Here is a 57,091-nt window from a genome sequence, read left to right on the forward strand (position 1 = left end):
ACGAACCGAACCCATGCAGCAGGATGACCAGAGGGCGTGCTGTCGCCGGTTCGGTGGGCGCGTCCGAGGTGGGCGGCAACGCTTCCACGACATGGAATCGGATGCCGTTGGCGTGGACGTCGAGGTGGCGCCAAGGCCCGTCGATGCGGGTGATCGACGGATCGGGTGCCGGCATCTACCAGCCCGAGGGGTCGGCCGGCGTGGTGTCCGACGTGATCGCTTTGGCCTTGGCGGCCGCGTTCTTCTCATGGCCCGGGGTCAACGCGTCGCGCGTCTCCTTGACCGAGGCGATGGTCTGGCGCGGGCCTCGGATACGACGCACTTTCAAGAAGCCCAGCAACGCGAGCACGGCGGTGACCACCACCATGATCCCGAAGACGATGAGGAAGGCCGCCCACCGCCAGATCCAGTTGTCGAGCAGTTCGGCGAGGAAGAAGAAGAAAAAGAAGGTCGAGTAGAACAGCACGACCAGCGCGGCAATAAAGAAGACGCTGCCGGTCAGACCCTTCTTGACATCGCGGGTGATCTCGGCGCGGGCCAGCTCCACTTCCGCCCTGACCAGCGTCGACACCTGCGTAGTCGCGTCTTTGATCAGGTCACCGATCGACGGCTCGCCAGCCCTGGCATGCGGATCGGCCAACGGAATGGTGGTCAGCGTGCTGGGCACACCGTTCTTGCGATCAGGTTTGCTCACAGACGGTCCTCTCGGTGTGACTGCCCGCGGTGCGCGGTCGTCGCGGTTTATGTTGCCATGGCCTTCGGCGCGGTACGAGGCCAGCCGATCGCGGTGGGGGTTACCCGCAACGCAGTGCAAAAATTGACGATGGCGGTCATTTCGGGCATCGCTGTGGTTGTGTGGAGATCATCTAGACTGCCCCTGGTTTTCCGAGTCCCCCAACGTGACGGGAGTATCGCTGTGCAGACGGCGCACCGCGGCTTTGCCGCGGCGATCGGGGCGGTGCTCCTGAGTTTTGTGTTCCTGCCCGCCAATAGCGCGGGTGCCGACGACCGCGTGCCGTTGGGTGGGGGCGCGGGCATCGTCGTGAACACCGGCACGTTGTGCACCCTGACTGCCATCGGGCACGACAAGAACGGTGATCTCATCGGCTTCACCTCCGCGCACTGTGGTGGTCCGGGTGCGCCGGTGGCCGCCGAGGGTGCGGAGAACCGGGGTCCGGTGGGGACCATGGTCGCCGGTAACGACATCCTCGACTACGCCGTGATCAGATTCGATCCGGCCAAGGTCATTCCGGTCAACAACTTCAATGGCTTCGCCATCAACGGGATTGGGCCGGATCCGGTTGTCGGCCAAGTCGCGTGCAAACAAGGCCGCACCACGGGCAATTCGTGCGGCGTGACCTGGGGCCCGGGTCAGGATGCGGGCAGCATCGTGATGCAGGTGTGTGGCGGACCCGGCGACTCGGGTGCGCCGGTCACGGTCGACAACATGTTGGTCGGCATGATCCACGGGGCGTTCAGTGACAACCTGCCCAGCTGCGTCACCAAGTACATTCCATTGCATACTCCGGCGGTGGTGATGTCGATCAACGCAGACCTGGACGACATCAATGCCAAGAACCGGCCGGGTTCGGCGTTCGTTCCTATCGGCTAGTCGCTACTTGGCGGCGCGGATTGCGTCGAAAACGTTGGGGTCCAACAACGTCGACGTGTCACCCAGGTCCCGGTTCTCGCCGATGTCGCGCAACAGCCGGCGCATGATCTTGCCGCTGCGGGTCTTGGGCAGCTCGGGCACGACGTGTATCTCCCGGGGCCGGGCGATCGGAGAAATCTCCTTGGCGACTTGGTCGCGCAACTCGTCGACGATGCCGTCATGCGCTTCGGTGTCGGCGCGTAATACGACGAAGGCGCTGATCGCCTGGCCGGTGGTCTCGTCGGTGACGCCCACCACCGCGGCCTCGGCCACCCCGGAATGCCCGACAAGCGCGGACTCCACCTCCGCGGTCGAGATCCGATGCCCGGAAATGTTCATCACGTCATCGATGCGGCCCAACACCCATATTGCGCCGTCGGAGTCGAAGCGGGCACCGTCGCCGGCAAAGTAGTAACCCTTGTCGGCGAATTTCGACCAGTACGTTTCCCGGTAGCGGTCCGGGTCACCCCAGATGCCGCGCAGCATCGAAGGCCACGGTTGGTCCAGCACGAGATAGCCGCTGACATGCTCCCCTTCGTCGGGGCCCGCATCGAGCGGATCACCATGATCGTCAACGATTTTCGCCGATATGCCCGGCAACGGGCTCATGGCCGCACCGGGCTTCGCGGCCGCTACGCCAGGCAGCGGAGAAATCATCGCCGAGCCGGTTTCGGTTTGCCACCAGGTGTCCACCACCGGAACGCGGTTGGCGCCGATGACTTCGCGGTACCAGCGCCAGGCCTCGTGGTTGATCGGTTCCCCGACCGACCCCAGCAACCGGATAGAGGACAGGTCATGGGCGTCGGGGATTTCCCGGCCCCACTTCATAAAGGTGCGGATCAGCGTGGGCGCGGCGTAATAAATTGTGACGCCGTATCTTTCGATGATCTGGAAGTGGCGGTGTTCGTCGGGGGTGTTGGGTGTGCCCTCGTAGAGCACCTCGGTGAGGCCGTTGGCCAGCGGACCGTAGACCCCGTAGGTGTGTCCGGTGACCCAGCCGATGTCGGCGGTGCACCAGAACACGTCGGTGTCGGGTTTGACGTCGAAGATGGTGTGCACGGTGAAAGCGGTCTGAGTCAGGTAGCCGCCGCTGGTGTGCACGATGCCTTTGGGCTTGCCGGTGGTGCCCGAGGTGTACAGCAGGAACAGCGGGTGCTCGGAATCGAACGCTTGGGCAGTATGTTCGCCCGCGGCCGAGTCGACGACCTCATGCCACCACAGGTCGCGCTCGTCGTTCCAGGAGACGTCAATCCCCGTGCGGCGCACCACCAGAACGTGTTCGATGGGACTGTCCGGGTCAGCGACGGCCTCGTCGGCGGCGTCTTTGAGGGACGCCGGTCTGCCGCGCCGGAATTGTCCGTCGGCGGTGACGAGCAGTTTGGCCTGGGCATCGGAGATGCGCGCTTTGAGCGCTTTGGCGGTGAACCCGCCGAAGACCACGCTGTGCATCAGTCCCAGCCGCGCGCAGGCCAGCATCGTGATGACGGCCTCCGGGATCAAGGGCAGGTAGATCGCGACGCGGTCGCCGGCGACCAGGCCGAGGTCGGTGATCGCGTTGGCCGCTTTGCTCACTTCGGTCAGCAGGTCCGCGTAGGTCAGGGTGCGGCGATCGTCGGCGGGCTCGCCTTCCCAGTAGATGGCGACCCGATCACCGTGGCCGGCCTCGACGTGGCGATCCACGCAGTTGTAGGCGACGTTGAGCTGGCCGCCCACGAACCACTTGGCGAACGGGGGATCGGACCAGTCCAGCACCTCGTCGAATGGCTTGGCCCAGGACAGCCGGTCGGCTTGCTTGGCCCAGAACGCCAAACGGTCTTCCTCGGCTTCTTGATACAGCTCGGCGCGGGCGTTTGCCTGTTCGGCGAACCGCTCCGGTGGCGGGTAGGACGACGGGACTTCGGACGTGGCGTCAGTCACCCTGTGAGCCTAAAGCGTGTCGAAGCGGCCGTCACGACCAAGGGCCCGCGGTCCCCTAGGGTCGGAGTCATGGGTCGCAAGCAGGCCGTGCTGGCCGCCGTGGCTGCCGCTGTGTTGGCGGTCGCGCCGGTGGCCGCCTGTGGCGGCGGCGCGCTGACCCCCGATGTCGTGCTGGTCAACGGCGGTGAGCCGCCGAACCCGTTGATCCCCACCAGCACCAACGACAGCAACGGCGGTCGCATCGTCGATCGATTGTTCGCGGGTCTGATGTCGTATGACGCCGCCGGCCGGCCATCGCCGGAGGTCGCCCAATCGATCGAGACGACCGACAACGTCAACTACCGGATCACCCTGAAGCCGGGGTGGAAATTCACCGACGGTTCACCCGTGACAGCCCATTCGTTCGTCAACGCGTGGAATTACGGGGCCCTGAGCGCCAATGCTCAACTGCAGCAGAGCTTCTTCAGCCCGATCGATGGCTTCGACGAGGTGGCCGGCCCGGCAACCGGTGATACCCAGCAGACGATGTCGGGGCTGCATGTGGTCAACGACCTGGAATTCACCGTGCGGCTCAAGGCGCCCACCATCGACTTCACCCTGCGACTGGGGCACAGCTCGTTCTACCCGCTCCCGGATGTTGCGTTTCGGGACATGGCCGCGTTCGGCCGCAGTCCTATCGGCAACGGCCCTTACCAGCTGGCCAGCAGCGCCGACGGGCCGGCGTGGGAACACAACGTGCGGATGGACCTGGTACCCAACACCGGCTATCACGGCAACCGTATGCCACGCAACAAGGGGCTGCGCTTCGAGTTCTACGCCAACCTGGACACCGCGTACTCCGACTTGTTGTCCGGCAATCTCGATGTGCTGGACACGATTCCGTCGAGCGCCTTGACGATCTATCGGCGCGATCTGGGGAGCAACGCGGCCGGCGGGCCGGCCGCAGTCAACCAGTTCTTGGACACCCCGTTGCGTCTGCCGCACTTCGGCGGTGAAGAGGGCAGGTTGCGCCGACTGGCGCTGTCGGCCGCCATCAACCGACCACAGATCTGCAAGCAGATCTTCGCCGACACCCGTGCCCCGGCGCGCGACTTCACCGCCGAGTCGCTGCCGGGGTTCGACCCAGACATTCCCGGACACGAGGCCCTGGACTTCAATCCCGAACGAGCGCGCCAACTTTGGGCACAAGCCAACGCCATCTCCCCGTGGGCTGGCCGCTATCCGATCGCCTATAACGCCGACAGCGGACATCAGGATTGGGTGGACGCGGTGGCCAACAGCATCAAGAACGTCCTGGGCATCGACGCAGCCGGTGCGCCCCAGCCCACCTTCGCCGCGTTGCGTACCCAGATCACCAATCGCACCATCGACAGCGCCTTCCGCGCCGGCTGGCAAGGGGACTACCCGTCGAAGATGGAATTCTTGGCGCCGCTGTTCGCCACCGGCGCAGGATCCAACGACGTCGGCTATTCCAGCCGGGAGTTCGACTCGGCCTTGGCCAAAGCCGAAGCCGCGCCCACCCTGCCCGAGGCCAGCGTGCTGGCCAACGACGCGCAGCGAATCCTGTTGCACGACATGCCTAGTGTGCCGCTGTGGTACTACATCAGCGTGGTGGGCTGGTCACCCGAGGTCAGCAACGTCACGGTCACATGGAACGGCTTGCCGGACTACGAACACATCGTCAAGGCCTGACATGGGTTGGTATGTCGCACGCCGGATCGCGATCATGGTGCCCGTCTTTCTGGGCGCCACGTTGCTCATCTACGGCATGGTGTTCCTGCTGCCCGGGGACCCCTTGGCCGCCTTGGCCGGTGACCGGCCGTTGACTCCGGCAGTGGCCGCCCAGTTGCGGGCCCGCTATCATCTCGATGATCCGTTCCTGCTGCAGTACCTCCGTTATCTCGGCGGCCTGGTGCACGGCGATCTCGGCCGAGCCTATTCCGGATTACCGGTGAGAAGCGTGCTGGCACATGCCTTTCCGGTCACCATCCGATTGGCGCTCATCGCTCTGGTCGTGGAGGCGGTGTTCGGGATCGCCTTCGGCGTCATCGCCGGCCTGCGCCAGGGTGGTTTCTTCGACGCCACGGTGCTGATCACCGGCCTGGTCATCATCGCCATCCCTATCTTCGTGCTGGGCTTCCTGGCGCAGTTCGTGTTCGGCGTGCGGCTGGGCATTGCGCCGGTGACCGTCGGTGAGCGGGCCACCCTCGGGCGACTGCTACTGCCCGGCATCGTGTTGGGTGCGGTGTCGTTCGCCTACGTGGTGCGATTGACTCGCTCGGCGGTGGCGGCCAACGCCCATGCCGATTACGTCCGCACCGCCACGGCCAAAGGGTTGTCCCGGCCGCGGGTGATCACGGTGCACATTCTGCGCAATTCGCTGATTCCGGTGGTGACGTTCCTGGGCGCCGATCTGGGCGCCCTGATGGGCGGGGCTATCGTGACGGAGGGAATTTTCAACATCCATGGCGTCGGCGGTGTGCTGTACCAAGCGGTCACCCGGCAGGAGGCCCCGACCGTCGTGTCGATCGTGACGGTGCTCGTCCTCATTTACTTGATCACCAACCTCGTGGTCGATCTGCTCTACGCCGTACTGGACCCGAGGATTCGCTATGGCTGAACGCAGCGGAGTGTGGCTCGACATCTGGTACGGATTGCGGCGACGTCCGAAATTTGTGGTGGCCGCCGTCCTGATCGCGATCATCCTCCTGATCGCGGTCTTCCCGGCGATGTTCACCGGAGCCGACCCGACCTATGCCGATCCCAGCCAGAGTCTGACTCCGCCTTCGGCAGCGCACTGGTTCGGCACTGACCTGCAGGGACATGACATCTACGCGCGCACCGTCTACGGTGCACGGGCTTCGGTGACCGTCGGGGTTGGCGCGACTTTGGCGGTGTTCATCGTGGGCGGGGCGCTGGGCGCGCTGGCCGGCTTCTACGGCGGGTGGGCCGACGCGGTGGTATCGCGGCTGACCGATGTGTTCTTCGGGCTGCCGTTGCTGCTGGGCGCCATCGTGTTGATGCAAGTCCTGCACCACCGCACGGTGTGGACCGTCATCGCTATCCTCGCGCTGTTCGGTTGGCCGCAGGTGGCGCGAATCGCCCGCGGCGCGGTGCTCGAAGTCCGGGGCAGCGACTACGTTCTGGCGGCGAAAGCCCTCGGGTTGAGCAGATTTCAGATCCTGGTGCGCCACGCATTGCCCAACGCGCTGGGGCCGGTGATCGCGGTGGCCACCATAACGTTGGGCATCTTCATCGTCACCGAGGCGACGTTGTCCTACCTGGGGGTCGGGTTGCCGACGACGGAGGTGTCGTGGGGTGGTGACATCAACATGGCCCAGACCCGGTTGCGGGCGGGTTCGCCGATCCTGTTCTACCCGGCGGGCGCCCTGGCGATCACCGTGCTGGCGTTCATGATGATGGGTGACGCCCTGCGCGATGCGCTGGACCCGGCGTCACGGGCATGGCGAGCATGAGTCACGCATCGTCGCCGCTGTTGTCGGTACAGGGACTGGAAGTTCGGTTCGGCGCCGACGCACCGGCGGTCTGCGGCGTGGATCTGACGGTGGGCCACGGCAGTACCGTTGCGGTGGTAGGGGAGTCAGGGTCGGGGAAATCCACCACCGCCGCTGCTGTCCTGGGTTTGCTGTCACCCGGCGGACGAATCACCGCCGGACGCATCCTGTTCGACGGTCGCGATATCACCTCGGCTGACCGGCGGGTGCTGCGCTCGATCCGCGGCCGGGAGATCGGCTATGTGCCGCAGGATCCGATGACCAACCTCAACCCGGTCTGGAAGGTCGGTTTCCAAGTCCGAGAATCGTTGCGTGTCAACGCCAGCGGTCGGGAGGCGCGACTACGGGCGGTTGAGTTGCTGGCCGAAGCGGGTATGCCGAACCCGGCCATTCAGGCCGGCCGGTACCCGCACCAACTGTCGGGCGGCATGTGCCAGCGGGCACTGATCGCCATCGGGCTGGCCGGCCGACCGCGGCTGCTCATCGCCGACGAGCCGACGTCCGCGCTGGACGTGACCGTGCAGCGGCAAGTCCTCGACCATCTGCAACACCTGACCGACGAACTGGGCACCGCGCTGCTGCTGATCACCCACGACTTGGCGCTGGCCGCCGAGCGAGCCGAATCCGTGGCAGTCATGCACCGGGGGGTGGTCGTAGAATCCGGTGCGGCGCAGCGCATTCTGTCCGATCCGCAACACGAGTACACGCGACGTCTGGTGGCTGCGGCCCCGTCGGTGGCCGCACGTGACACTCGGTCGGCGCAGCTGCGGGCTCGGGTGGCCAGCGCGGCCGCCGAACACGCCGGTGAACGCGGCGACATTCTGGTCGCCACCGAGCTGACCAAGACCTACCGGGAATCGCGCGGTGCGCCGTGGCGGCGAGCGGAGTTCCGCGCGGTGGACGCGGTGTCGTTTCGGCTGCGTCGGGCCAGCACCCTGGCCATCGTCGGGGAGTCAGGGTCGGGCAAGTCGACAGTGGCGCGCATGGTGTTGGGTCTGCTGCGACCGTCGTCGGGGACGGTGGTCTTCGACGGTGAACAGATCAGCGACACCATGAATCGCGGCCAGGCCCTGGCCTTTCGCCGCCGGATACAACCGGTGTTCCAAAACCCCTACAGCAGTCTGGATCCCATGTACTCGGTGGACCGCGCCATCGAGGAACCGCTGCGCATCCATAAGGTAGGCGACCGCGCCCAGCGTCAGCGAGCGGTGCGCGAGCTGATCGATCAGGTGGCGTTGCCGTCGTCGGTACTGGGTCGGCTGCCTCGGGAGCTGTCGGGGGGACAGCGGCAACGGGTCGCCATCGCGCGCGCGTTGGCGCTGCGCCCGGACGTGCTGGTGTGTGACGAGGCGGTATCGGCGCTCGACGTGGTGGTGCAGGCCCAGATCCTTCAGCTGTTGGGCGAACTGCAGGCCGATCTCGGGTTGACTTATCTGTTCATCAGCCACGACCTCGCCGTGATCCGGCAGATCGCTGACGAGGTGCTGGTGATGCGGGCCGGACGCGTGGTGGAGCACGCCCCGACCGAGGAGGTGTTCGATCGGCCCCGCCACGAGTACACCCGACAGTTGCTGGAGGCCATTCCGGGTGCGCCCGCGGGATCCCGATAGGTTGGCAAGCTGTGAAACGAGATCCGTTAGCGCCGTTGATGGAGCTTCCCGGCGTCGCCGAAGCCAGCGACCGGGCCCGCGAGGCGTTGAGCCGGGCTCATCGGCACCGGGCGAACCTGCGCGGGTGGCCGGTAACGGCCGCGGAGGCTTCGTTGCGGGCGGCGCGTGCCTCGTCGGTGCTCGACGGCGGGCCGGTGCGGATGGAGGACCTGGCCGACGCGGGAGAAGTCAGCGATCCGGTATTCGGTGGCGCGTTGCGGGTGGCCCAAGAGCTCGAAGGCGGCACGGGCACGTTGGTAAGGGTGTGGCAGCATGCGCCGTTGCAGGCGTTGGCTCGGCTACACATGTTGGCGGCAGCTGACCAGGTCGACGAGGGTCAGCTCGGCCGGCCGCGCACAGATCCCGAGGTCGGGCCGCGGTTAGCCCTACTCACCGACCTGGTGACCAGCCCGACGCAGGCCGCGGCACCGGTAATTGCCGCGGTCGCACACGGAGAGTTATTGACGCTCAGGCCATTTGGCAGCGCCGACGGGGTGGTGGCCCGCGCGGTGTCGCGGTTGGTGACGATCGCGACCGGACTCGATCCGCACGGATTGGGTGTCCCGGAGGTCAGTTGGATGCGCAAGCCGGTCGAGTACCGGGATGCCGCTCGAGGTTTCGCGGAGGGCACTCCGGCCGGGCTGGCCCGCTGGCTGGTGCTGTGTTGCCGGGCGTTGCGCGCTGGTGCGCAGGAGGCGGTGGCGATCGCCGACGCGATGCCGGGCAAGTAGCTGGGGAGAGACGCCGCTGGGCTCGGCGCAGTGTAAAAGGGCGGCGACCCGAACGAGGTTCGAATCGCCGCCCCGGCAGCACAGCCCTCGGTTACCAAGCGTGCACTTCTGGGTTGCGTGGGTGGCCTCGGCGCGTTTGCGAAACTTCCGACTGCAACCCCACCCAAAGGGCCGTCGACATCTTCCGTTTTTCGCAATTACGCAGGCCCGCAACACTTCTGCCATCTTCGCGGCTATGACTCCGCGTGGGTGCCGAGGAACCGTGCTGGGTGCCCGGGTCGGGAGAACGATCCTTCTCTTCCGGATCGGCCTTGGCCTTGCCGGGCTTCCGTGGTTTCCTTTGTACTACTAGACCCCAGGCGCAGCAAGGGCTAATCGGTCCGAATTGCGAAACACGTTGGGAATGCTTGCCCTAAGCGTTTGCTGTCGTGGCGAATGAGAAGGCTGGGACAGCAGTGCTAGAACGCGAACCGGCGCAGCAGCGCATAGGTGACCGCACCGGCGGCCAATGCGGTGACGCCCACCGCGGCCGTCGTGGCGATCGCGGCACCCGACGGTGCGGGGATCCGGTCGCGCAACGACACCGGGCGCGAGAACGACAACACCGGCCAACCGCGCTCGAGCGCTTCCCTGCGCAATCCGCGGTCCGGGTTGACCACAGACGGGTGGCCGACGGCCTCGAGCATCGGCAGGTCGGTGATCGAATCGGAGTAGGCGTAGCAGTGCTCGAGCGGATAACCCTCCCGGGCCGCCAGTTCCCGGATGGCTTGCACCTTGCCTTCGCCGTAGCAGTAGAACCCGACCTCGCCGGTGTACTTGCCGTCCTCGACCACCATCCGCGTCGCCATCGCGTGGGTGGCACCCAACGCACGGGCGATGGGACCGACGATCTCTTCGCCGGAAGCGGAGACGACCACGACGTCGCGTCCGCAGAGTTTGTGGCCGGCGATGAGATCGGCCGCTTCAGCGAACACCAGCGGCGTCACGATGTCGTGCAGCGTTTCGTTGACGATCGACTTCACCTGTTCGACATCCCACCCGGTGCACATGTTGGCCAGGTGGGTACGCATCCGGTCCATCTGGTCATGGTCGGCGCCGGAAAGCAGAAAGATGAATTGCGCGTAGCTCGACTTCAGCACGGCCCGCCGATTGAGCAGTCCCTGCGCGAAGAAAGGTTTGCTGAACGCCAAAGTGCTGGACTTGGCGATGATGGTCTTGTCCAGGTCGAAGAAGGCTGCGGTGCGCGGTTGTGGAGCGGATGGTTCGGGTGTTTGCGGTGAGGTTTGCTGCCGCGCGGCCGAATCGGGGACGGTCACCCATTCAGCATAGGTCGGGTGGTTCGGTGTGGCCGGTAACTCCCGCCCGAAACAACCGCTCCAACGGCGGCGTTGTCCCGTTGGTATCGGCATTTACCCGGTTCAAGCCCCGATTTCGTTTCAAACCAGTACTTGCGTGAATGCCGTCTGTCATGTGTATAGTAAGCATTACTCGGCCTTGAGCCGAGGGTGCATCAGCCCGACCCCCCGGGGCTGATACACGACGACCCTCGCCTCCTCCCCCCCTGGCGGGGGTCGTCCCTTTTCTGCAGTAAATTCTTTTGCGTTTTCGGTTAGCCGGACGGTGGCGGCGTTGCCGGCCGTCCGTGACCGCGGCGGCGGTCCCGAGCACGATCGAAACCGATTGTGCACAGTGGCGTTCTTATCCACAGATCGATCCCGGGCCCCTTTTGCCCACCACCGGAGCGCCGCAGGCTGAAGACATGACCGCTAGTCCTCGGCCAACTCGCAGTGCTCCGGTGAGCTCCGGGGTTCTAGCAATGCTCTCCGACTCGACCATGCGCGAAGAGTTGGACCGGGTCGCCGCGGCTGTCGGCGTGCGAGTGGTCTATGCGAGCGGTCGCAACCCGGTCAGTAGAAAGACATGGTCGGCAGCGGCTGCCGTGGTGCTCGACGAAGCGTCGGCCGACCGGTGCGGGCAACTGGGGCTGCCGCGACGAAACCACGTCAGTGTGCTCAGTGCCGTGGACCCCACATCGGTGACGTGGGCGGCCGCCGTCAGGGTCGGCGCGCAGCAGGTGCTGAAGCTGCCTGCCCAGGAACACGACCTGGTTCGCGCGCTGGCTGAAGGCGCTGAGACGGTGCGCGATGACACCCGGCGCGGTGCGGTAGTCGCGGTGATCGGCGGCTGCGGCGGCGCCGGGACGTCCTGGTTTTCGGTCGCCTTGGCGCGGGCGGCCACCGACGCCCTGCTGATGGATCTCGACCCGTGGGGCGGTGGCATCGATCTCCTGCTAGGTGTGGAAGGGCTTCCCGGGCTGCGCTGGCCTGACCTGGCCGTGCAGGGCGGCCGACTCAACTTCTCGGCCGTACGGGAGGCGTTGCCGCGACATCGGGGAATCAGCGTGCTGTCCGGAACACGGTGCAGCTATGAGCTTGATGCCGGCGCGGTCGACGCGGTCATCGATGCGGGCCGCCGCGGGGGAGTCACCGTGGTATGCGATCTGCCCCGTCGCCTGACCGAAGCGGTCGTAACCGCCACTGACACTGCGGATCTCGTCGTTCTCATCACCCCATGTGATGTGCGGGCCTGCGCGTCGACCGCGGCGCTGGCACCGGTGCTGGCGGCGATCAATCCCAACGTCGGGTTGGTGGTGCGTGGGCCCTCGCCCGGCGGGTTGCGCGCGGCGGAAATCGCCGACCTCGCCGGCGTGCCGCTGCTGGCGTCGATGCGAGCCCACCCGCGTCTTGCCGAACAACTCGAACGTGGCGGGTTGCGGCTGGGACGACGGTCCGTGCTGACGACCGCCGCGCGCCGCGTACTTGGCGTACTGCCCGCCCAGCAGCGTCCGCACTACTCGGGTAGAGCAGCGTGACCGGCTCGATAGTCGAACGGGTTCGTGAACGGTTGGCGGCGGAATCAACGCCATTGCGTCCGCACTTGGTCGCCGCCGCCATTCGCGCGGAGTCCGGCGGCATTCTGGGTGACACCGAGGTGTTGGCCAATCTGCGGATACTGCAGACCGAGCTGACCGGCGCCGGCCCGCTCGAGCCGCTGCTGTGCGCGCCCGGCACCACCGACGTACTGGTGACCGCGCCGGACTCGGTCTGGGTGGACGACGGAAACGGTTTGCGGCGCAGCGACATTCGATTTGCCGACGAGGCGGCGGTGCGCCGGCTGGCGCAACGGTTGGCGTTGGCGGCCGGGCGCCGGCTCGACGACGCCCAACCGTGGGTTGACGGGCAACTGACTGGGCTCGACGCTGGTGGTTTCGCGGTGCGGCTGCACGCAGTGCTGCCGCCGGTGGCCGCCGAGGGCACCTGCATTTCGTTGCGGGTTCTGCGTCCGGCGACTCAAGATCTGGCCGGTTTGCGGGCTGCGGGTGCAATCACCCCGCAAGCCGCCGAGCTAGTCGACCGGGTGGTCGCTGCACGGCTGGCGTTTCTGGTGTCGGGCGGGACAGGAGCCGGAAAGACGACGCTGCTGGCGGCGATGCTCGGTTCGGTTTCCCCGGCCGAGCGGATCGTGTGCGTCGAGGATGCCGCGGAGTTATCACCGCGACATCCGCATCTGGTCAAGCTGGTCGCCCGCTGCGCCAATGTCGAAGGTGTTGGCGAGGTGACCGTGCGTCAGTTGGTCCGCCAGGCGTTGCGGATGCGACCCGACCGCATCGTCGTCGGCGAAGTCCGCGGTGCGGAAGTCGTCGACCTGCTGGCGGCCTTGAACACCGGGCACGAAGGTGGCGCGGGCACTGTGCATGCCAATCGTCCGAGTGAGGTTCCCGCTCGCCTAGAAGCGTTGGGGGCACTCGGCGGTCTGGGCCGGTCCGCACTGCACAGCCAGCTTGGCGCGGCCGTGCAAGTGCTGTTGCACGTGGCGCGAGATCGGGCGGGGCGGCGGCGACTCGACGAGATCGCCGCGCTGCGCCAGACCGAAACCGGCCGTGTTCATGCGGTCACGGTGTGGCAGGCCCAGCGCGGGGTGACCGATGACGTTGCCTTGCTACACGACTTGTTGAACATGCGGATGTCGGAATGAACGGCGTTGCACCTGCTGCCCTGATGTTGGCCGCGGCATTGGTGGTGATGCCGCCGTCGCCACGGCGCCGCCTGGGTGCACCGTTGCGTCAGTCGCTGCCGCTGGCCGGTGCCCGGTCGGTGGGCTGGGTATTCGGGTGCGTCGGCACGGTTACGGGATTGATGCTGTTGCCGCTGACCACCATCGCGGCTGCCGCAATCGTCACCGGCGCGGTGAACCTGCGTTACCGTCGCCGTCGCAACATGAGGCAGAGCGCGGCCGAGGGCCAGGTGTTGGAGGCGGCCCTCGACGTCTTGGTCGGGGAGCTGCGGGTGGGTGCACACCCGGTACAGGCTTTCTCGATCGCGGCCGACGAAACCGGCGGACGTGTAGGTGCGGCGCTTCGGGGGGTCGCCGCGCGGGCCCGATTAGGCGCTGATGTCACCGGTGGCCTGCGTGCCGCCGCCGGGTCGTCGAAGCTCACCTCCCATTGGGAGCGGCTCGCGGTGTGTTGGCAGCTGGCCAGTGACCATGGTCTGGCGATATCGGCTTTGATGCGCACAGCGCAACGCGATATAGCCGCGCGGCAACGGTTTTCGTCCAAGGTCGCGTCGGGCCTGGCTGGTGCTCGCGCTACTGCCGCCATCTTGGCGGGTCTGCCGGTGCTGGGCGTGTTGCTTGGCCAGTTGATCGGCGCTGAACCGTTGAGCCTCCTGTTGGGTGGACATGCCGGCGGATGGTTGTTGGTTGTCGGCGTGACGCTGGCGTGCGCGGGACTGCTGTGGTGCGACCGCATTACCGATCGCGTGATGTCGTGAGCGCCGCGGCGGTACTGCTGGCCGCAGCATTGCTGGCCGACGCCGGCCCCACGGTGGTTCGCACACGTGCGGGTCGGCCGCCTCGCACTCGGGGCCAGCGGCCACGGACGCCACGCGGTGTGGATCCACTGGGAGTCGCGTCCAGCCTCGACGTGTTCGCGGTGTGCCTACAGGCGGGCATGGCGGTGTCGGCGGCCGCGGCCGCGACGGCGGTTTCCGCCCCGTCTGCGCTGGCCACGCAGTTGTCACGGGCCGCCGATCTGTTGTCGCTCGGCGCCGACCCATCGGTCGCCTGGTCGCCGGTGTCCGCCATGCGTGAGTTGGACGCACAAACCGACGCGCTGCTGCGGTTGGCGCGGCGGTCAGCGTCCTCGGGAGCAGCTTTGGCCGAAGGGGTCGTAGAGCTGGCGGTGCAGTCGCGCCACGACGCGGCCCATGCGGCGGCAGCCGCCGCCGAGCGGGCGGGGGTGCTGATTGCGGGTCCGTTGGGGTTGTGCTTTCTGCCGGCTTTCGTCTGCCTCGGCATTGTGCCCGTGGTGGCGGGTTTGGCCGGCCGAGTGTTCGAGTCGGGTTTGTTGTGAGAAGGGGAATTGCTGATGCGCAATACGTTTCGAAGAATCACCGTGCGCATGATGGTGTTGGCGGTCGACGAGTCGGGAATGTCCACCGTCGAATACGCGATCGGCACGATTGCCGCGGCCGCTTTCGGCGCCATCCTCTACACCGTGGTTACCGGCGATTCCGTCGTATCGGCGCTGAACCACATCATCGGTCGCGCGCTCAGTACAAAGGTCTAGCGTCGAATGCCGGGTCCAGCACCGTGGAGGCGGCGTTGGCGATCGCCACGCTGGTGTCGGTGTTGGTGTTGTGCTTGGCCGGGATCACGGCAGTGTCGATGCAGGTGCGTTGCATCGACGCGGCACGCGAAGCGGCTCGGCTCGCCGCCCGCGGTGACGAGCGCGTGGCCGTCGCGGTCGCCCGGCGCATCGCGCCCGACGGTGCTCGAGTGCAGGTCCGAAGCGACGGCCAGTACTTGGTCGCTACCGTCGTCGCACGCTCAAGACTGTTGCCGGGCCTGGACATTCGTGCCAACGCAATGTCAGTTGACGAGCCCAGATGACGAGGGCGCCGCCACCGTGATCGCCGCTTTCCTGGTGGTGGTGTTGCTATGTGTCACCGCGGCGGGAGTGTATGTGGGTTCGGCGGTGGTAGCGCGACACCGCGCTCAGGCCGCGGCCGACCTCGCCGCCCTGGCGGCTGCGGCGGAGTTGCCATACGGGATTGCGGCCGCCTGCGCCCGCGCGACGACAGTCGCGCAGGGGATGCACGTCAGCGCTACTGGGTGCGCGGTGGACGAGTTGGACGTGGTCGTCACCACCGAGGTGCCCGTGGCTATCGCCGGTATAGCGCGGGCCGGTGCGCGAGCGGGCCCGGCTGACGCCTCGGACGGTTCAAGTCGCCGCGTCGGGCGGCTCAGGTAGCCGTGCGCTGGCGACTTCTTCCTCTGTGGGCAGCCGCAGCGACAGCAGGCCGGCAAAGGTCTCGGGTGCGAGCTCGACCCGGTTGACGGTCACATGTACCGGCACCCAATCGGAATCGTGGCCCGGTAATCGCAACACCCGACTGGTCGGACCGTCGACGAATTCCTCTGTCATGGCCCGCATCTCACGCTCATCGTCGGGGTGCACCCGCGGCCTGCTGCCGTCGTTGCTGCGCCAGTCGTAGAAGGTGCACGGGTCGTCGATCCATTTCAACAGATTCCAATTGTTGAGATCGACCAGCGCGCGGTGGACTCCGACCTGCGCCAGGCTTTGCAGGATTCGTTGGGCCAGGTCGTCGGAGGAGACGACCGGTCCTTTGTGTTCGGTGCGCCAATTGATCGCCCGCGCCACCAGATGGTCGCGGCCGTCGGCGCCTTGTTCCAGCGCGGTGCGCGCCACGAAGCCGATCCGGATGGGGTTGCCTTGCCAATCGGTGAGATCCCAAGTGCTGCACAGCGTCTGGTTCGGCCGGGCGCGAATTGCCATGGCCAGCACCTTGGTTTCGTTGGGATTGAGTTCACGCGATGGCAGGTCCTCGGCGAACGCGCGTCCGAAAGTGACCTCTACTTCGGGGTTCTTTCCGCTGTTGGCCAGCGACTCGGGGGTGTCGGTGGCCACGCCTCGGGTCAGATCCCACTTGAGCGGGCCGGGCGTGGGCCGCTCGGGCGGTTCTTCATCGGCTGGGCCGCTCCAGACGTGCACGCCGTGTACACGACCGTCGGACATCACGACCGGCTCGGTACGGATCACCCGGTCGCTCTTCGGGGTGATGCTGGACAGGCTCTGGCCAGTCTGCAGCGTCTCGGCGATCGCGGTCTGCACCGCCGACAACGCGGGGTTACGGCGCAAAAAGGTCTTGATCGGTACCAGGTTCTTGAGCTGACGCCCCTGTGCGACAACGGCCGGTTCGTCCCCCAACGTCTCCACGAGCAGCCAGTCGTGGGTCATGTGAGCATCTTACGGGCAGGCCCTCACGGCGTTAATGCGGCGGTGAGGGCCTGAAGAACAGCCGACGAGATACCGCGTCCGGTTCTGGTGGTTCGGTCGGCTCCGCCACCGCCGCCGCGATCTCGTCATCGCCGCCGCCAGCACACCGCTGGTCTGCGCCGCCGCTGCCGCATTTGACGCAGCGCGATACGGCTGCACGAGTGTCATACGGCGAGTCACCCCTGATCGCCCAACTGGCGCAGCACCAACCGCAACACCTGTACCGCGCCCGCCTTGTCCAACGGGTCATTGCCGTTGCCGCACTTGGGCGACTGCACACAGGACGGGCACCCGCTCGGGCACTCACACGCCTCGATGGCCGCTGCGGTCGCGCTCAACCAGGTGCGCGCCTGCCGGAACCCGCGTTCGGCGAAGCCCGCCCCGCCGGGATAACCGTCGTAGACGAACACGCTGGGCAACCCGTCGGGTCCGATCGCGGTGGACAGCCCGCCGATGTCGCCGCGGTCGCAGCTGGCCACCAAGGGCAACAGTCCGATGGCGGCATGCTCAGCGGCGTGCAAAGAACCCGGAATTCGAGGAAGCTCAACGCCATTGTCCAGCAACGCGTCCGGGTCGATGGTGTACATGACCGCGCTGGTGGGCAACTTCTGCAGCGGCATGTCCAATTCGACGAAGTCGATCACCTCGCCGCTCAACTGACGCCGCAAATACCCCACCACCTGATGGGTGACGCACACCGGCACCACTCCCAACGTCACCGGTCCGAAGGTCAAGCGCTCACCGGCGCCGGTCACCTCGATATCGGTGATCTCCCGCGCGAACGTGGAGTAGCCCGGGTCTTCGGCGTGCACGAAGGCCATGCCCGCTTCGAAGTCCAGCGAGTCGACGACGTAGCTGTCCCCCTGGTGCAGATACACCGCTCCCGGGTGCACCGACGCGGGGGCCTGGCCGACATCCGTGCTGCCCAAAAGTCGCCCGGTATCGGCTTCGGCGATGACGATCTGCCCGCCGCTCGAACCCCGAATGTCCACCGCGCCATGCGGTTCCACACCCGGTGCCGGGAAATACTTGCCGCCGCGGCGGCGCAACAGCCCGTCGTCAACCAGACCCTCGGCCACGTCTACGGCGTTCAGCGACCGCACCTCCGCCTCATCGAGCGGCAATTCGGTTGCCGCGCAGAGCAATTGCGGGCCAAGGAGATAGGGGTTTGCCGGGTCGATCACCACCCGCTCGACCGGCTTGCCCAACAGCGCACTGGGGTGATGCACCAGATAGGTGTCCAGCGGATCATCACGTGCCACCAACAAAACCAGCGCGCCCTGCCCGCGTCGACCCGAACGGCCGGCCTGCTGCCAGAAGGAGGCGACCGTCCCCGGGAACCCGGCCAACACCACCGCGTCCAAACCGGCGATGTCCACGCCCAACTCCAACGCATTGGTCGTCGCCAGCCCTCGCAACCGTCCCTCGGCCAGCGCCTTCTCCAAAGCCTTGCGGTCCTCGGCGAGATAGCCGGCGCGATAGGACGCGACGGTGCCCGACAACTCCGGCGCGGTGTCCTGCAAGCGGGACCGGGCGCCCAACGCCGTCAGCTCCGCCGCACGCCGCGACCGGACGAACGTCAGGGTCTGCGCGCCTTCCACCACGAGGTCGGCCATCACTCGTGCGGACTCCGCGCCGGCGGACCGTCGTACCGGCGCACCGTTTTCACCGAGCACGTCGGTCCGTAGCGCGGGCTCCCACAATGCCACCGTGCGCGCCCCATGCGGCGAACCGTCCTCGGTGACCTCCACGACCGGCTGACCGATGAGCTCGGTGGCCGTCTCTCCGGGTGAGTCGGTGGTCGCGCTGGCGAAGATGACCGTCGGCGCCGAGTTGTACCGGGCGCACAACCGCAACAGCCGCCGCAGCACCATCGCCACGTTGGATCCGAAAACCCCCCGGTAGTAGTGGCATTCGTCGACAATGACGAATCGCAGCCCACGCAGCAGCACCGCCCAGCGGGCATGGTTGCGCAGCACCGACAGGTGAACCATGTCGGGGTTGGAGAACAACCAGCGCGAACGCTCCCGCGCGAACCGGCGCACCTCGGTAGGACTGTCCCCGTCATAAGCGGTCGGGGCGACGTCGGCCAGCCGCGGAACCGCCGCGACCAGCTCATGCGCGGTGCGCAACTGGTCGTGACCCAGCGCCTTGGTCGGCGACAGATAAAGCACCCGCGCGCGGGGATCGGTCGCCAGTGCGTTGAGCGCCGGGAGTTGATAGGCCAGCGATTTGCCCGACGCCGTGCCGGTGCTCACCACGACGTGGCGCCCGTCGTACGCCAGCTCGGCGGCCGCGCATTGATGTGACCAGGGCTGCGCTATGCCGCGGGCGGTGAACGCGCGAATGACGTCGGCATCGGCCCAGGACGGCCACTCGTGCGGCTGCCCGGTGCGGGGGGGAAGCTCGGCGACATGGCGCAACGGGTGTTCACCCGGCGCTGTTCCGGCGAGGGCGGCGGCCAGCAATTCGCCGCCAAAACTGGCCATCACAGTCCTTTCTAGGGCCTTGCTGGGGCCGCATGCGGCCCATTTGCGGCCTGGGGCTCGGGAAAATTTAGCGCCCAGATGACGCTGGGGTTACCAGTGGATCCATTAGGGATCGTCGTTAGTAGAAGGCTGTCGCCGACGCGGTGAACATGGTCTACTAAGTGCGGTCGCAGCTTCTGTGTTCGTGTCAAACTTTCGCAGGATCGACGTTGCGATCGCTCGTTCCTGCGAGGTTATCTGTCGGGTGAAGTTCCGGCGACTCCGCGCGGTATGGCGGTCGTAGCTGGCCCGGGGCACCGAAAGGCGGTGCACCGCACCCAGAAGAAAAGGAAAGATCAGAGAGATGCCACAGGGAACTGTGAAGTGGTTCAACGCGGAGAAGGGGTTCGGTTTCATCGCCCCCGAGGACGGTTCCGCAGATGTTTTTGTCCACTACACGGAGATCCAGGGTTCGGGCTTCCGCACCCTCGAAGAGAACCAGAAGGTCGAGTTCGAGATCGGCCACAGCCCTAAGGGCCCCCAGGCCACCGGAGTCCGCTCCCTGTAGATCGGGCAGATTCTGACGAAAACCCCCCGGCGCAGTCCCGCCTCGCAGGACATGCCCGGGGGGTTCTCAATTTCGCGGGTGCGGTTGTGACCCCGCCGCGCCGGATAGAACGACCCAGCGATCGACTCGCTGGCTTACTGTCGGTGGCGTGAGCCAGCTTTCCTTTTTCGCCGCGGAGTCGGTTCCGCCCGCGGTGGCGGACCTTTCCGGGGTGCTGGCTGCCTCCGGCCAGATCGTGGTGGTCGGGGCGGGCGCGCGGTTGTCAGTGGTGGTCGAGCAGGTGTGGCGGGCCGAGGCGCTGGCCGAAATGATTCGGGAAGCCGGTCTGACGCCCGAGGTGGCCCGTACCGAGGAAGACAGCCCGTTGGTGCGCACGGCGGCGGACCCGCTGTTGCGCGGTATCGCCACGCAGTGGACTCGAGGTGCGGTCAAGACGGTGCCGCCGCGCTGGCTGCCCGGGCCGCGGGAGTTGCGAGCCTGGACGTTGGCCGCCGGCAGCCCCGAGGCCGATCGCTATCTGCTGGGGCTGGACCCGCACGCCCCCGACACCCATGCGCCGCTGGCGTCGGCGCTGATGCGCGTCGGTATCGCACCGACCTTGATCGGCACCCGCGGGGCCCGGCCGGCCCTGCGAATCAGCGGCCGACGCAGGCTATCGCGCCTGGTAGAGAACGTGGGAGAGCCGCCGGACAGCGCCGAGGCCGTGGCACAGTGGCCACGAGTCTGACCGCTCACACCGGCCGGTGTTGCGAGCTGTCGGTTTGCGCAGTCGCGCCCAAGGGTGGGAAATTGTCAGGTGCCCGCGAGCGAAGGAACGGGGACGTACTGCGAATTCCGCCGGAATTTTTGAGGCCGACCTGTCATTCTTCGGAGCGGAGTGGTTCCGCGTGGGAACCGGATTAGTGAGATGGAGCGTAGGCGCAGTTGGCTAGCGGAGGCCGTACGAACGGCGGGAATGGCAGCGGCCGGCGACTTGTGATTGTCGAGTCGCCCACCAAGGCGCGCAAGCTGGCCGGATATCTGGGTTCGGGCTACATCGTCGAGTCGTCCCGAGGTCACATCCGCGACCTGCCGCGAGCAGCGGCTGACGTGCCCGCGAAATTCAAGTCCGAGCCGTGGGCCCGGCTGGGGGTCAACGTCGACGCCGACTTCGAACCGCTTTACATCATCAGTCCGGAGAAGAAGAGCACCGTCACCGAACTCAAGGGCCTGCTCAAAGACGTCGACGAGCTCTACCTGGCCACGGATGGTGACCGCGAAGGCGAAGCCATCGCCTGGCACCTGCTGGAAACGCTGAAACCGCGCATCCCGGTCAAGCGGATGGTCTTCCACGAGATCACCGAACCGGCGATCCGCGCGGCCGCCGAACACCCGCGCGACCTGGACATCGACCTCGTGGACGCCCAGGAGACCCGCCGCATCCTGGACCGCCTCTACGGCTACGAGGTCAGCCCCGTGCTGTGGAAGAAAGTCGCACCCAAACTGTCGGCGGGCCGGGTCCAGTCGGTCGCCACCCGCATCATCGTGCAGCGCGAACGCGACCGCATGGCCTTCCGCAGCGCGTCGTACTGGGACATCGTCGCCCAACTCGACGCCAGCGTGTCCGACCCGAAGGCCCAGCCGCCCACCTTCACCGCCCGACTGACCAGCGTGGACGGGTTGCGCGTGGCCACCGGCCGCGACTTCGACTCGCTCGGCCAGCTGCGCAAGGCCGACGAGGTCACCGTCTTGGACGAGGCGAGCGCCACCACGCTGGCCAGCCGTCTGCAAGGCGCGCAACTCAGCGTGGCCTCGGTGGACGAAAAGCCCTACACCCGCCGTCCCTATCCGCCGTTCATGACCTCGACGCTGCAGCAGGAAGCGGGCCGCAAGTTGCGGTTCTCCTCCGAACGAACGATGAGCATCGCGCAGCGGCTCTACGAGAACGGCTACATCACTTATATGCGTACCGACTCCACCACGCTGTCGGAGTCGGCGATCAACGCCGCGCGTACCCAGGCGCGACAGCTCTACGGCGAGGAGTACGTGGCGTCGTCGCCGCGCCAGTACACCCGCAAGGTGAAGAACGCCCAGGAGGCGCACGAGGCGATCCGGCCGGCCGGCGAGACGTTCGCCACCCCGGACGCGGTGCGCCGCGAACTCGACGGCGACGAATTCCGGCTCTACGAGCTGGTGTGGCAGCGCACGGTCGCTTCCCAGATGGCCGATGCGCGCGGCACCACGCTGAGCCTGCGCATCGCCGGCGCCGCGGGTGAGCAGCAAGTGGTGTTCTCCGCCAGCGGCCGCACCCTGACCTTCCCCGGCTTCCTCAAGGCCTACGTGGAGACGGTCGACGAGCTGGCCGGCGGCGAAGCCGACGACGCCGAGCGGCGGCTGCCCAATCTCACCGAAGGCCAACGCCTGGAAGCTTTCGAACTCACCCCGGACGGGCACTCCACTAACCCGCCGGCCCGCTACACCGAAGCGTCGTTGGTGAAGGCCCTCGAAGAACTCGGCATCGGCCGCCCGTCGACGTATTCGTCGATCATCAAGACCATCCAGGACCGCGGATACGTGCACAAGAAGGGCAGCGCGCTGGTGCCGTCCTGGGTGGCGTTCGCCGTCACCGGCTTGCTGGAACAGCATTTCGGGCGGCTGGTCGACTACGACTTCACCGCCGCGATGGAAGACGAGCTGGACGCCATCGCCTCCGGGCAGGAACGGCGCACCGACTGGCTCAACCGGTTCTACTTCGGCGGCGAACACGGCGTGGCCGACTCGGTGGCACGCTCGGGTGGGCTGAAAAAGCTCGTCGGCGTCAACCTGGAAGGCATCGACGCGCGAGAAGTCAACTCCATCAAGCTGTTTGACGACGCGCAGGGGCGGCCCATCTATGTCCGGGTCGGCAAGAACGGCCCCTACCTAGAGCGCACGGTCACCGGCGACGACGGTGAACCGACCCCGCAGCGGGCCAACCTCAACGACTCGCTGACCCCCGACGAACTGACCCTCGAAGTGGCCGAAGAGCTGTTCGCCACCCCGCAAGAGGGACGAGCGTTGGGCGTCGACCCGGCGACCGGCCACGAGATCGTCGCCAAAGACGGCCGGTACGGCCCATATGTCACCGAGGTCCTGCCCGAGCCGCCCGACGACCCGGATGGCGCGACGGTCAAGAAGGGCAAGAAACCCACCGGGCCCAAGCCGCGGACCGGGTCGCTGCTGCGCAGCATGGACCTGCAGACGGTGACGCTGGAAGACGCGCTGAAACTGTTGTCGTTGCCGCGGGTGGTCGGCGTCGACCCTCAGACCGGCGAGGAGATCACCGCGCAGAACGGGCGCTACGGGCCATACCTCAAGCGCGGCAACGATTCTCGCTCACTGGCTACCGAAGACCAGATCTTCACTATCACCCTCGACGAGGCCTTGAAGATCTACGCCGAGCCCAAACGCCGCGGCCGCCAGAGCGCGGCGGCGCCGCCGCTGCGCGAGCTGGGCACCGACCCGGCGTCGGGCAAGCCGATGGTGATAAAGGACGGCCGCTTCGGGCCGTATGTCACCGACGGCGAAACCAACGCCAGTCTGCGCAAGGGCGACGACGTGTTGTCGATCACCGACGAGCGCGCGGCCGAACTGCTGGCCGACCGGCGAGCCCGCGGTCCGGTGAAGCGGACTGCCAAGAAGACCGCTCGCAAGACAACCGCCAAGAAGGCGCCGGCCAAGAAGGCCGCCAAGCGCAGCTAACGGCGGTTACCGCCGGGCTCTGCTGGACACCTCTGCGCCGTCACGCAGCACGTCTTCTGGCGTCGCCAGATTCAGCGGCCGGGCCAGCTGTGTCGGGGCGGCACGGCCGCGTAGCTCGACGACCTCGCCGACATCCCAGCACAGCGCCTCGGCGTCCAGGGCGCCGCTGACCGCGATCGCCGACGCCAGCACGTGACCGGGCTCCAGCTTGGCCAACTCGGTGAGCCGGGCCGCCTCGTTGACCGGGTCGCCGATCACGGTGTACTCGAAGCGGGCCTGAGCGCCGATGTGGCCGGCGATCGCTCGTCCCGCCGACACGCCGATGCCGAACTCCGCCGAACCCAGCACCGGAAGCAGCTCGTCGTGCAGTTGCCGGGCCGCGCACAACGCGGCGCCGGCGCCGTCCGGATGTTCGATCGGCGCGCCGAAGATCGCCAGCGCGGCGTCACCCTGGAACTTGTTGACGAACCCACCGTGGCGGCCGACGGTGTCGACGACCACCCGGAAGAACTCGTTGAGCAGGTGCACCACCTCGGCCGGAGGCCGGGTCGCGGCCAGCTGCGTCGAGCCGACCAGGTCGACGAACAGCACCGCGACGTCACGTTCTTGCCCGCCTAGTTCGGTGCCGCGCTCGATGGCGCGGCGCGCCACGTCTTCACCCACATAGCGGCCGAACAGGTCCCGCAGTCGTTGCCTTTCGGACAAGTCACGGACCATGTCGTTGAACCCGGCCTGCAGCAGGCCCAGCTCGCTGGCGTCGTAGATCTGCATGTGCGCGTTGTAATTGCCGCGCTGCACCTCGCTCAGCGCCCAACGAAGCTGGCGCAGCGGGTCAGCGATCGACATGGCCACCAGCAGGGTGCTCACCAGACCGATGCCCAACGCCGCCAACGCGAGCAGCAGGATCGGATTGAACAGCTTCTCGGCAGAAGCGTGCAGCAAGGCCACCTTGTCCGACACCACGGCCAGCACGATCGCCAATAGGGGGACCGCCGTGGACAACACCCAGGAAAGCATCAGCCGCAAGATGACGCCGGGGGCCTTCAGCTTCTCCGGCACACCGCTACGCAACGCGGCGACGGCCACCGGGCGCAGCACGCGTTCGGATTGCAGATACCCGATGATCGCGGTCGCGGTGGCACCCAGGGCCGTGGCGACCGCGACGACCGGCGCGGCGTTCTTGGCCACCGACCAACTGGCGACGATGAACACCACGCTGCCGACCGCCCAGGCGGCCATGCTGATCAGCGTGCGATAGAACGGCATGCGCAGCGCGCGGCTGCGGGCCAGTTCGGTGGCCGCAGGATCGGTCTCGACCAGCAGGTTGTCGCGTCGCTGCCATCGGAAGACCGGCATCAGCAACTTCAGGTTCCACGCGAATCCCGCGAAGAACAGGATGATGACGCTGCTGATGAAGATCGCCACGTTCAGCGGCGGCAGGTCGTCGAGCTGAATGCGGTCGTGCGGGGGCAGCCCGTAGCGCAGGAATCCGAGCACGAACAGCCCGCCGATGATGTCGGCCTGCAGCATGCTCAGCGAGAACACCGGCCACGGGGTGCGCACCACCCACCGGACGAATGCATCGATTCGCCTCGGAAGTGCTGCTGCCGTGTTCACAAATCCACCGTATCGGGCGGGGGTGACTCGCCGGAAACTTACCGAGGAGTCGGCAAGTCGCGCCGCGCAGCGAATCTGGCCGGAAGGTCACAGAACTGTCGCGAAACGATGGCCGAACGGTATCTGTCGGTAGCGATTACTAGTGTCAATCATGATGTCCGGGGTGTTTACGCGGCTGGTAGGTCAAACGGCTGTGGAGTCTGAGCTGCTCGCGGCCGCCCGAGCCGCGCGCCGTGATCCAGGCCACAGCTCCACGGAGTCCGGAACTATGACACACGCCTGGCTCATCACCGGGCCGCCCGGGTCGGGGCGTTCGGTCGCCGCGTTGTGCTTCGCGGCCGCCCTGCAGTGCACCTCCGACGACGAGCCGGGCTGCGGCAGCTGCAAGGCCTGCACGACGACCATGGCCGGCACCCACGCCGACGTCCGGCGGGTGATCCCTGAGGGTCTGTCCATCGGCGTCGACGAGATGCGGGCCATCGTGCAGATCGCCTCCCGCCGGCCGACCACCGGACGCTGCCAGATCGTGCTGATCGAGGACGCCGACCGGCTCACCGAGGGGGCGGCCAACGCGCTGCTCAAGGTCGTCGAGGAGCCGCCGGCGTCGACGGTGTTCCTGCTGTGCGCGCCGTCGGTGGACCCCGAGGACATCGCGATCACGCTGCGTTCCCGGTGCCGGCATGTGGCGCTGGTGACCCCGTCGACCCCCGCGATCGCCCAGGTGCTGATCGACGGCGACGGGTTGAGCGCCGAGACGGCGAACTGGGCGGCCTCGGTCAGCGGTGGCCATGTGGGGCGCGCACGCCGACTGGCCACCGATGCCCAGGCCCGGGAGCGCCGCGAGCGGGCGCTGGGCCTGGTGCGCGACGCCGCGACACCGGCGCGGGCCTACGCCGCCGCCGAGGAACTGGTCGCGGCGGCCGAAGCCGAGGCCGTCGTGTTGACCGCCGACCGCGCCGAGGCCGAGACCGAGGAGTTGCGCACCGCGTTGGGCGCCGGCGGCACCGGCAAGGGCACCGCCGGTGCGCTGCGCGGTTCGGCGGGCGCCATCAAGGACCTCGAGCGGCGCCAGAAGTCCCGGCAGACCCGCGCCTCGCGCGATGCGCTGGACCGTGCGCTGATCGACCTGGCCACCTACTTCCGCGACGCACTGCTGGTTTCGGCGAAGGCGGGCCACGTCGCCGCCAACCACCCGGACATGGCCGAGAGGGTCGCCGCGCTGGCCGACCATGCCGCACCGGAACGGCTGCTGCGCTGCATCGAGGCCGTCTTGGAGTGCCGCGAAGCGCTGGCGGTCAACGTCAAACCGAAATTCGCCGTCGACGCCATGGTCGCCACGATCGGCCAGGAACTGCGGTAGGCCGAATCAACTTGGGCGGTCCGCTCGACTGCCGTAGACTCGTGCCGCCCGGCCGCCTTAGCTCAGTCGGTAGAGCGATTCACTCGTAATGAATAGGTCGGGGGTTCGATTCCCCCAGGCGGCTCCAAACCCCTCACGCCCGAATGTGACGCCAGCTTCACGTTCGACGCCCAGTGTGCGGCCAGCTTCACACTGGGCCAACGGGCGGGGGTAACGCCGGCGCCAAAAAGCCCACTGGTCCGGATGCGACACACACCGCCAGCGCCGTGGTGTCCGCCTCGACGGTGATTGCGTCGCCGGCGCCCGGCAGTCGCACGTACACCCGGTTGAGGCCCGGATGCACCGGGACCTTGGTGCGGTGACCGTCGGACAACGACAGCGTCATCGATCCGTCGGTGTTGGCCAGGTAGTTGAGTTCGACGGTCCAGTCGGCTGGCAGCAGCGGGCCATCGAGGACCAACCGCGTCGGCTTGTCGGGCTGCGCGAAATAGCCGCACTGCGGCAGGGGCCCCGGCCGGATGGTCCGCACCCAGGTCACCCGCGCGTCGACCAGCCGGCCCGAGCTGTCGAGCATGCGCAATTGTGTTGTTGCCGAGGCGAATTCGGGCCGGTCATGCAGCAGCGCGAACATGTGGCTTGCCAGGTTCTCCGGCCAGGCCACCCGCTGCAGCACCAGCGGATCGACCTCCTGGTCCAACAGCGGAGCGCTCGAAACGGCATGTGCGGCGGCCAAACTGGCGCGCGCATTCTTCAGATACGGCTCGGTCGGGTTGTCGCGCCAGCTGCTCAGGAAGGTCCACGTGGAGAACAGGCTGCTGGCCACGAAGAACAGCGCGGCGCCGGTGATCACCGCGGCGCGCCATCGCGAAGCATCCAACCAGGCCGATGCCGCCCGGTTGGGCCCGGTGAACGCCACGGCGACCAGCATCGCCAACACCACCACCAAATCGGGGAAGTACCGCAAGGTCTGGGCCAACTCCAGCGCGGTGAACCGCGAGGATCGCATCAGATAGATCGGCACCTGACACGCGACGGCATAACCGGCCGCGGTCGCCCACACCAGTCCGATCCGCTCTTTGCGCAGCAACGACACCACCAGCGCACCGGCCAACACCAGCCAGCCCAACGCCATGACCACAGGGGGGGGAGTGGCCCAGGGTGAAGCCGGCGCCCAACGCGCCCACTCCCAGGGCCCCCCGGCCAGGCCCGGGACAATGCCGTGCGTCACCGAGCGACGCAACAGAGCCCACGTCATCGACAGGTCAGAACTCCAGCGCCGTTGATTCACCACCACCAGATACAGCCCCACCCACGCGACGGTGAAGACCAGCGAGCCGATCCACAGTCGCGCCCCACCCCGCCAAACGGTGCGCCACGCAGCTTTCTCACCGGCCACATGCCACAGCAGCGCTGCCACCGCGAACGCGACGACCGGAATGACGGCCGCCTTCTCGAAGAACAGCAGCCCGCCGAAGTACGCCAACAGAGCCGTGGCCGCATACCGCTGCCGCCCCGTGCGGACCAGCAAGATGGCGTCCGCGCACACCCAGGCCAATGCCGAAAGCATGGGCAACGAGTTGAGCGCCGCGGCCCACCACGCATAGCCCGGCACCGCCAGCGCAGTGAACAACGCGAAGGTCAGCGGGATCAGCAGCACCGGCCGCCAGCCCAGAATTACGTGCAGTACCCGCAACAACGCCAGCGACGCCAGCAGTTGCAACACCAACAGGCTCAACGCCGGACCGGTCCAATTCAGCGGCGCCAGGTGGATGATGGCGCCGGCCACCAAGAACGCGCCCGGCATCACGTGCCCGTCGTGGTCGTTGAACAGGTAGCTCGGTGACAGCAAGCCTTGGGTTCCGGCCCGCCCGATGAGAATCAGGTCGTCCCAGTAGAAGTAGCCCCCGAAGGCCAGCGCGGCCCGCACCAGCAGGTGCAGGGCGATGAGCGCCGCGGCGGCCAGCACGACAGGCCGCCGGTATGGTGGGCCGGTGCGCGCACTGGTCACCGGGGCAGCCGGTTTCATCGGGTCGACGCTAGTCGACCGACTCTTGGCCGACGGCCACACGGTGGTGGGTCTGGACAACTTTGCGACGGGCCGCGCCACCAACCTCGAGCACCTCGCCGACAACCCGGCACACGTCTTCGTCGAGGCGGACATCGTCACCGCCGACCTGAACGCCATCGTCGACGAGCACCGGCCCGAAGTGGTGTTCCACCTCGCCGCCCAGATCGACGTCCGTCGTTCGGTGGCCGATCCGCAGTTCGATGCGTCGGTCAACGTCATCGGCACGGTGCGGTTGGCCGAGGCCGCCCGGCGCGCCGAAGTGCGCAAGGTGGTACACACCTCGTCCGGCGGGTCGATCTATGGCGTCCCGCCGCAGTATCCGACGCCGGAAACGGTGCCGCCCGACCCGGCTTCGCCGTACGCCGCGAGCAAGGTATCTGGCGAGATCTACCTGAACACCTTCCGGCACTTGTACGGGTTGGACTGTTCCCACATCGCCCCGGCCAATGTCTACGGGCCGCGCCAGGATCCGCACGGTGAAGCCGGTGTGGTGGCGATCTTCGCCCAAGCGTTGCTGGCCGGAAAGCCGACCAAGGTGTTCGGTGACGGCTCCAACACCCGCGATTACGTCTTCGTCGACGACGTGGTGGACGCCTTCGTCAAGGCGTCCGGCGACGCCGGCGGCGGGCAGCGCTTCAATGTCGGCACCGGCGTGGAAACCTCTGACCGGCAACTACATTCAGCAGTGGCGGCGGCTGTCGGCGGCCCCGACGACCCGGAGTTCCACCCGCCGCGGCTGGGTGACCTGAAGCGGTCCTGTCTCGATATCGGTTTGGCCGAACGGGTTCTGGGCTGGCGCCCCCAAGTCGAGTTGTCCGACGGGGTGCGCCGCACGGTGGACTTCTTCCGCCACAAGCACACCGAGTGATTACAGCGGGATCGGGCTGTCCAACCGGTCGGCGACCGCGTTGAGAAACGGATGCTGGTCTTCGTCGAGGTAGTCCGCAGGCGGCCGCCAGTCGATGCGGCCCATCTTGCCGGCGAACAACCCGTATCCGATCAGCTCCTGCAGCCGAGGTTCGAAGCGGCGCACCAACTCTCGCGGCAAGCTGAGCTGCTGGTTGACCTGCTGGCGTAGGAATCCCGCGCAGAAGTTGACGGTCAACGCGGGCCGCGGCGCGTCAGTGCGGTTGGCCGCGGCGGTATGCCACAGGCTGCCGTTCCAGATCAACGCGTCACCGGCTTTGATCTCGATCGGCTTGCCTTCGGGATACGGCGCTGACGGCTGCTCTGTCCAGCGGTGTGATCCCGGCACCACCTGGGTGGCGCCGTTGTCGGCGGTGAAGTCGCACAAGGCGATCAGCGCGTTGCACAGCAGAGGCTGATGCGGCCGGGGCAGCGGATACATCTCGTCGTCGCAGTGCAGGCGTTGAGCGACCGCTCCGGGCAGCTGGTTGCTGGTCATGCACCACGACAGCAGACAGTCGCGGCCCAGCACGCCTTCGATCACCGGCAGCAACTTCGGGTGCACGGGCAGCGCCTCGTAACGAGCACCGTGCAGCAGCAGGTTGTCGATGCGCACCCAGTCGTGGTCGGCTCGGTTGCCCGGCACGTGGCCGGGCCAGGCCAGGCCTTTGACCACTGTGGTGGAGTTGGCGATGACGGTCGGCAATTCCCGCTCGAGCCGGCGGGTATCGGCCAAGAACTCAGCGACCGAATCGGCGTCGAGGACGTCTTCGACCACCGTGTAGCCGAACTCGTCGATCTCGCCGACGTGGCGCTGGACCGAGGAGCCCTGTGTCATCAAGCGGGCAGCAAATCCTTTTCGGTGTCACCTTCGTCGCGGTCGTCGTCGGCGGTGGTGACTTCGTCGGGGTCGATCATGGGTGCCTCCTGAACAGCGAACTTATTGACGTAACTGTAAGTCGCTGGGCGGGTGGTGGCTAGTGTTTTCCGGAGCTTGAGCACTCTCCAAAGCGACCGCGCGAGCCAGGCGCGCATAACGCAGTTCCAGGTCTTTGAATCTCAGGTAGGTGCTCAAAGTGGTGAAACTGAACGCCATCACCAACGCGTACAGCATCAGGTCGGTGCCGCGGTTGACCCCGAACCAGTGCGCCACCACGGTGGTGTCGTCGGGCCGCAGCACCGCGTACACACCGGCCAACACGAACAGGACGTAGCCGACCTTGACCCACGCCTTGGAACGGGCGCTGCGGCGCGAGCGCAACAGATACACCAGCAACGCGATGATGGAGCCGATCAACAGCACCTGGATCCAATTCACCGTCGCATCCTTCCTCGTAGGAATCCGTCGAAAATGATGTTGACGCCGTTGAGCAGCGGCTGGCCCTTCGACTTGGAGTAGTCGGTGTAGAGCACCTCGACCGGCTCTTCGGCTACCCGCCAATGGTTTTCGGCGATCAACATGACGAACTCGGTGGCATGGCTCATGCCGCTCATGGTGATGTTGAGCGCGTCGGCGACCTTTTTGTTGAACACCCGCAGGCCGTTGTTGGTGTCGGTCAGCCCAAGCTGACGGCCACGCCGGCTCAACCGGGCCGCGGTCCGCAGCACGATCCGCTTGAGCAGCGGCGGCCGGCTGGCCGAAGCCTGGTCGGCTTGCTGGGCGAAGCGGGTGCCGATCACCACGTCGACGTCATCTGCGGAGAGCCGCTCGACCATGGCGGCAAGGTCCTTGACGCGGTGTTGTCCGTCGGCGTCGAACGTGGCGAACACCTGCGCGCCGGGCTGGCGGCGGGCGTACTCCACGCCGGTCTGGATGGCAGCGCCCTGACCGAGATTGATCGGGTGGCGCACCAAGTGCGCCCCGGCCCGCCGCGCGATCTCCCCGGTGCCGTCGGTACTGCCGTCATCCACGCATACGACGTTGTCGAAGACCGCGCGCAAATCGGCGACGACCTCGCCGATGACGGCGGCTTCGTTGAAGGCGGGAACGACGATCCAGACGTCGGCGTAAAGCGATTGAGTGGCCATTTAAGCCCACAAGGTACACGTTGTGCACGCTCGATCAGGCGCTTGACCGGCCGACGCGAGCCAGCGCCGCCAGATGTACCCCGATTCCCACCAACGGACCGCACAACAGGGCCACCACGGTGCGGGTCTGCAGTTCCAGCGGCACCAACAGCAGCAAGCCCGACGCCACGGTCGCCCCGACCCAGCCCAGCGAGTACGCGCGATGCAGCGCCGCGGCCACGGCCGCCGCGCCGGTGAGCGTCAACAGGGCGATGGCCACCGCCGCCGCCGTCAACCAGGCCAGCAACGCGCTACTGGCCTGGTAGTCCGAACCGAACAACTCCCGCAGCAGCCAGGGTCCCAGCACGCCGGCCAGCACCACCCCCAGCGCTCCGACGCCGAGCACCAGCGCCGCCGGCCCGACCAGCGCGCGCACCCGGTGGCTGCGCTCGTCGACGAAATGCGCAATGAGGTTGCCCTGCATGGCGGTCAGCGGCACAAGCAGCGGCGCGCGGGTCAACGTCACCGCCAGGATGACGACGCCGCCCCGTGCCCCCAATTCGTCGGAAGTCAGCTTCAGCAGCACCGGAAAACCCATCACCAGGATGGCGCTGGCGCCTGCGGCGGTGATCGAGTGGGCCGCGCCGCGCAGAAACGTCGCGGTACTCCCAGGAGTCAGCAGGTGCGCCGCCGCGCGCGTGCTCGGTGACACGGCCAACATGAGCGACCAGGCCACCGCACCGCCCACCGTCGCCCACAGGAACCCGACCAGGCCCCAGCCGAGCAGAAACGTCGCCCCGGCGATCGCGACGCGGATGACGGCGTCGGTCACCATCAGCGCGCCGTACTGCGACCACCGGTCGGTGCCGGCCAACATGCCCAACAACGTGGCATGCAGGCAGAAGCCGGCCAGTCCAACACTCAGCAGCGCCACCGACAGCCATCTGTTTTCGACGAACACCCGACCGCCCCACAAGATGGAACTGCCCGCGATCGCAACGGCGGCCGCCACCCCGACCATCCCGGCGATGCGCAGCGGATGGGTGCGGCCGCCACCGGGCAACGGCGTCAAGTCGGTGACGTAGCGCATGGCGCGCACTTCCCGTGTCGTCTCTTGCAGCAGTCCGTTGGCCGCGCCGGTGACCAGTCCGAACGCGCCCCAGAAGACGCCGAATACAGAGAACCCGGCGGGGGCCAGGTGACGCGCGGCCAGATAGATCACCGCGTAGCCACACAAGGCGGTCAGGGCGGTCGCCGCACCTACGCGCACCACGGTGCTGCGTGCAAGGCCACCCGGTAAGCCCGTCGGTCCTTCGACGGGCGAGGCGAACGGGGACGCCGCGCCGCCGACTTCGGTCACCGTCCGAATACTAAGCGCCGCAGCCCTTGGCTATTGTGGGCGGCTATCGGGAAAGGACCCATGACCACCCTCCGTATTTTCGGCTTGTCGCTGCTGGTGACCGTCGCGGCGTTGGTCGTCGGGTACTGGCATGGGGGCGCCAAGGCCCTGCTGCTGCTGGTGGTGCTCGCCGTCCTCGAGGTGTCGCTGTCCTTCGACAACGCCATCATCAACGCGGCCATCCTGCAGCGGATGAGCCCGTTCTGGCAGCGGATGTTCCTGACCATCGGAATTCTTATCGCGGTGTTCGGGATGCGGTTGATCTTCCCGTTGGTCATCGTCTGGGCCAGCGCGGGGCTGAATCCGGTGCGTGCGCTGGAATTGGCGCTGAACCCGCCGCCGGGGGGCGCGCTGGAATTCCCCGACGGCTCACCCAGTTACGAGAAGCTGATCACCGCGGCCCATCCGCAGATCGCGGCATTCGGCGGGATGTTCTTGCTGATGCTGTTCCTGGACTTCGTGTTTCATGATCGAGACATCAAGTGGCTCAAGTGGCTTGAAGTGCCATTCGCCCGCATCGGCCGGCTCGGTCAGCTGCCGGTGATCGTGGCCGGCGCGGCGCTGGTGGTGATCGGCACCCAGTTGACGCATTCGGAGCAGGGGCGTGCGACGGTGTTGACCGCCGGGCTGCTGGGTCTGGTGACGTATTTGGTGGTCAACGGGTTGAGCAGAGCGTTCCGACCCGCCGACGTCGACGACGTCGCCGACAGCGGTGGCGAAAAGGCAACGGGCAAGGCCGGATTGACGCTTTTCCTGTATCTCGAGGTGCTCGACGCCGCGTTCTCGTTCGACGGGGTCACCGGCGCTTTCGCGATCACCACCGACCCCATCATCATCGCGTTGGGCCTGGGTCTGATCGGCGCCATGTTCGTGCGCTCCATCACCGTCTACCTGGTCCGGCAGGAAACCCTAGACCGCTACGTCTACCTCGAACACGGCGCGCACTGGGCGATCGGAGCGCTCGGGGTAATCATGTTGGTGTCCATCGACCAGCGGTTCCACATCCCGGAGTGGATCACCGCGTCGGTGGGGGTGGTGCTGATCGGGGCGGCGTTCGGCAACAGCGTGTGGCGCAATCGCCGCGCCGCCGACGGTCAACCGGTCAGTGGCCGTTCTTCTTGAAGCGCTCCACCGAGCGCTGCACTTCGGCTTCGGCTTCATCGCGGCCGACCCAGTCCGCAGCTTTGACGAACTTGCCCGGCTCCAGGTCTTTGTAGTGCACGAAGAAATGCTTGATCGCGTCTAGCTCGAACTCCGGTACGTCGCCGATGTCCTGAATGTGCTCCCAGCGGTGATCACCGGCCGGCACGCACAACACCTTGTCATCGCCGCCGGCTTCGTCGACCATCTTGAACATGCCCACCGGTCGCGCCTCCACCAGCACACCGGGGAACAGCGGCTGGGGCAGCAGCACCAGGGCGTCCAGCGGATCACCGTCTTCGCCGAGGGTGTCCTCGATGAAGCCGTAGTCGGTCGGGTACGCCATCGGGGTGTACAGGTAGCGATCCAGCTTGACCCGCCCCGTCTCGTGGTCGACCTCGTACTTGTTGCGCTGGCCCTTCGGGATCTCGATGACAACGTCGAATTGCACCGCGTCGGCTCCTTTGTATACGCATGCGTGGCGCGTCCACCCTAGTCGAGCGGTGTCTTGCCGTCGCTCGGCGGCTGGTTGGGCAGAATGGACCGCAACGACAGGAGAGTCATGGGTCCCAAACGGTGGCGGAAAACCACCCACGTGCTGGTGGGGTTGGTTGTGCTGGCGTTCGTCGCCGCCGTCGTCGCCGCCGCCGTTTTCTTCACCACGGGAGGGCACGGAACCGGCGGCGCGCGTTCCCCCGTACCGCCGCCGCGGCCGCCCACGGTCAAACCCGCAGTCAGTCCGGTCGCCGACACCGCCACCGCAGCCAGCCCCGGCGGCGTGACGGCAGCGCTGGCCGCGGCCGCCGCGGACCCCAACCTCGGTCGCCTGGGCGGCCGCATCACCGACGCCTTGACCGGGCAAGAACTCTGGCGTCAACTCGACGACGTGCCGCTGGTGCCGGCCTCGACCAATAAGGTGCTCACGGCGGCCGCGGCATTGCTGACCTTGGACCGGCAAGCCCGGATCAGCACCAAAGTGGTGGCCGGCGGCCAGGGTGCCCAGGCGCCCGTGGTCTTGGTGGGGGCCGGTGACCCGACGCTGTCGGCAGCCCCGCCCGGCGTGGAGACCTGGTATCACGGCGCCGCCCGGATCAGCGACCTGGTCGAACAAATCCATCGCAGCGGCGTCACTCCCACGGCGGTACAGGTCGACATCTCGGCGTTCAGCGGCCCCACCATGGCGCCGGGTTGGGACCCGGCCGACGTGGACAACGGCGACATCGCCCCAATCGAGGCGGCAATGATCGACGCCGGGCGCATTCAGCCCACCACCGTCAACTCCCGGCGCACCCGCACTCCGGGGCTAGACGCCGGGCGGGAACTGGCCAAGGCGCTCGGTCTGGACCCCAATGCGGTGAGCCTCGCGTCTGCGCCGTCGGGCGCGCGGCAGCTGGCCGTGGTGCAGTCGCCGCCGCTGATCCAGCGGCTGATCCAGATGATGAACGCCTCGGACAACGTGATGGCCGAGTGCATCGCGCGGGAAGTGGCGGGCGCAATCAACCGGCCGCGAAGTTTCACCGGCGCCGTCGACGCGGTGACCAGCCGGCTGAACACCGCCCACGTGGACACCGTCGGCGCGGCGCTGGTCGACTCCAGCGGCTTGTCGATCAACGACCGGTTGACCGCGCGGACGCTCGACGGCACGGTCCAAGCCGCGGCCGGTCCCGACCAGCCCGCGCTGCGGGCGCTGCTGGATCTGCTGCCCATCGCCGGCGGCAGCGGCACCCTGGCCGAACGCTTCCTGGACCGGGCTACCACCCAAGGTCCGGCGGGCTGGTTGCGGGCCAAGACCGGCTCGTTGACCGCGATCAACTCGCTGGTCGGCGTGCTCACCGACAGCAGCGGACGGGTGCTCACCTTCGCCTTCATCTCCAACGACGCCGGACCCAATGGCCGCAACGCCATGGACGCCCTGGCCACCAAACTCTGGTTCTGCGGGTGCGCGGCATGAACCGGTCGCCCGATGTGACTCTCGGCAACGCCGTGGACTGGCGGTTCGCGGCCACCGTCGGCGAAAAGCTGGCCCGTCCGGCGCCGCCGTCGAGCGACTACACCCGCGACCAGGTGATCGACGAGCTCACCAGGGCGGCCGCGGCCGCCGAGCCCCCGGTGCGCGAGGTGACCGGGCTGGTGACCGAGAACATCGTGCCGCCGGCGCGGGTGGTGACCCGGCAGCAGTGGGTGCGCGCCGCCGCCGAATCGATGCGGACCATGACCAACGGAAGCGACAAGCCGCGCGGGTTCGTCACCGGCCGCATCACCGGCGCGCAGACCGGCGCGGTCCTGGCGTTCGTGGCGTCGGGCATCCTGGGCCAGTACGACCCGTTCACCGGCGACGACGGCACTTTGCTGCTGGTGTATCCCAACGTGATCGCCGTCGAGCGCCAGTTGAAGGTCGAGCCGTCCGATTTTCGCCTGTGGGTCTGCTTGCACGAGGTCACCCACCGCGTGCAGTTCACCGCCAACCCATGGTTGGCCGGCTACATGTCGCAGGCGCTGGGGCTGTTGACCCAGGAACCGGCCGACGACATTCGCGAGGTGGCCAGCCGCCTTGCCCAGTTCGTTCGCAGCCGCGGCGACGGACCCGACGAGGACGCCCCGGCCGGCATCCTGGGCCTGGTGCGCGCAGTGCAATCCGAACCGCAACGCGACGCGCTGGACCGGCTGCTGGCGCTCGGGACGCTGCTGGAAGGCCACGCCGAGCACGTCATGGACGCGGTCGGCCCGGTGGTGGTGCCCTCGGTCGCCACCATCCGGCGGCGCTTCGACGAGCGCCGGCAGCGCAAGCAACCGCCGTTGCAGCGGCTGTTGCGGGCGTTGCTGGGTTTGGAAGCCAAACTCAGCCAGTACACCCGCGGCAAGGTCTTCGTCGACCAGGTGGTCGAGCGGGTCGGCATGAAACGCTTCAACACGGTCTGGACCAGCCCGGAGACCCTGCCCTTACCGGCCGAGATCCAGCATCCGCAGCGATGGATCGACCGGGTGCTCTAGCGCAGCTGCGCACTGCTGTACAGGCATTCGCGCGGGCGCATCTGCCCGACGCCGAGCCGTGGTGTGTGGGACTGTCGGGCGGACCCGACTCGTTGGCGCTTACCGCAGTCGCCGCGCAGTTGCGTCCGACCACCGCGCTGATCGTGGACCACGGCTTGCAGCCCGACTCCCTTGCGGTCGCCGAAACGGCACGCGAGCAAGCTCTTCGTCTTGGCTGCGTCGAAGCGCAGGTGCTGCCCGTGCAGGTGGGCGCCGCAGGGGGACCGGAGGCGGCGGCGCGCACCGCCCGCTACGCCGCACTCAAGACCGCCCGCACCGGCCCGGTGCTCTTGGGTCACACCCTCGATGACCAAGCCGAGACGGTGTTGCTCGGGCTCGGCCGTGGCTCGGGGGCCCGCTCGATTGCCGGCATGCGTCCCTACGATCCACCGTGGTGCCGGCCGTTGTTGGGGGTGCGGCGCGACGTGACCCACACTGCCTGCCACGAGCTGGGCCTGACTGCGTGGCAGGACCCGCACAACGCCGATCGTCGCTTCACCCGCACCCGGCTGCGCACCGATGTGCTGCCGTTGCTCGAGGAGGTGCTCGGTGGCGGTGTCGCCGAGGCCCTGGCCCGCACCGCGACGGCGTTGCGCGAGGACACCGAGCTGATCGATGCGATCGCGGCACAAGCGCTGCCCGACGCCAGCACGACGAACGGATTGGATATCCGGGCGTTGGCGACGTTGCCGGACCCCGTGCGCCGCCGCGTCATCCGCGGCTGGTTGCTGGCCGGCGGGGCGATTGGGTTGACCGATAAGCAGATTCGTGCGGTGGACGCGCTGGTCACCGCCTGGCGCGGGCAGGGCGGTGTCGCGGTGGGCTCGGCTCTGCAGGGTCAGCGACTGGTGGCAGGACGCCGTGACGGTGTCCTGAGTCTGCGCCCGGAGACTATTTGACGCCCACGTTGGTTGATTTCGCCGTGGCGTGGCAATCTGTGCACGTGACCCACGGCTCCTCGGCGATCACCCCCGGGCAGACACCGGAGCTCTATCCCGGCGACATCAAGTCGGTGCTGCTGACTTCGGAGCAGATCCAGGCCCGCATCGCCGAACTCGGCCAGCAGATCGGCGCCGACTACGGTGACCTGGCCACCACCACCGGCCAGGACCTGTTGTTGATCACCGTCTTGAAGGGGGCGGTGCTGTTCGTCACCGACCTGGCGCGCGCCATTCCCCTGCCCACGCAATTCGAGTTCATGGCGGTGAGCTCGTATGGCTCCTCGACCTCGTCGTCGGGCGTGGTCCGGATCCTCAAAGACCTCGACCGTGACATCCACGGCCGAGACGTGCTGATCGTGGAAGACGTCGTCGACTCCGGGCTGACCCTGTCCTGGCTGTTGCGCAACCTGACCAGCCGGCACCCGCGGTCGCTGCGGGTATGCACGCTGCTGCGCAAGCCCGACGCGGTGGGCGCCAACGTCGACATCGCCTACGTGGGCTTCGACATTCCGAACGACTTCGTGGTCGGCTATGGCCTGGACTACGACGAGCGCTACCGGGACCTGTCTTACATCGGGACGCTGGACCCGCGGGTCTACCAGTAGGCGTTACTTCAACTCCCATACTGCGGTCACGGAGAAGGCGACCGTCTGCTGACCGGGCTCCAGCGGGACCGCCGCGGCCCGGGGCGCCTGCTCGGGCGGTCCACCGGGCGCCGGTGTGGCGCCGGCCGCCTCGGAAATGCTGAGCACCTTGCCCAGATTCAGCCCGGATAGTTGGGCGTATTGCTGCGCCCGGTTTTTGGCGTCTTCGAAGGCGCGGGCGCGCGCATCCTTGACCAGCTGGGAGTCGTCGGCAATGGAGTAGTGCACCGAGGTGATCCGGGTGGCGTCGCCGCCGGTGGTGACGATCAGCCCGAGCAGTCGGGAAGCCGCGTCGGTCGGATGGATCTTCACCTCGATCGCATTGTTGGCGCGGTAGCCGGTGATGGACGCGCCCCCGACCGGCCCAGGGACGCTGTACTGCGGTTGCAGGGTGACCTGCGTGGTGCGGGTGTCTTTGCGATCCACGCCGGCGCCCACCAACGCATTGATCACCGCTTGTTGTCGGTCGTTGGTCTGGTTCATCGCGCTGGTGGCATCGCCCGCCGTCGACTCGATGCCGACGTCGGCGGTCAAGGTGTCCGGTACGCCTTGGACCTGTCCGGAACCCAACACGGTCACTTGGCGGGGATTCAATCCGGGCGACGCCGCGGAATGTGAGTCACATGCGGACAGCACCGCAACGGCGACGGCGGCTAGGGCCAGGACGATCGGCTTGCGGACCAAGCCGGATGCGCTGCTTGCAATCGGCATGCTGGCACCCTAGTCCCTCTCGCCGCGCCGCCGCCGCGACGAGCGTTTCAGCGCGCCGCCGCGGTTTGTTCACCTTGTGGTCATGTAGGGAGCGCACTCGGCGGACAACAACGGGGCGCAATCAGCACCAGCAAATTGTTAGCAATGGCGGCGATACCGGTGTCCTCCAATTTCGCGCAGGTTGAGTTCACCGATTCCACGCCAATCCCCGGTCGTTCACTTTGGTGCTTGGCTAGGCGGCCTACAAGGTGCTGGTCTTCGTGGCTTTGACGTGCGCCTATCGATCCTGCCATTGTCATTTCGACTGGTAGCAGCGGCATGTCGCGATAAAAATCCCCGCATCAGCATCGCTGCAGCCGAAAACAACTACGCACCAAACATATTCGGAAGCGGATGGCTGCTCGGATTCGAATTGCGGTCGCGACCGTTGCGCAGTCTGACGTGAAATCGCATGCACTGGAGCGAGTCCGAGAGACGCTACGCCGCCGCGCAAGCGTTCCTCGGCTGGTCATCACAGGAGAAGACGGCATATATAGCAGGTCGGGTCCGGGAGTCTAGCGCCGCACCCCATCATTTCCTACTTTTTCATATTGAACTCAAAACATATCTGAAACATATATGTCTCATATAAAAGCACTCGAGATATAGCAAATATCACTCAGCAAATGAATAGTTATTTACCCGCCAGTGAACAGCCGGTCTGGGCACTGGGTTACCCCCGCATGGCTGGCTTAACGTGTCGATTGATCCGCTTCGGCGACGGGTGACGACGTCGTCAGTTGGCGCCGAATGTCGTTGAAACAAAACACGCTTTGAGGGAGGAAACAGTCGTGTCTCTTGTTTTCGCAGAACCAGATGCGTTGCTGGGAGCGTCCGCCGAGTTGCAGTCCATCAACGCGGCCATGCACGGAGGTAACGCGGCTGCGGCCGGTCCGACGACCTCGGTGGTGCCCGCCGCATCTGACTTCGTGTCATTCCTGACCGCGGCGCAGTTCGCTGCGCACGCGAAGCTTTATCAGGAGGTCAGCACCAAGGCCGCCGCAGCCCGGGAACGAATGGCCACCACGCTGGGTCTCAACGCCAGTTGGTATGCGGCGTCCGAGGCTACGAATAACAGCGTGCTCGCCTAGCCGAGAAGGGAAGCACGACATGGATTTTGCAGCCCTGCCGCCAGAGATCAACTCTGCGCTGATGTATGCGGGACCTGGCTCGGGTCCGATGCTGGCTGCGGCGGCGGCCTGGGAAGCCCTGGCGGCCGAGCTGGCCAGCAACGCCGCTTCGTGGACCACAGTGATCACCGGCTTGACCGATGGACCGTGGTTGGGTGCGTCTTCGATGACCATGGCCGCCGCGGTGGCGCCCGAAATCGCTTGGCTCAGCAGCGCAGCCGGGCAGGCCCAAGAGGCCGCCGCGCAAGCTGCGGCGGCAGCAAGTGCGTATGAGGCGGCGTTTCTGGGTACGGTCCCGCCGGCCGAGGTCGCGGCCAATCGGGCTTTGTTGATGGCTCTCTTGGCGACGAACTTCCTCGGCCAGAACACCGCGGCGATCGCCGCAACGGAAGCTCAGTATGCCGAGATGTGGGCGCAGGACGCGGCCACGATGTACAGCTACTCGGCTGCTTCGGCGGCCGCGGCCGAGTTACCGCCGTTCAGTCCGCAAGGCATCGCCAGTGCCCTCACCGGCCTGGGTAACGCCGTCAACAGTCAAGTGAACGCACTCAATTCGGCGCTGGCGGCGCAGGGACTGCACGAAATACCCAAGGCGCTGAGTCAGATGGCCGGGTTGACCAACGCGCCGCCGTGGCTCACGAATCCCCAGGCCGCGCTCGGCACCACCGGGCTCGCCTGGAACTCCAATGGTGACGGCATCGTCCTGAACGGGATATTCGGCGACTTCGTGGAGGGCCTGACCGGCTCGCAGACGGTGGACGCCAGCTCGGCCATGGACTCGTACATCCGGTTGGTTTCCCCGTTCCGTCTCACCACCACGGCGCTCAAGGACATCGACGGTCTGGCCCATAGCGCATTTCCCACCCTCGGCAAAGCCGCCGAGGGGGCTGCGAAGGCCGCCGAAGGTGCGGCCGCTGCTGCTGCACCAACGTTCGGCAGCGGTTTCGGCAACGCTCTCGGTGGGATCACTGGAGCCATCGGCAACGCGTCGAAGGTTGGGGCAGTGTCGGTTCCGGCCGCCTGGGCGAGCACTCCGGCGACCAATCCGATCACGTTGGCGGTCAACGGCGCTGCCGGTGCCGCCGCCGCGGAACCCGCCGCGAGCGCCTTTGGTGGTCTGCCGATGATGCCCGGCGCCGGCACGGGGCGCAGTGTGGCGAACTTCGCCGCTCCGCGCTACGGGTTCAAACCCACCATGGTGGTGCAGCCGCCGTCTGGAGGCTGACGGGGATCAGGCCAACGTGATGGCTACGGCGTGACGAGAATCTTGCAGTGCCGCTCGGGGTCGGCGAGGTCATCGAAGGCTTCGCCGACCTCGTTTAGGCCCACTTCGCCGGTGATCAACGGCGCCACATCGATTTCCCCGTCGGCGAGCAGGCGCAGCGATTCGGTGAATTCGTCGGGCTCGTAAGCGTTGACGAACTGCACGTTGATCTCTTTGGCAATCGCGAAGAACGGATACACCGTGTCGGCCTGCATGCATACGCCGGCCACAACCAGCCGAGTCCCCCGCCGGGATCGTCGGATGACGTCATCGATGATGCCGGGCACCCCGATCGCTTCGAAGACCACCGATGCCTTCACCGAATCGAACGGTGACCCTTGGGCGGCATCAATCGTCTGGTGGGCGCCCATGGCGACGGCCAGCTCACGGCGCTTAGTCGAAAAGTCCGCGGCCACAATCCTTTCGACACCGCGAACTTTGAGCGCTGCGACGATGGCGATGCCGATTGGACCACAACCCAGCACCAGCGCCGTTTCCCCGGCGGCGATGCCGGACTTGTTGACGGCGTGCAAGCCCACCGCCATCGGCTCGGTGAGAGCGGCGTGCTTGAAGTCCAAGCCGTTGGGAATCGGCAGCAGTAGAGGAGCGGATAACAGCATCCGTTCGGCGTACCCGCCCAGCGTGCTGTTGCTGAATACGATTGGCTCGACCCCTCTTTCAGTGAGCAGAACCGGCAGCGACGTGACCAGAGTGCCCGGGGGGTGCGTATCGGTGTCTGGTCCGGCCTCGAGCACCTCCGCGCTGAACTCGTGACCCATGAACACGTCCCGGTCCAAATCCAGGTCCATGCCCCGACCACGCGCCAGTTCGTTGCTCAATCCCACGACCTCGGCGCCATGGGCGGCGAAATGCAGGTCGGAGCCGCAGATACCGCAGGCCCGCACTCCGACCAGTACCTGACCCGGGCCCGGCACCGGGTCCGGCACATCGTCTCGATACACCATGCGCCCGTCGCGCAGCACCGACGCGCGCATCAGCTGCTCTCCCGGTCTTGTTCGGAGACATGTTCGGTGATGGCTTTGACGACAGCCTGACCGGCGCGGCCGATGAGTTCTTCGCGCTTGTCCTTGGCCCACTCGTGCGATGCGCGGGCCGCCTCGAGCTGACCCTTGAAATGCGGAATGACTTTGCGGGCGAACAAGTCGTAGGAGTGGAAGGTAGCTTGCGGGGAGGCCCAGTCATGGCCGAGCAGAAGTAGCGTCCCGAATCCACCCGACCGATTCAGCAAGTCCTCGATGTGCGCGATCGCGTCGTCGGGTGTGCCAATGCAGCAGTTGCCTTTGGCTGCATAGTCTTCCACGAAATCCCGGGGAGATTGCACCCCTTCGACGGTGTTGACCAGCGGAACGAATCCGGCTGCCCCGAAGTACTTGGCGAAGTCGAGCAGGCCGTAGGTGCAGTCCTCGAGGGCTTGGTCGCGGGTGTCCGCCAGATGCATGATGCTCAGAACGCGCCAGTCGCTGCGGTGCGGTTGGTCCCGGCCGGCTTTCTCGGCCTGCTCACACACCACATCCCAGGTGTTCTCCAGCGCGGCATAGCCGCCCGGCACTGACATCGACAGCGACAGCAGCGACGTGCCCAGCGCCCCCGCCAGTCGGGGACCGGACGGTGAAATCATTGCCGCCGTTGAGATCTCGGGATACGGCCAGGTGTACGGGCGGATGTGCAGCTGCGCGTCGCGCAGGGTGAACCAATCCGAGTCACGGTTGATGCGTTCATCCGGTGCGGCCCGAAACAGCGCGAGAATCGCTTCGAGCGATTCCTGCATCATCCGGCGTTGCTCCATCGGGTCGATACCCATCATGTAGGCGTCGGACGGCAGCGCCCCCGGTCCGGTGCCGAACATCACCCGCCCGCGGGTCAGGTGGTCCAGGAGCACCCAGCGGTCGGCCACCATCAAGGGGTGGTGGTAGGGCAGCGACACGACGCCGGTGCCCAATCGGATGTGCTTGGTTCGCTCCGCGGCGGCGGCGATGAACACTTCCGGGCAGGCGATCAGCTCATACCCCCCGGAGTGGTGCTCACCGAACCACGCTTCGTCGAAGCCGAGGCGGTCCAGCGCAACCACCCGATCCATGTCGTATTCCAATGCGACCGTGGGCGATTGGCCGGTGGGGTGAAACGGCGTGATGAAAACACCGAACCGCATCGGGGCGGCGCTCGTCACCACTCGACTCCTTTGAGGAACTCCAACAAAGTGCTGTTCACCTCGTCCGGGCGTTCCTGTTGCAGCCAGTGCCCGGCTTCGTCGACCATGACCTCGCGATACGGGCCGGTGACCACTTCCGCGGCGCGGTCGCTGCGGGTGAAAGTCAGCACCGGATCGGCCGTTCCCGCCATGAACAGCGACGGCACCGAGATGGTGGCTCCGTCGAGGTGTGCCGTGGTCTCCCAGTTGCGGTCGAAGTTGCGATACCAATTGAGCGCGCCGTTGAAACCGGTGCGGGCGAATTCGTCGATGTAGTGGTCGAGTTCGGCCTGGCTGATCCAGTCCGGCAACTGCTGCGGTTCGGGTAACCGGTCGATGAAGCCCTCGGGTCCCGGCGCCACCATTCGCAAGGCCGCCTCGTGGTCATCGGGTGACCGCAAGCTCCCGATCATCCGGCGCAGCACGCGGGCCGGGTCCGCGTTAAGTTCGGCGTCGGCGACACCGGGCTCCTGGAAGTACAGAATGTAGAAGAAATTGTCCCCGAACACTTTTCGAAAGGATTTCGTCGGCGCCACTTTGGCCCGCGGCACCACCGGCACGCTCAACGCGGCGACGCCCGCAACACGGTCGGGTTGCAGCAGCGGCGCGTTCCACACAACGACGGCGCCCCAGTCGTGTCCCACCCACACGGCGCGCTCTGCGCCCACGTCGTCGAGCAGACCGACCAAGTCACCAGTCAACTGGTGAATGTCGTAGGCCTCGATCGCCTCGGGCCGCGACGAGCCGCCGTAGCCGCGTTGATCGGGGGCCAGCACGTGGTAGCCGGCTTCGGCCAAGACCGGAATCTGGTGACGCCAGGAATAGGCGAGTTCGGGGAAGCCGTGAGCCAGAATCACCACCGGTGCACCGCGGTCGCCGGCCTCGACCACTCGTAGTTGAACGCCGTTGGTCTCGACTAACCGTTCGGTTGAGGTAGGCACCGTCTCACCAAAGCACAACCCCTGCGGACCGGGAAGGGCCCAAGGATTCCTCATCGGGGCGCACGCAAAGGTTCGGGCCGGTGTGTTCGAGGGCCGCGAGGGCGCGCGGGTGTCCGCGCCCAAGAGCCGCGGGTGGTGCCGGTGACTTGACGGGCGCGGCCGTAGAGTTTTCGTTGCGGGTTGCGCAGGAAGATCGACCGACGCACGGGTTGGCAAGAAAAGGCAGGTGCGCTGGACATGAGGCGTCTTGATCACGTCGTGCTGTGGACGAAGAACCCGCAGGCATCGATGGACTTCTACACCCGGGTAGTCGGCCTTGCTCCGGTGCGGTTCGACGAATATCGGGCCGGCGAGGCGCCGTTCCCCAGCGTGCGGGTGAGCGAAGACTCCATCATCGACTTGATGGCAGCCGAAGGCGCCGGGGCCACCGAAGCCATGACAAAAGTCGACAACAGTGCCGGCCACCCGGTCAATCACGTGTGCCTGGCCATGTCCAAAGAGGAATACGACGCACTCGACCAGCGGCTACGCGACGAGGGAGTGGACACCAGCGCCCGGCTGAACAACTCCTTCGGCGCGCGCGGCTGGGCTCCGCAGGGCTACTACTTCCCTGATCCCGACGGCAACGTGGTCGAGGCTCGCTATTACGAATAGCCAGCCAGTTGACCGATCCGGTGACACGTTGGGAACTTCCGCTCGTTGCTCAGGTTGGATGCTGGCGACCCGCTGCGCTCCGAATACCGGAGCTTGCGGTCGCCTTGGTGGGATGCTGGCGACCCGCTGCGCTCCGAATACCGGAGCTTGCGGTCGCCAGAGAGCGGTAGCCTGGACTTTTGCAGCTGCGTGTATCGGGAAGGACATGGCCGGTACGGCCGAATGATTGATGAACCGTAAAAACGTGATCCGCACCGTAACGGCGATCGCTGTCGTGGTGCTGCTCGGCTGGTCGTTCTTCTACTTCAGCGACGACACCCGCGGTTACAAGCCCGTCGACACCTCCGTGGCGATGGCTCAGATCAACGGCGACAACGTCAAGAGCGCGCAGATCGACGACCGTGAGCAGCAGTTGAGGTTGACCCTGAAGAAGGGCAACAACGACACCGACAACTCCGACAAGATCATCACCAAATACCCCACCGGCTACGCCGTTGACCTGTTCAAGGCGCTCAACGCCAAGAACGCCAAGGTGACCACGGTGGTCAACGAAGGCAGCATCCTGGGCGAGTTGCTCGTCTACGTGTTGCCGCTGCTGTTGCTGGTCGCACTCTTCGTCATGTTCTCTCGCATGCAAGGCGGCGCCCGCATGGGCTTCGGCTTCGGCAAGTCGCGCGCCAAACAGCTGTCCAAGGACATGCCCAAGACGACGTTCGCCGACGTCGCCGGCGTCGACGAGGCCGTCGAAGAGCTCTACGAGATCAAAGACTTCCTGCAGAACCCCAGCCGGTACCAAGCCCTCGGCGCCAAGATTCCCAAGGGGGTGCTGCTCTACGGCCCGCCGGGTACCGGCAAGACGCTGCTGGCCCGGGCGGTGGCCGGTGAAGCCGGGGTGCCGTTCTTCACCATCTCCGGCTCAGACTTCGTCGAGATGTTCGTCGGCGTCGGCGCCTCTCGGGTCCGCGACCTGTTCGAGCAGGCCAAGCAGAACAGCCCCTGCATCATCTTCGTCGACGAGATCGACGCGGTCGGCCGCCAACGCGGTGCGGGCCTCGGCGGCGGCCACGACGAGCGCGAACAAACCCTGAACCAGCTGCTGGTGGAAATGGACGGCTTCGGGGACCGCGCCGGCGTCATCCTCATCGCAGCCACCAACCGGCCCGACATCCTCGACCCGGCGCTGTTGCGGCCCGGCCGCTTCGACCGGCAGATCCCGGTCACCAATCCCGACCTGGCCGGTCGCCGCGCCGTCTTGAGGGTGCATTCCAAGGGCAAGCCGATTGCGCCGGACGCCGACCTCGACGGGTTGGCCAAGCGGACCGTCGGCATGACCGGGGCCGACCTGGCCAACGTCATCAACGAGGCCGCCCTGCTTACCGCGCGGGAGAACGGCACCGTCATCACCGGGCCCGCGCTGGAGGAAGCGGTCGACCGGGTGATCGGCGGCCCGCGCCGCAAGGGCCGCATCATCAGCGAGCAGGAAAAGAAGATCACCGCCTACCACGAGGGTGGACACACCCTGGCGGCGTGGGCGATGCCCGACATCGACCCCGTCTACAAGGTCACCATCCTGGCCCGCGGTCGCACCGGCGGCCACGCCGTGGCGGTGCCCGAAGAAGACAAGGGCCTGCGCACCCGCTCGGAGATGATCGCTCAACTGGTGTTCGCGATGGGTGGGCGCGCCGCCGAAGAACTGGTCTTCCGGGAGCCGACCACGGGCGCGGTGTCCGACATCGAGCAGGCCACCAAGATCGCCCGCGCGATGGTCACCGAATACGGCATGAGCTCGCGGCTCGGTGCGGTCAAGTACGGCACCGAGCACGGCGATCCGTTCCTCGGACGCACCATGGGCACCCAGCCCGACTATTCGCACGAGGTTGCCCGCGAGATCGACGAGGAGGTGCGCAAGCTCATCGAGGCCGCGCACACCGAAGCATGGGAGATCCTCACCGAGTACCGCGACGTCCTCGATACCCTCGCCGGCCAACTGCTGGAGAAGGAAACCCTGCACCGGCCCGAGCTGGAAAGCATCTTCTCTGACGTCGACAAGCGGCCCCGGCTGACCATGTTCGACGACTTCGGTGGCCGCATCCCATCGGACAAGCCGCCGATCAAGACACCGGGCGAGCTGGCCATCGAGCGCGGCGAACCCTGGCCACAGCCGTTGCCGGAACCGGCGTTCAAGGCGGCCATCGCCCAAGCCAGCCGCGCCGCCGAGGAAGCTGGCGCCACAGCCAGCCCCAGCGGACACGGCCCCAACGGTGCGGCGCGCGGCGCAAACGACCGCCCGCATCGTCCGACCCAGCCCGACTACGGCGCCCCGGCCGGCTGGCATGCGCCCGGGTGGCCTCCACAATCGTCCAACCGGCCGCAACCGGCACCGGGGTACGCCGGGCCGGACAACGACGAGTCATCCGACCAACGCGACAAGACTCGGTGGAACCCGCCGGCGCACGGCTGACGAACGGAGACTTGATGACGCAGGTGGAGTCCCGCGACGCAAAAACGCGGGCGCGGGTATTCGACCAGCCACGAGCCGAGGCCGCCGTCCGTGAACTGCTCTATGCGATCGGCGAGGACCCTGATCGCAACGGTCTGCGCGAAACCCCGGCTCGGGTGGCCCGGGCCTACCGCGAAATCTTCGCCGGTCTCTACACCGACCCCGACTCGGTGCTCAACGCGATGTTCGACGAAGACCACAACGAGATGGTGATCGTCAAAGACATCCCGATGTTCTCCACCTGCGAACACCACTTGGTGTCCTTCCACGGGGTCGCCCACGTCGGCTATATCCCCAATGCCGACGGCAGGGTGACCGGTCTGTCGAAAATCGCTCGGCTGGTGGACCTTTACGCCAAACGGCCGCAGGTTCAAGAACGGCTCACCAGCCAGATCGCCGATGCGTTGATGAAGAAGCTGGAGCCGCGCGGCGTGATCGTCATCATCGAAGCCGAACACCTGTGCATGGCCATGCGCGGTGTCCGCAAGCCCGGCGCGCTGACCACCACTTCCGCGGTTCGCGGTCAGCTGCAACGGGATTCGGCGTCTCGAGCCGAAGCGCTCGACCTCATTCTGCGTAAGTGAGCCGGCGCCCGTGCAGGTTATGGGGGTTTTGAACGTCACCGACGACTCGTTCTCGGACGGCGGTCGGTATCTCGATGCGGACGGCGCGGTGGCCCACGGCCTGGCTTTGGTCGCTGATGGTGCACACATCGTGGACGTCGGGGGCGAGTCGACGCGCCCCGGTGCCACTCGGGTGGATCCCGAGTTGGAGGCATCGCGCGTCGTTCCAGTCGTCAAACAGCTTGCCGCGCAAGGAATTACTGTCAGCATCGACACCATGCATGCCGACGTCGCGCGGGCGGCGCTGGAAAGCGGCGCGCAACTGGTCAACGACGTGTCCGGGGGGCGGGCCGACCCCGCGATGGCGCCGCTGGTGGCCGACGCCGGTGTGCCATGGGTGCTGATGCACTGGCGGCCGGTGTCGGCGCAGCGTCCACACCACGTCCCGGATTACCGCGACGTGGTGGCCGACGTGCGCGCCGACCTGCTCGACAGCGTCGATGACGCGGTGGCCGCCGGTGTCGACCCGGCCAAGCTGGTCATCGATCCCGGCCTGGGCTTCGCCAAAACGGGCCAACACAATTGGGCCCTGCTGCACGCGCTGCCCGAACTGGTCGGCACCGGCGTTCCGGTGCTGCTGGGCGCTTCCCGCAAGCGGTTCCTGGGCACCTTGTTGGCCGCGCCCGACGGCACGCCGCGACCGCCGGACGGACGGGAAACCGCGACGGCGGTGATCTCCGCACTGGCCGCCATGCAGGGGGCATGGGGAGTGCGGGTCCATGACGTGCGGGCCTCGGTCGACGCCCTCAAAGTGGTCGCGGCCTGGACCCAACCGGAGGCGACTCAACAGAATGGCTGACCGAATCGAATTGCGCGGGTTGACCGTTCATGGCCGCCACGGAGTTTTCGACCACGAACGAGTCAACGGTCAGGAATTCGTCATCGACATCACTGTGTGGATCGATCTGGCCCGGGCCGCCGCCAGCGACGAACTGGCCGACACCTACGACTACGGAGCCCTGGCCCAACTGGCTACCGACATCGTCAGCGGGCCGCCGCGAAAATTGATCGAGGCCGTCGGGGGTGCGATCGCCGATCAGGTCATGGACGACCAGCGTGTGCATGCCGTGGAAGTGGTGGTGCACAAGCCCCAAGCGCCGATTCCGCAACAGTTCGCCGACGTGGCGGTTGTGGTGCGACGGTCGCGGCGCGGCGGTCGCGGTTCGGTGGTGCCGGCAGGCGGGACGGTATGACCCGAATGGTGTTGTCTCTCGGCTCCAACCTCGGTGACCGCATCGCCCACCTGCAATCGGTGGTCGACGGACTCGGCCAGGCAGTGCAAGCCGTCTCACCGGTGTACGAGACGGATCCCTGGGGCGGCGTGGTTCAGGAACCCTTCCTCAACGTCGTGCTGGTCGCCGACGACCCTGACTATGACGTGCAGGCCTGGCTGCGCCGAGCGCAGGAATTCGAGCGCGCCGCCGAACGGGTGCGCGCACAGCGGTGGGGTCCGCGCACTCTCGACGTCGACCTGATCGCCGGCTTCGATGAAGCCGGCGCGGTGCTCGTCGCCGACGACGACCTGACCCTGCCGCACCCGCGGGCTCATCAACGCGCGTTCGTGCTGGTTCCCTGGCTGGATGTCGACCCGCACGCCGAGCTGACCGTCGACGGTCGATCCCGTTCGGTTCCCGACCTGTTGGCCGAACTCGATCCCGCCGAGCGGACCGGTGTGCGGCGGTTTTCCCGCGGCCTGACGACCAGAACGCGGCGCTGATGGGACCCACCCGGAAACGGGACCTGACCGCCGCGGGGCTCGGCGCGGCGGTGATCGGCTATCTACTCATCGCGGTGCTGTACCGATATTTTCCGCCGATCACCATCTGGACCGGGGTGTCGCTGTTGGTGGTCGGCATCGCCGAGGCCCTGTGGGCGCGGTTTGTCCGGGCGAAGATCAACGCGGGTGAAATCGGCGACGCTCCTGGCTGGCTACACCCGCTCGCGGTGGCACAAAGCGTCATGATCGCCAAGGCCTCAGCGTGGGTGGGCGCCTTGGTGCTGGGCTGGTGGATGGGCGTGCTGGTCTACTTCCTGCCCCGCCGGTCGTGGCAACGGGCCGTCGCCGAAGACACCACCGGCACCGTCGTGGCGGCCGTCAGCGCCCTGGCGCTGATCGCCGCGGCGCTGTGGCTGCAACATTGCTGCAAATCACCCCAGGATCCGACCGACAACGGCGAGGGCGCGGAAGGCTAGTCGGGCCCCGAATTCGACGCGAGAATCGCCGGACCGGCGCGACACGCGGACTGACCTCGCCCGGTACAGTCAGGCCATGACCGTTCTGTCCCGCGGCGCCCGCGTTCGGCGCGGCGGCCGCAGGCCGGGTTGGGTGCTCTTGACGACGTTGCTGGTCCTGGCAATCGGGGCCAGTTCCGCCTTGGTTTTCACCAATCGCGTGGAACTGCTCAAGCTCGCTGTGATCCTGGCCCTGTGGGCCGCGGTGGCCGGCGCCTTCGTGTCCGTGCTGTACCGACGCCAAGCCGATGCCGAGCAGGCTCGTGCCCGCGATATGAAGCTGGTCTACGACCTGCAATTGGACCGCGAGATCTCGGCCCGCCGCGAGTACGAGCTGACCGTGGAATCGCAGCTACGCCGTGAGTTGGCGTCCGAATTGCGTGCGGCGGCCGCCGACGAGGTGGCCGCGCTGCGCGCCGAACTATCCGCGCTGCGCACCAACCTGGAAATACTGTTCGACACCGACCTCGAGCACCGGCCCGCCCTGGAAACAGTGGCTCAGAACGGCGCCCAGCACAACGACACTCCCGCCGCCGACTGGGTGTCCAGCGACCGGGTGCGGGCAGTCCGGGAAGACCGCGAAGAAAACCCGCCCAGCCGCTCCGAAGAGACCACCATCATCGACGTGCCCGAAGTGGGCGTACCGCCGGTCAACGAAGGCCCGATGTTCACGCCGCCGCGGCAGCCGCCGCCGAGAAGGCGGCACACCGGGGAGCGCGCCCGTCCGGCCTATGAGGCCCCGCCTCCGGAGGCTCGCCCGCTCCAGCCCGAGCCGTCGTACGAGCCGCGGCACCGGCCGCCACCCGCGCCGGCACCCGCGCCGCCGCCGGTACCCCCCATGTCGCCGCCCGTCCAGCCAGTCTCCGTCGCGCAGCCTTCCGGATCGGAGTGGCGACCCGTCGCTGCCGACGGCCAATGGCTGCCCCCAGGCGCACCGGGCAGCAACTGGGTGGCCGCCGAGCCTCCCGCCCCGCCGTCCCCCGAGATGGCTGCCCCCGCGGCGCCGGCAGCCGAGCCGGCGGAGCGGTCCGGGCGACGCCGCCGCTACCGCCACACCGACGACCAGGTCGACAACGACGACGCCGATGTGCCGGAGTCCTACCGCGAATCCGGTCGCCGATCCCGGTCCCGGCACTCGACGGAGTACCGCGACTATGGTGTCGGCAGCCTGATCGGTGCTGAACCGGCTGCTTCGGCGTCTGCACCGGCAGCCGAAGCGGTCGAGCCCGCCGCACCGCCGCCGCCACCGCGGCTGGCGCCCGCGCCGCCCCCTGAGGTCGCGCCGCGGCACCGCAGTCCGGAAACGGTTGACGAAGATCCAGAAGCCGTCGACGGGCAGGGCCCGCCGACCGGCGGTCAGTCCGTCGCCGACCTGTTGGCGCGGCTGCAGGTCCAGCCCGCCGGCGGTGGCCGGCGGCGGCGGCGCGACGGGTAAGTGGGGCCCGCCGTTCAAATCGACTAGAGTCTTAGTGACCGTCCGGTACCCGAGACACGGGACTGGAACGCACGAAGAATCCTGTGAGGTCGTCTGCGATGGGGCAGTTCGACGGTTTGCGCCCGGCCAGGCTCAAGGTGGGGATCATCTCCGCCGGCCGGGTGGGCACCGCGCTGGGGGTTGCGCTGGAGCGCGCCGACCACGTCGTGGTGGCCTGCAGCGCCATCTCCCGCGCGTCGCGGCAGCGAGCGGCCCGCCGACTGCCTGACACGTCGGTGCTGCCCGTGCCTGACGTCGCCGCCGGTGCTGAGCTGCTGATATTGGCGGTTCCCGACAGCGAGCTGGCCGGCCTGGTGTCTGGTCTGGCCGCCACCGCCGCGGTCCGGCCCGGCACCATCGTGGTGCACACTTCCGGGGTCAACGGGATCGACATCCTCGCCCCGCTGACCGAGCAGAGTTGCATTCCGCTGGCGATTCACCCCGCAATGACGTTCACCGGTTCCGACGAGGACATCAGCCGGTTGCCAGACACCTGTTTCGGCATCACCGCGGCCGACGAGGTTGGCTACGCGATCGGCCAGTCGCTGGTGCTGGAGATGGGCGGCGAGCCGTTCTGTGTGCGCGAGGACTCCCGGGTCCTCTATCACGCGGCCCTGGCGCACGCCGGTAACCACCTGGTGACGGTGTTGGCCGACGCGTTGGAGGCGTTGCGGGCCGCCCTGCGCGGCACCGAACTACTGGGCCAACAGCTCGTCGAAGACCAGCCGGGTGGCATCGCCGAACGCATCGTCGGTCCCTTGGCCCGGGCCGCGTTGGAGAACACGCTGCAGCGCGGGCAGGCCGCGCTGACCGGGCCCGTCGCCCGTGGCGACGCGGCGGCGGTGGCTGGACATCTGACCGCACTGGCGCGGGTCGACCCGCAACTGGCTCAGGCCTATCGGGTCAACGCCCTGCGGACCGCGCAGCGCGCCCACGCCCCCGACGATGTCGTCGAGGTGCTCGCACCGTGAACCCACAGCAACCCAAATTCCACCCGGGTGAGCTCAACGTGTACTCGCTGCCGAGCGATGTCACCGGGGTCAGCCGCGCGCTGCGGCACACCGGGCGGCGGGTGATGCTGGTACCGACCATGGGGGCGCTGCACCAAGGCCACATCGCCCTGGTCCGCGCGGCCAAGAAGACTCCCGGCTCGGTGGTCGTGGTGTCCATTTTCGTCAACCCGCTGCAGTTCGGTGCCGGAGAGGACCTCGACGCCTACCCCCGCACCCTCGAGGACGACCTCGCGCAACTCCGCGAGGTCGGCGTCGACATCGTGTTCGCGCCGGCCGCTGCGGCTATGTACCCCAACGGCCTGCGCACCACCGTGCAACCCGGCCCGCTGGCTGCCGAACTGGAAGGCGGGCCGCGCCCCACCCACTTTGCCGGCGTGCTCACCGTAGTGCTCAAACTTCTGCAGATCGTGCGCCCGGATCGAGTGTTCTTGGGCGAGAAGGATTATCAGCAGCTGGTGCTGATCCGGCAGATGGTTTCCGACCTGAATCTTGACGTGCAGGTGGTCGGTGTGCCGACCGTGCGGGAATCCGACGGGTTGGCGATGTCGTCGCGCAACCGCTACCTCGACCCGACACAACGTGAAGCGGCCGTGTCACTTTCAGCTGCGTTGACGGCAGGCGCGCATGCCGCGGTCGACGGGCCGCAAGCCGCGCTCGACGCCGCACGCGTGGTCCTGGAGGCCACCCCCGGCCTGGTCATTGACTACCTCGAGCTGCGCGACGCCGATCTTGGGCCGTTGCGCGCCAACGGATCCGGTCGGCTGTTGATAGCCGCCCGGCTGGGCAGCACCAGATTGTTGGACAACGTGTCGATTCAGATCGGAAACACCGCCGGCACCCATGGGCCGGACGGGCAACCTCACTCACAATGGAGGAACTGATGTTACGGACGATGCTCAAGTCGAAAATCCACCGTGCCACCGTCACCCAGGCCGACCTGCATTACGTCGGGTCGGTGACCATCGACGCCGACCTGATGGACGCCGCGGATCTGCTCGAAGGCGAACAGGTGACGATCGTCGACATCGACAACGGCGCCCGCCTGGTGACCTACGCCATCACCGGCGAACGCGGCTCCGGGGTCATTGGAATCAACGGCGCTGCAGCACATTTGGTGCACCCCGGTGATCTGGTCATCCTCATCGCGTACGGCACCATGGAAGACGCCGAGGCGCGCGCCTACCGGCCGCGGATCGTGTTCGTCGACGCGCAGAACAAGCCGATCGACTTAGGCCACGATCCCGCCTTTGTGCCCGCCGACGCGGGAGAACTGCTCGATCCCCGAATCGGTGTGCGGTAACCGTGCTGCTGGCGATCGACGTCCGCAACACCCACACCGTCGTCGGCCTGCTCTCGGGTGCCAAAGAGCACGCAAAGGTCGTGCAGCAGTGGCGGATTCGCACCGAACCGGAAGTCACCGCCGACGAATTGGCACTTACCATCGACGGACTGATCGGCGACGACTCCGAACGGCTCACCGGTGCGGCCGCGCTCTCCACTGTTCCCTCGGTTTTGCACGAAGTGCGCATCATGCTCGACCAGTACTGGCCGTCGGTCCCGCATGTGCTGATCGAACCCGGCGTGCGTACCGGCATTCCGCTGCTCGTCGACAACCCCAAAGAAGTGGGCGCCGACCGAATCGTCAACTGCCTGGCGGCTTTTCACAAGTTCAACACCGCCGCCATCGTCGTCGACTTCGGCTCGTCTATCTGCGTCGACGTGGTATCGGCCAAAGGTGAATTTCTCGGTGGGGCCATCGCGCCGGGGGTGCAGGTGTCCTCCGATGCCGCGGCGGCACGCTCGGCAGCGTTGCGCCGGGTGGAATTGACTCGCCCGCGTTCGGTGGTGGGGAAAAATACCGTGGAATGCATGCAGTCGGGCGCTGTCTTCGGCTTCGCCGGACTAGTCGACGGTTTGGTTACCCGGGTGCGCGAGAACGTCAAGGGCTTTTCGAGCGGCGACGACGTCGCAGTGGTGGCCACCGGACACACCGCGCCACTGCTACTGCCCGAATTGCACACCGTCGACCACTATGACCAGCACCTGACCTTGCAGGGACTGCAGCTGGTCTTCGAGCGCAACAAGGAAGCCCAACGCGGCCGGTTGAAGACCGCCCGCTGACGCCCCATCCCTCCCTTGCCCGTGAGTGTGAATCTCGGGCGCTCACTGTGTACTCAAGGCGTCGTTTCGACGATTTCGCCGCCGTCAGCGCACGCTCAACGCCCACAATTCACCCTCGACGCCCCAGCGGCCGCGTGACTGTGATCCGTAGCTCATGCCGCCCGCCGGAGCGGTCGCACCAAAGAATTCATTTAAGCTGGCAGGTCGTGAGCTCCGCCGACCTCCCCGACACCGAAGCTGCCCTACCCGAGCAGTTCCGGATCCGTAGGGAGAAGCGTGCTCGCCTGCTGGCAGAAGGCCACGAGGCTTATCCGGTCGACATCCACCGCACTCACACCCTCGCCGAAGTCCGTGCCGCTCACCCTGACCTGGCGGTCGACGAGGTCACCGACGACGTCGTCGGGGTGGCCGGCCGCGTGGTGTTCGCGCGCAACACCGGAAAGCTGTGCTTTGCGACCCTGCAGGAAGGCGACGGCACCCAGCTGCAGGCCATGATCAGCCTGGACAAAGTCGGCCAGGAGTCGCTGGACGCCTGGAAGGCCGACGTCGACATCGGCGACATCGTCTACGTGCACGGCACGGTCATCAGCTCACGGCGCGGCGAACTTTCCGTACTGGCCGATTCGTGGCAGATCGCCGCCAAGTCGCTGCGCCCGCTACCCGTCGCGCACAAGGAACTGAGCGAAGAAGCCAGGGTGCGACAGCGCTATGTCGACCTCATCGTGCGCCCGCAGGCTCGTGCGGTGGCTCGGCAGCGGATTGCGGTCATCCGCGCGATCAGGAATGCGCTGGAGCGCCGCGGCTTCCTCGAAGTCGAGACGCCGATGCTGCAGACGTTGGCCGGTGGGGCCGCGGCGCGACCGTTCGTCACTCATTCCAATGCCTTGGACATCGAACTTTACCTGCGGATAGCGCCGGAACTGTTCCTCAAGCGCTGCATCGTCGGGGGTTTCGACAAGGTCTTCGAACTAAATCGCGTGTTCCGAAACGAAGGATCGGATTCCACGCATTCCCCCGAATTCTCCATGTTGGAGACCTACCAGACCTATGGCACCTATGACGATTCCGCAGTGGTCACCCGAGAGATTATTCAGGAGGTAGCCGACGAGGCGATCGGGACACGACAACTTCCGATGCCCGATGGCAGCGTCTACGACATCGATGGAGAATGGCAGAGTATCCAGATGTATTCCTCCCTGTCGGAGGCGCTCGGGGAAGAGATCACACCGCAGACGACAGTCGAACGTTTACGTAACATCGCGCGTCGACTCGATGTCGAGATCGACGACAGCCGTGGCTTTGGTCACGGGAAACTGGTCGAGGAACTTTGGGAACACACCGTGGGCCACGCGCTCACCTCGCCCACCTTCGTCAAGGATTTCCCTGTGGAGACAACGCCTTTGACGCGTCAACACCGCAGCATCCCGGGGGTCACCGAGAAATGGGATCTCTATGTCCGCGGTGTGGAACTGGCCACCGGCTACTCGGA

At 66.9% G+C, this 57,091-nt stretch carries 54 protein-coding genes, 1 tRNA gene and 1 pseudogene (1 of these 56 cut by a window edge); 39 read left to right on the top strand and 17 right to left on the bottom strand.

Annotation, left to right across the window (positions count from 1 at the left end; genetic code table 11):
- A pseudogene (locus A9W95_RS25160) lies at positions 1–175 on the bottom strand (alpha/beta hydrolase); the annotation flags it as partial.
- Positions 176–694 carry a phage holin family protein gene (locus tag A9W95_RS25165; protein WP_067418972.1) on the bottom strand — a complete coding sequence of 173 codons (519 nt, stop codon included), beginning with the start codon at positions 692–694 and terminating at the stop codon, positions 176–178.
- A gap of 222 nt (positions 695–916) precedes the next feature.
- On the opposite strand from A9W95_RS25165, the gene A9W95_RS25170 reads away from it, so the two are divergent.
- Complete coding sequence (locus A9W95_RS25170) at positions 917–1,612, top strand: S1 family peptidase (RefSeq protein WP_067418973.1); 696 nt, start codon at positions 917–919, stop codon at positions 1,610–1,612.
- A gap of 3 nt (positions 1,613–1,615) precedes the next feature.
- Here A9W95_RS25170 and acs read toward each other — a convergent pair whose 3' ends face one another.
- A complete protein-coding gene (gene acs, locus A9W95_RS25175; protein ID WP_067418975.1) occupies positions 1,616–3,568 on the bottom strand; it encodes an acetate--CoA ligase in 1,953 nt (650 codons plus the stop codon).
- A gap of 69 nt (positions 3,569–3,637) precedes the next feature.
- On the opposite strand from acs, the gene A9W95_RS25180 reads away from it, so the two are divergent.
- Genes A9W95_RS25180 through A9W95_RS25200 form a run of 5 tightly spaced genes read left to right on the top strand, consistent with a single transcriptional unit; the run spans position 3,638 to position 9,463 of the window.
- Positions 3,638–5,260, top strand: coding sequence for an ABC transporter substrate-binding protein (locus A9W95_RS25180; RefSeq protein ID WP_067418981.1), 1,623 nt, complete (start codon positions 3,638–3,640; stop codon positions 5,258–5,260).
- 1 nt (position 5,261) lies between these two features.
- Positions 5,262–6,188, top strand: a complete 927-nt coding sequence (locus tag A9W95_RS25185) for an ABC transporter permease (protein WP_067418983.1) — start codon at positions 5,262–5,264, stop codon at positions 6,186–6,188.
- Entirely contained in the window at positions 6,181–7,044 is an 864-nt protein-coding gene (locus A9W95_RS25190; protein WP_067418985.1) for an ABC transporter permease, read from the top strand. Before A9W95_RS25185 ends, A9W95_RS25190 begins: the two co-directional genes overlap by 8 nt.
- Positions 7,041–8,693, top strand: a complete 1,653-nt coding sequence (locus A9W95_RS25195; protein ID WP_067418987.1) for an ABC transporter ATP-binding protein — start codon at positions 7,041–7,043, stop codon at positions 8,691–8,693. Before A9W95_RS25190 ends, A9W95_RS25195 begins: the two co-directional genes overlap by 4 nt.
- A gap of 11 nt (positions 8,694–8,704) precedes the next feature.
- The gene (locus tag A9W95_RS25200) at positions 8,705–9,463 is read left to right on the top strand and encodes an oxidoreductase (protein WP_156746403.1); all 759 of its coding nucleotides are present in this window, start codon (positions 8,705–8,707) and stop codon (positions 9,461–9,463) included.
- Positions 9,464–9,921: 458 nt separating this feature from the next.
- Here A9W95_RS25200 and A9W95_RS25205 read toward each other — a convergent pair whose 3' ends face one another.
- Positions 9,922–10,779, bottom strand: coding sequence for an HAD-IB family hydrolase (locus tag A9W95_RS25205; RefSeq protein ID WP_067418992.1), 858 nt, complete (start codon positions 10,777–10,779; stop codon positions 9,922–9,924).
- 500 nt (positions 10,780–11,279) lie between these two features.
- Between A9W95_RS25205 and ssd the strand changes: the two genes are divergently transcribed.
- From ssd to A9W95_RS28175, 7 genes are read left to right on the top strand one after another with little or no spacing between them, the layout of a single operon-like run.
- Complete coding sequence (ssd, locus tag A9W95_RS25210; RefSeq protein ID WP_067418994.1) at positions 11,280–12,335, top strand: septum site-determining protein Ssd; 1,056 nt, start codon at positions 11,280–11,282, stop codon at positions 12,333–12,335.
- Positions 12,332–13,498: a TadA family conjugal transfer-associated ATPase gene (locus tag A9W95_RS25215; RefSeq protein ID WP_067418995.1), complete on the top strand. Its 1,167-nt coding sequence runs from the start codon at positions 12,332–12,334 to the stop codon at positions 13,496–13,498. Before ssd ends, A9W95_RS25215 begins: the two co-directional genes overlap by 4 nt.
- Complete coding sequence (locus A9W95_RS25220) at positions 13,495–14,295, top strand: type II secretion system F family protein (protein ID WP_067418997.1); 801 nt, start codon at positions 13,495–13,497, stop codon at positions 14,293–14,295. The genes A9W95_RS25215 and A9W95_RS25220 overlap by 4 nt, the downstream gene beginning before the upstream one ends.
- Positions 14,292–14,876 (top strand): type II secretion system F family protein, encoded by a 585-nt coding sequence (locus A9W95_RS25225; RefSeq protein ID WP_067418999.1) that lies wholly within the window; start codon positions 14,292–14,294, stop codon positions 14,874–14,876. The genes A9W95_RS25220 and A9W95_RS25225 overlap by 4 nt, the downstream gene beginning before the upstream one ends.
- A gap of 15 nt (positions 14,877–14,891) precedes the next feature.
- Entirely contained in the window at positions 14,892–15,092 is a 201-nt protein-coding gene (locus tag A9W95_RS25230; RefSeq protein WP_067419000.1) for a DUF4244 domain-containing protein, read from the top strand.
- 23 nt (positions 15,093–15,115) lie between these two features.
- Complete coding sequence (locus A9W95_RS28170; protein ID WP_253851759.1) at positions 15,116–15,415, top strand: TadE family type IV pilus minor pilin; 300 nt, start codon at positions 15,116–15,118, stop codon at positions 15,413–15,415.
- Positions 15,399–15,776 (top strand): Rv3654c family TadE-like protein, encoded by a 378-nt coding sequence (locus tag A9W95_RS28175; protein WP_371328126.1) that lies wholly within the window; start codon positions 15,399–15,401, stop codon positions 15,774–15,776. Before A9W95_RS28170 ends, A9W95_RS28175 begins: the two co-directional genes overlap by 17 nt.
- Here the strand turns inward: A9W95_RS28175 and A9W95_RS25245 are convergent.
- Positions 15,747–16,784: a PAS domain-containing protein gene (locus tag A9W95_RS25245; RefSeq protein ID WP_067419003.1), complete on the bottom strand. Its 1,038-nt coding sequence runs from the start codon at positions 16,782–16,784 to the stop codon at positions 15,747–15,749. The two genes, A9W95_RS28175 and A9W95_RS25245, sit on opposite strands and share 30 nt — an antisense overlap.
- Positions 16,785–16,999: 215 nt before the next feature.
- Complete coding sequence (locus A9W95_RS25250; protein ID WP_067419005.1) at positions 17,000–19,312, bottom strand: DEAD/DEAH box helicase; 2,313 nt, start codon at positions 19,310–19,312, stop codon at positions 17,000–17,002.
- Between the two features lie 343 nt (positions 19,313–19,655).
- Between A9W95_RS25250 and cspA the strand changes: the two genes are divergently transcribed.
- The 3 genes from cspA (at position 19,656) to topA (ending at position 23,579) form a co-directional block, all read left to right on the top strand.
- Positions 19,656–19,859, top strand: coding sequence for a cold shock protein CspA (gene cspA / locus A9W95_RS25255; RefSeq protein ID WP_007772268.1), 204 nt, complete (start codon positions 19,656–19,658; stop codon positions 19,857–19,859).
- A gap of 148 nt (positions 19,860–20,007) precedes the next feature.
- Complete coding sequence (locus A9W95_RS25260; RefSeq protein ID WP_067419006.1) at positions 20,008–20,586, top strand: hypothetical protein; 579 nt, start codon at positions 20,008–20,010, stop codon at positions 20,584–20,586.
- Positions 20,587–20,783: 197 nt separating this feature from the next.
- Entirely contained in the window at positions 20,784–23,579 is a 2,796-nt protein-coding gene (gene topA / locus A9W95_RS25265) for a type I DNA topoisomerase (RefSeq protein WP_067419009.1), read from the top strand.
- 6 nt (positions 23,580–23,585) lie between these two features.
- Here topA and A9W95_RS25270 read toward each other — a convergent pair whose 3' ends face one another.
- Positions 23,586–25,271, bottom strand: a complete 1,686-nt coding sequence (locus A9W95_RS25270) for an adenylate/guanylate cyclase domain-containing protein (protein WP_172826721.1) — start codon at positions 25,269–25,271, stop codon at positions 23,586–23,588.
- 79 nt (positions 25,272–25,350) lie between these two features.
- Here A9W95_RS25270 and A9W95_RS25275 point away from each other — a divergent pair, with 79 nt between their 5' ends.
- Complete coding sequence (locus A9W95_RS25275) at positions 25,351–26,556, top strand: DNA polymerase III subunit delta' (protein ID WP_156746405.1); 1,206 nt, start codon at positions 25,351–25,353, stop codon at positions 26,554–26,556.
- A 51-nt stretch (positions 26,557–26,607) separates the two neighbouring features.
- Positions 26,608–26,683: transfer RNA gene (locus tag A9W95_RS25280), tRNA-Thr, on the top strand.
- A 60-nt stretch (positions 26,684–26,743) separates the two neighbouring features.
- On the opposite strand, the gene A9W95_RS25285 is transcribed toward A9W95_RS25280, so the two are convergent.
- Positions 26,744–28,582 carry a hypothetical protein gene (locus A9W95_RS25285; RefSeq protein ID WP_082983324.1) on the bottom strand — a complete coding sequence of 613 codons (1,839 nt, stop codon included), beginning with the start codon at positions 28,580–28,582 and terminating at the stop codon, positions 26,744–26,746.
- On the opposite strand from A9W95_RS25285, the gene A9W95_RS25290 reads away from it, so the two are divergent.
- Entirely contained in the window at positions 28,548–29,492 is a 945-nt protein-coding gene (locus tag A9W95_RS25290) for an NAD-dependent epimerase/dehydratase family protein (RefSeq protein WP_067419015.1), read from the top strand. The genes A9W95_RS25285 and A9W95_RS25290 overlap by 35 nt on opposite strands.
- Here A9W95_RS25290 and A9W95_RS25295 read toward each other — a convergent pair whose 3' ends face one another.
- The 4 genes from A9W95_RS25295 to A9W95_RS25310 form a co-directional block, all read right to left on the bottom strand.
- Positions 29,493–30,368 (bottom strand): phytanoyl-CoA dioxygenase family protein, encoded by an 876-nt coding sequence (locus A9W95_RS25295; protein WP_067419017.1) that lies wholly within the window; start codon positions 30,366–30,368, stop codon positions 29,493–29,495. It lies immediately after the preceding gene.
- A 102-nt stretch (positions 30,369–30,470) separates the two neighbouring features.
- On the bottom strand, positions 30,471–30,848 hold the full coding sequence (locus A9W95_RS25300; RefSeq protein ID WP_067419019.1) for a DUF2304 domain-containing protein: 378 nt from the start codon (positions 30,846–30,848) through the stop codon (positions 30,471–30,473).
- The gene (locus tag A9W95_RS25305; RefSeq protein ID WP_067419021.1) at positions 30,845–31,558 is read right to left on the bottom strand and encodes a glycosyltransferase family 2 protein; all 714 of its coding nucleotides are present in this window, start codon (positions 31,556–31,558) and stop codon (positions 30,845–30,847) included. The genes A9W95_RS25300 and A9W95_RS25305 overlap by 4 nt, the downstream gene beginning before the upstream one ends.
- Positions 31,559–31,592: 34 nt before the next feature.
- On the bottom strand, positions 31,593–32,906 hold the full coding sequence (locus A9W95_RS25310) for a hypothetical protein (RefSeq protein WP_156746406.1): 1,314 nt from the start codon (positions 32,904–32,906) through the stop codon (positions 31,593–31,595).
- 51 nt (positions 32,907–32,957) lie between these two features.
- Here A9W95_RS25310 and A9W95_RS25315 point away from each other — a divergent pair, with 51 nt between their 5' ends.
- Complete coding sequence (locus A9W95_RS25315; RefSeq protein WP_067419022.1) at positions 32,958–34,058, top strand: DUF475 domain-containing protein; 1,101 nt, start codon at positions 32,958–32,960, stop codon at positions 34,056–34,058.
- On the opposite strand, the gene A9W95_RS25320 is transcribed toward A9W95_RS25315, so the two are convergent.
- Positions 34,039–34,527 carry an inorganic diphosphatase gene (locus A9W95_RS25320; protein WP_067419023.1) on the bottom strand — a complete coding sequence of 163 codons (489 nt, stop codon included), beginning with the start codon at positions 34,525–34,527 and terminating at the stop codon, positions 34,039–34,041. The two genes, A9W95_RS25315 and A9W95_RS25320, sit on opposite strands and share 20 nt — an antisense overlap.
- Before the next feature lie 111 nt (positions 34,528–34,638).
- Here A9W95_RS25320 and dacB point away from each other — a divergent pair, with 111 nt between their 5' ends.
- Genes dacB through hpt form a run of 4 tightly spaced genes read left to right on the top strand, consistent with a single transcriptional unit; the run spans position 34,639 to position 38,652 of the window.
- Positions 34,639–36,027 (top strand): D-alanyl-D-alanine carboxypeptidase/D-alanyl-D-alanine-endopeptidase, encoded by a 1,389-nt coding sequence (dacB, locus tag A9W95_RS25325; protein WP_156746407.1) that lies wholly within the window; start codon positions 34,639–34,641, stop codon positions 36,025–36,027.
- Entirely contained in the window at positions 36,024–37,067 is a 1,044-nt protein-coding gene (locus tag A9W95_RS25330) for a zinc-dependent metalloprotease (RefSeq protein ID WP_067419105.1), read from the top strand. Before dacB ends, A9W95_RS25330 begins: the two co-directional genes overlap by 4 nt.
- Positions 37,046–38,005, top strand: coding sequence for a tRNA lysidine(34) synthetase TilS (gene tilS / locus A9W95_RS25335; RefSeq protein WP_067419024.1), 960 nt, complete (start codon positions 37,046–37,048; stop codon positions 38,003–38,005). Before A9W95_RS25330 ends, tilS begins: the two co-directional genes overlap by 22 nt.
- Positions 38,006–38,043: 38 nt before the next feature.
- Positions 38,044–38,652: a hypoxanthine phosphoribosyltransferase gene (gene hpt / locus A9W95_RS25340; protein WP_067419103.1), complete on the top strand. Its 609-nt coding sequence runs from the start codon at positions 38,044–38,046 to the stop codon at positions 38,650–38,652.
- 3 nt (positions 38,653–38,655) lie between these two features.
- On the opposite strand, the gene A9W95_RS25345 is transcribed toward hpt, so the two are convergent.
- Positions 38,656–39,402, bottom strand: coding sequence for an SIMPL domain-containing protein (locus A9W95_RS25345; RefSeq protein ID WP_067419025.1), 747 nt, complete (start codon positions 39,400–39,402; stop codon positions 38,656–38,658).
- Positions 39,403–40,232: 830 nt separating this feature from the next.
- Here A9W95_RS25345 and A9W95_RS25350 point away from each other — a divergent pair.
- Together A9W95_RS25350 and A9W95_RS25355 are read left to right on the top strand one after the other, a co-directional pair.
- Positions 40,233–40,532, top strand: coding sequence for a PE family protein (locus tag A9W95_RS25350; RefSeq protein ID WP_067419027.1), 300 nt, complete (start codon positions 40,233–40,235; stop codon positions 40,530–40,532).
- 19 nt (positions 40,533–40,551) lie between these two features.
- The gene (locus A9W95_RS25355) at positions 40,552–41,796 is read left to right on the top strand and encodes a PPE family protein (protein ID WP_067419028.1); all 1,245 of its coding nucleotides are present in this window, start codon (positions 40,552–40,554) and stop codon (positions 41,794–41,796) included.
- Positions 41,797–41,819: 23 nt separating this feature from the next.
- Here the strand turns inward: A9W95_RS25355 and A9W95_RS25360 are convergent, their stop codons facing one another.
- The 3 genes from A9W95_RS25360 to A9W95_RS25370 are packed head-to-tail and all read right to left on the bottom strand — an operon-like array spanning position 41,820 to position 44,985.
- A complete protein-coding gene (locus A9W95_RS25360; protein WP_067419033.1) occupies positions 41,820–42,830 on the bottom strand; it encodes a zinc-binding dehydrogenase in 1,011 nt (336 codons plus the stop codon).
- A complete protein-coding gene (locus tag A9W95_RS25365; protein WP_067419114.1) occupies positions 42,830–44,005 on the bottom strand; it encodes an LLM class flavin-dependent oxidoreductase in 1,176 nt (391 codons plus the stop codon). Before A9W95_RS25365 ends, A9W95_RS25360 begins: the two co-directional genes overlap by 1 nt.
- 14 nt (positions 44,006–44,019) lie before the next feature.
- Positions 44,020–44,985, bottom strand: a complete 966-nt coding sequence (locus A9W95_RS25370; protein ID WP_156746409.1) for an alpha/beta fold hydrolase — start codon at positions 44,983–44,985, stop codon at positions 44,020–44,022.
- A 237-nt stretch (positions 44,986–45,222) separates the two neighbouring features.
- Here A9W95_RS25370 and A9W95_RS25375 point away from each other — a divergent pair, with 237 nt between their 5' ends.
- The 13 genes from A9W95_RS25375 to lysS all read left to right on the top strand — a co-directional run.
- Positions 45,223–45,639 carry a VOC family protein gene (locus A9W95_RS25375; protein ID WP_067419037.1) on the top strand — a complete coding sequence of 139 codons (417 nt, stop codon included), beginning with the start codon at positions 45,223–45,225 and terminating at the stop codon, positions 45,637–45,639.
- Between the two features lie 229 nt (positions 45,640–45,868).
- Positions 45,869–48,100 carry an ATP-dependent zinc metalloprotease FtsH gene (gene ftsH / locus A9W95_RS25380; RefSeq protein ID WP_067419038.1) on the top strand — a complete coding sequence of 744 codons (2,232 nt, stop codon included), beginning with the start codon at positions 45,869–45,871 and terminating at the stop codon, positions 48,098–48,100.
- A gap of 14 nt (positions 48,101–48,114) precedes the next feature.
- Complete coding sequence (gene folE, locus A9W95_RS25385; RefSeq protein WP_067419116.1) at positions 48,115–48,723, top strand: GTP cyclohydrolase I FolE; 609 nt, start codon at positions 48,115–48,117, stop codon at positions 48,721–48,723.
- A gap of 19 nt (positions 48,724–48,742) precedes the next feature.
- A complete protein-coding gene (gene folP / locus A9W95_RS25390; RefSeq protein ID WP_067419039.1) occupies positions 48,743–49,561 on the top strand; it encodes a dihydropteroate synthase in 819 nt (272 codons plus the stop codon).
- The gene (gene folB, locus A9W95_RS25395) at positions 49,554–49,955 is read left to right on the top strand and encodes a dihydroneopterin aldolase (RefSeq protein WP_067419041.1); all 402 of its coding nucleotides are present in this window, start codon (positions 49,554–49,556) and stop codon (positions 49,953–49,955) included. Before folP ends, folB begins: the two co-directional genes overlap by 8 nt.
- Positions 49,952–50,479, top strand: coding sequence for a 2-amino-4-hydroxy-6-hydroxymethyldihydropteridine diphosphokinase (gene folK, locus A9W95_RS25400; protein ID WP_067419043.1), 528 nt, complete (start codon positions 49,952–49,954; stop codon positions 50,477–50,479). The genes folB and folK overlap by 4 nt, the downstream gene beginning before the upstream one ends.
- The gene (locus tag A9W95_RS25405; RefSeq protein WP_067419045.1) at positions 50,479–50,955 is read left to right on the top strand and encodes a DUF3180 domain-containing protein; all 477 of its coding nucleotides are present in this window, start codon (positions 50,479–50,481) and stop codon (positions 50,953–50,955) included. Before folK ends, A9W95_RS25405 begins: the two co-directional genes overlap by 1 nt.
- Before the next feature lie 76 nt (positions 50,956–51,031).
- A complete protein-coding gene (locus A9W95_RS25410) occupies positions 51,032–52,429 on the top strand; it encodes a DUF6779 domain-containing protein (RefSeq protein ID WP_067419048.1) in 1,398 nt (465 codons plus the stop codon).
- Positions 52,430–52,527: 98 nt separating this feature from the next.
- Entirely contained in the window at positions 52,528–53,439 is a 912-nt protein-coding gene (locus tag A9W95_RS25415) for a Rossmann-like and DUF2520 domain-containing protein (RefSeq protein ID WP_067419049.1), read from the top strand.
- Entirely contained in the window at positions 53,436–54,362 is a 927-nt protein-coding gene (panC, locus tag A9W95_RS25420; RefSeq protein WP_067419051.1) for a pantoate--beta-alanine ligase, read from the top strand. The genes A9W95_RS25415 and panC overlap by 4 nt, the downstream gene beginning before the upstream one ends.
- Complete coding sequence (gene panD / locus A9W95_RS25425) at positions 54,362–54,781, top strand: aspartate 1-decarboxylase (protein WP_067419118.1); 420 nt, start codon at positions 54,362–54,364, stop codon at positions 54,779–54,781. Before panC ends, panD begins: the two co-directional genes overlap by 1 nt.
- Positions 54,782–54,783: 2 nt before the next feature.
- Positions 54,784–55,602: a type III pantothenate kinase gene (locus tag A9W95_RS25430; RefSeq protein ID WP_067419053.1), complete on the top strand. Its 819-nt coding sequence runs from the start codon at positions 54,784–54,786 to the stop codon at positions 55,600–55,602.
- A 206-nt stretch (positions 55,603–55,808) separates the two neighbouring features.
- On the top strand, positions 55,809–57,091 hold the 5' portion of the coding sequence (gene lysS, locus A9W95_RS25435; RefSeq protein WP_067419054.1) for a lysine--tRNA ligase. It continues 232 nt past the right edge of the window; only the first 1,283 of its 1,515 coding nucleotides appear in the window; it begins with the start codon at positions 55,809–55,811; the stop codon falls past the right edge of the window.

Origin of the sequence: Mycobacterium sp. 1423905.2 (assembly GCF_001673155.1) — a bacterium.
Classification (GTDB): Bacteria; Actinomycetota; Actinomycetes; order Mycobacteriales; family Mycobacteriaceae; genus Mycobacterium.

Excerpts from the sequence above, each read along its gene's own strand:
- A9W95_RS25375 (WP_067419037.1), top strand. The coding sequence starts at position 45,223 with ATGAGGCGTCTTGATCACGTCGTGCTGTGGACGAAGAACCCGCAGGCA.
- folP (WP_067419039.1), top strand. The coding sequence starts at position 48,743 with ATGGGGGTTTTGAACGTCACCGACGACTCGTTCTCGGACGGCGGTCGG.
- A9W95_RS25415 (WP_067419049.1), top strand. The coding sequence starts at position 52,528 with ATGGGGCAGTTCGACGGTTTGCGCCCGGCCAGGCTCAAGGTGGGGATC.
- A9W95_RS25190 (WP_067418985.1), top strand. The coding sequence starts at position 6,181 with ATGGCTGAACGCAGCGGAGTGTGGCTCGACATCTGGTACGGATTGCGG.
- ftsH (WP_067419038.1), top strand. The coding sequence starts at position 45,869 with ATGAACCGTAAAAACGTGATCCGCACCGTAACGGCGATCGCTGTCGTG.
- A9W95_RS25365 (WP_067419114.1), bottom strand. The coding sequence starts at position 44,005 with ATGCGGTTCGGTGTTTTCATCACGCCGTTTCACCCCACCGGCCAATCG.
- A9W95_RS25250 (WP_067419005.1), bottom strand. The coding sequence starts at position 19,312 with ATGGCCAGTTTTGGCGGCGAATTGCTGGCCGCCGCCCTCGCCGGAACA.
- cspA (WP_007772268.1), top strand. The coding sequence starts at position 19,656 with ATGCCACAGGGAACTGTGAAGTGGTTCAACGCGGAGAAGGGGTTCGGT.
- A9W95_RS25245 (WP_067419003.1), bottom strand. The coding sequence starts at position 16,784 with ATGACCCACGACTGGCTGCTCGTGGAGACGTTGGGGGACGAACCGGCC.
- A9W95_RS25315 (WP_067419022.1), top strand. The coding sequence starts at position 32,958 with ATGACCACCCTCCGTATTTTCGGCTTGTCGCTGCTGGTGACCGTCGCG.
- A9W95_RS25195 (WP_067418987.1), top strand. The coding sequence starts at position 7,041 with ATGAGTCACGCATCGTCGCCGCTGTTGTCGGTACAGGGACTGGAAGTT.
- A9W95_RS25295 (WP_067419017.1), bottom strand. The coding sequence starts at position 30,368 with ATGACACAGGGCTCCTCGGTCCAGCGCCACGTCGGCGAGATCGACGAG.
- A9W95_RS25330 (WP_067419105.1), top strand. The coding sequence starts at position 36,024 with ATGAACCGGTCGCCCGATGTGACTCTCGGCAACGCCGTGGACTGGCGG.
- A9W95_RS25220 (WP_067418997.1), top strand. The coding sequence starts at position 13,495 with ATGAACGGCGTTGCACCTGCTGCCCTGATGTTGGCCGCGGCATTGGTG.
- folK (WP_067419043.1), top strand. The coding sequence starts at position 49,952 with ATGACCCGAATGGTGTTGTCTCTCGGCTCCAACCTCGGTGACCGCATC.
- A9W95_RS25305 (WP_067419021.1), bottom strand. The coding sequence starts at position 31,558 with ATGGCCACTCAATCGCTTTACGCCGACGTCTGGATCGTCGTTCCCGCC.
- A9W95_RS25180 (WP_067418981.1), top strand. The coding sequence starts at position 3,638 with ATGGGTCGCAAGCAGGCCGTGCTGGCCGCCGTGGCTGCCGCTGTGTTG.
- A9W95_RS25185 (WP_067418983.1), top strand. The coding sequence starts at position 5,262 with ATGGGTTGGTATGTCGCACGCCGGATCGCGATCATGGTGCCCGTCTTT.
- A9W95_RS25410 (WP_067419048.1), top strand. The coding sequence starts at position 51,032 with ATGACCGTTCTGTCCCGCGGCGCCCGCGTTCGGCGCGGCGGCCGCAGG.
- A9W95_RS25355 (WP_067419028.1), top strand. The coding sequence starts at position 40,552 with ATGGATTTTGCAGCCCTGCCGCCAGAGATCAACTCTGCGCTGATGTAT.
- A9W95_RS25285 (WP_082983324.1), bottom strand. The coding sequence starts at position 28,582 with ATGAAACCGGCTGCCCCGGTGACCAGTGCGCGCACCGGCCCACCATAC.
- A9W95_RS25275 (WP_156746405.1), top strand. The coding sequence starts at position 25,351 with ATGTCCGGGGTGTTTACGCGGCTGGTAGGTCAAACGGCTGTGGAGTCT.
- folE (WP_067419116.1), top strand. The coding sequence starts at position 48,115 with ATGACGCAGGTGGAGTCCCGCGACGCAAAAACGCGGGCGCGGGTATTC.
- A9W95_RS25360 (WP_067419033.1), bottom strand. The coding sequence starts at position 42,830 with ATGCGCGCGTCGGTGCTGCGCGACGGGCGCATGGTGTATCGAGACGAT.
- ssd (WP_067418994.1), top strand. The coding sequence starts at position 11,280 with ATGCTCTCCGACTCGACCATGCGCGAAGAGTTGGACCGGGTCGCCGCG.
- A9W95_RS25345 (WP_067419025.1), bottom strand. The coding sequence starts at position 39,402 with ATGCCGATTGCAAGCAGCGCATCCGGCTTGGTCCGCAAGCCGATCGTC.
- tilS (WP_067419024.1), top strand. The coding sequence starts at position 37,046 with ATGGATCGACCGGGTGCTCTAGCGCAGCTGCGCACTGCTGTACAGGCA.
- A9W95_RS25405 (WP_067419045.1), top strand. The coding sequence starts at position 50,479 with ATGGGACCCACCCGGAAACGGGACCTGACCGCCGCGGGGCTCGGCGCG.
- panD (WP_067419118.1), top strand. The coding sequence starts at position 54,362 with ATGTTACGGACGATGCTCAAGTCGAAAATCCACCGTGCCACCGTCACC.
- A9W95_RS25230 (WP_067419000.1), top strand. The coding sequence starts at position 14,892 with ATGCGCAATACGTTTCGAAGAATCACCGTGCGCATGATGGTGTTGGCG.
- dacB (WP_156746407.1), top strand. The coding sequence starts at position 34,639 with ATGGGTCCCAAACGGTGGCGGAAAACCACCCACGTGCTGGTGGGGTTG.
- folB (WP_067419041.1), top strand. The coding sequence starts at position 49,554 with ATGGCTGACCGAATCGAATTGCGCGGGTTGACCGTTCATGGCCGCCAC.